General features: G+C 71.9%; 53 protein-coding genes (1 of these 53 only partly in view). 12 read left to right on the top strand and 41 right to left on the bottom strand.

All coding sequences use genetic code 11. From position 1 onward, the window contains the following. From ACKUU6_RS24960 to ACKUU6_RS24865, 20 genes are all read right to left on the bottom strand, one after another. A protein-coding gene (locus ACKUU6_RS24960; protein WP_407990798.1) for an SDR family NAD(P)-dependent oxidoreductase crosses the window boundary here: on the bottom strand, positions 1-3,492 show its 5' portion. 3,285 nt of this gene lie to the left of the window's left edge; the window shows 3,492 of its 6,777 coding nt (coding positions 1-3,492); it begins with the start codon at positions 3,490-3,492; its stop codon lies off the left edge, out of view. 86 nt (positions 3,493-3,578) lie between these two features. After that, a complete protein-coding gene (locus ACKUU6_RS24955; protein ID WP_407990797.1) occupies positions 3,579-4,424 on the bottom strand; it encodes an alpha/beta fold hydrolase in 846 nt (281 codons plus the stop codon). Further along, the gene (locus tag ACKUU6_RS24950; RefSeq protein ID WP_407990796.1) at positions 4,411-4,665 is read right to left on the bottom strand and encodes an acyl carrier protein; all 255 of its coding nucleotides are present in this window, start codon (positions 4,663-4,665) and stop codon (positions 4,411-4,413) included. Before ACKUU6_RS24950 ends, ACKUU6_RS24955 begins: the two co-directional genes overlap by 14 nt. A gap of 516 nt (positions 4,666-5,181) precedes the next feature. Beyond that, positions 5,182-6,642: a glutamate synthase subunit beta gene (locus tag ACKUU6_RS24945; RefSeq protein WP_407990795.1), complete on the bottom strand. Its 1,461-nt coding sequence runs from the start codon at positions 6,640-6,642 to the stop codon at positions 5,182-5,184. Next, positions 6,635-11,218 carry a glutamate synthase large subunit gene (gltB, locus tag ACKUU6_RS24940; RefSeq protein WP_407992230.1) on the bottom strand — a complete coding sequence of 1,528 codons (4,584 nt, stop codon included), beginning with the start codon at positions 11,216-11,218 and terminating at the stop codon, positions 6,635-6,637. The genes ACKUU6_RS24945 and gltB overlap by 8 nt, the downstream gene beginning before the upstream one ends. Positions 11,219-11,635: 417 nt before the next feature. Beyond that, positions 11,636-12,337, bottom strand: a complete 702-nt coding sequence (locus ACKUU6_RS24935) for a VIT1/CCC1 transporter family protein (protein WP_407992229.1) — start codon at positions 12,335-12,337, stop codon at positions 11,636-11,638. Between the two features lie 201 nt (positions 12,338-12,538). After that, positions 12,539-13,468 carry a prolipoprotein diacylglyceryl transferase gene (gene lgt / locus ACKUU6_RS24930; protein ID WP_407990794.1) on the bottom strand — a complete coding sequence of 310 codons (930 nt, stop codon included), beginning with the start codon at positions 13,466-13,468 and terminating at the stop codon, positions 12,539-12,541. A 75-nt stretch (positions 13,469-13,543) separates the two neighbouring features. Then, positions 13,544-14,356: a DsbA family protein gene (locus tag ACKUU6_RS24925; protein WP_407990793.1), complete on the bottom strand. Its 813-nt coding sequence runs from the start codon at positions 14,354-14,356 to the stop codon at positions 13,544-13,546. Positions 14,357-14,410: 54 nt separating this feature from the next. After that, on the bottom strand, positions 14,411-14,929 hold the full coding sequence (locus ACKUU6_RS24920; RefSeq protein ID WP_407990792.1) for a MauE/DoxX family redox-associated membrane protein: 519 nt from the start codon (positions 14,927-14,929) through the stop codon (positions 14,411-14,413). 157 nt (positions 14,930-15,086) lie between these two features. Beyond that, positions 15,087-15,338 carry a hypothetical protein gene (locus tag ACKUU6_RS24915; protein WP_407990791.1) on the bottom strand — a complete coding sequence of 84 codons (252 nt, stop codon included), beginning with the start codon at positions 15,336-15,338 and terminating at the stop codon, positions 15,087-15,089. A gap of 354 nt (positions 15,339-15,692) precedes the next feature. Next, positions 15,693-16,499, bottom strand: coding sequence for a tryptophan synthase subunit alpha (trpA, locus tag ACKUU6_RS24910; protein WP_407990790.1), 807 nt, complete (start codon positions 16,497-16,499; stop codon positions 15,693-15,695). Between the two features lie 2 nt (positions 16,500-16,501). Then, entirely contained in the window at positions 16,502-17,737 is a 1,236-nt protein-coding gene (gene trpB / locus ACKUU6_RS24905; protein WP_407990789.1) for a tryptophan synthase subunit beta, read from the bottom strand. A 55-nt stretch (positions 17,738-17,792) separates the two neighbouring features. Further along, a complete protein-coding gene (trpM, locus tag ACKUU6_RS24900; protein WP_407990788.1) occupies positions 17,793-17,936 on the bottom strand; it encodes a tryptophan biosynthesis modulator TrpM in 144 nt (47 codons plus the stop codon). A gap of 8 nt (positions 17,937-17,944) precedes the next feature. Continuing rightward, the gene (gene trpC / locus ACKUU6_RS24895; protein WP_407990787.1) at positions 17,945-18,757 is read right to left on the bottom strand and encodes an indole-3-glycerol phosphate synthase TrpC; all 813 of its coding nucleotides are present in this window, start codon (positions 18,755-18,757) and stop codon (positions 17,945-17,947) included. Between the two features lie 197 nt (positions 18,758-18,954). Then, positions 18,955-19,404 (bottom strand): DUF2752 domain-containing protein, encoded by a 450-nt coding sequence (locus ACKUU6_RS24890; protein ID WP_407990786.1) that lies wholly within the window; start codon positions 19,402-19,404, stop codon positions 18,955-18,957. Between the two features lie 117 nt (positions 19,405-19,521). After that, a complete protein-coding gene (locus ACKUU6_RS24885; protein ID WP_407990785.1) occupies positions 19,522-19,776 on the bottom strand; it encodes an HGxxPAAW family protein in 255 nt (84 codons plus the stop codon). A gap of 113 nt (positions 19,777-19,889) precedes the next feature. Continuing rightward, positions 19,890-20,507 carry a TIGR02234 family membrane protein gene (locus ACKUU6_RS24880; protein ID WP_407990784.1) on the bottom strand — a complete coding sequence of 206 codons (618 nt, stop codon included), beginning with the start codon at positions 20,505-20,507 and terminating at the stop codon, positions 19,890-19,892. A gap of 43 nt (positions 20,508-20,550) precedes the next feature. Further along, positions 20,551-22,062 (bottom strand): anthranilate synthase component I, encoded by a 1,512-nt coding sequence (locus ACKUU6_RS24875; RefSeq protein WP_407990783.1) that lies wholly within the window; start codon positions 22,060-22,062, stop codon positions 20,551-20,553. A gap of 42 nt (positions 22,063-22,104) precedes the next feature. Beyond that, positions 22,105-22,479 carry a phosphoribosyl-AMP cyclohydrolase gene (gene hisI, locus ACKUU6_RS24870; RefSeq protein ID WP_407990782.1) on the bottom strand — a complete coding sequence of 125 codons (375 nt, stop codon included), beginning with the start codon at positions 22,477-22,479 and terminating at the stop codon, positions 22,105-22,107. 70 nt (positions 22,480-22,549) lie between these two features. Further along, a complete protein-coding gene (locus tag ACKUU6_RS24865) occupies positions 22,550-23,023 on the bottom strand; it encodes a hypothetical protein (RefSeq protein ID WP_407990781.1) in 474 nt (157 codons plus the stop codon). A gap of 134 nt (positions 23,024-23,157) precedes the next feature. On the opposite strand from ACKUU6_RS24865, the gene ACKUU6_RS24860 reads away from it, so the two are divergent. Continuing rightward, positions 23,158-23,700, top strand: a complete 543-nt coding sequence (locus ACKUU6_RS24860) for a hypothetical protein (protein ID WP_407990780.1) — start codon at positions 23,158-23,160, stop codon at positions 23,698-23,700. Between the two features lie 10 nt (positions 23,701-23,710). Further along, on the top strand, positions 23,711-24,349 hold the full coding sequence (locus ACKUU6_RS24855; protein WP_407990779.1) for a TIGR03085 family metal-binding protein: 639 nt from the start codon (positions 23,711-23,713) through the stop codon (positions 24,347-24,349). Positions 24,350-24,403: 54 nt separating this feature from the next. On the opposite strand, the gene hisF is transcribed toward ACKUU6_RS24855, so the two are convergent. Genes hisF through hisD form a run of 8 tightly spaced genes read right to left on the bottom strand, consistent with a single transcriptional unit; the run spans position 24,404 to position 30,170 of the window. Beyond that, entirely contained in the window at positions 24,404-25,174 is a 771-nt protein-coding gene (hisF, locus tag ACKUU6_RS24850) for an imidazole glycerol phosphate synthase subunit HisF (RefSeq protein ID WP_407990778.1), read from the bottom strand. Further along, positions 25,171-25,602 (bottom strand): RidA family protein, encoded by a 432-nt coding sequence (locus ACKUU6_RS24845; protein ID WP_407990777.1) that lies wholly within the window; start codon positions 25,600-25,602, stop codon positions 25,171-25,173. Before ACKUU6_RS24845 ends, hisF begins: the two co-directional genes overlap by 4 nt. Further along, positions 25,599-26,321: a bifunctional 1-(5-phosphoribosyl)-5-((5-phosphoribosylamino)methylideneamino)imidazole-4-carboxamide isomerase/phosphoribosylanthranilate isomerase PriA gene (gene priA, locus ACKUU6_RS24840; protein ID WP_407990776.1), complete on the bottom strand. Its 723-nt coding sequence runs from the start codon at positions 26,319-26,321 to the stop codon at positions 25,599-25,601. Before priA ends, ACKUU6_RS24845 begins: the two co-directional genes overlap by 4 nt. A gap of 47 nt (positions 26,322-26,368) precedes the next feature. Next, positions 26,369-27,004 carry an imidazole glycerol phosphate synthase subunit HisH gene (gene hisH / locus ACKUU6_RS24835; RefSeq protein WP_407990775.1) on the bottom strand — a complete coding sequence of 212 codons (636 nt, stop codon included), beginning with the start codon at positions 27,002-27,004 and terminating at the stop codon, positions 26,369-26,371. Positions 27,005-27,017: 13 nt separating this feature from the next. Continuing rightward, positions 27,018-27,170: a hypothetical protein gene (locus ACKUU6_RS24830; protein WP_407990774.1), complete on the bottom strand. Its 153-nt coding sequence runs from the start codon at positions 27,168-27,170 to the stop codon at positions 27,018-27,020. Continuing rightward, positions 27,167-27,760, bottom strand: a complete 594-nt coding sequence (gene hisB, locus ACKUU6_RS24825; protein ID WP_184920902.1) for an imidazoleglycerol-phosphate dehydratase HisB — start codon at positions 27,758-27,760, stop codon at positions 27,167-27,169. Before hisB ends, ACKUU6_RS24830 begins: the two co-directional genes overlap by 4 nt. Before the next feature lie 5 nt (positions 27,761-27,765). Further along, positions 27,766-28,866 carry a histidinol-phosphate transaminase gene (locus ACKUU6_RS24820; protein WP_407990773.1) on the bottom strand — a complete coding sequence of 367 codons (1,101 nt, stop codon included), beginning with the start codon at positions 28,864-28,866 and terminating at the stop codon, positions 27,766-27,768. Further along, complete coding sequence (gene hisD / locus ACKUU6_RS24815) at positions 28,863-30,170, bottom strand: histidinol dehydrogenase (protein ID WP_407990772.1); 1,308 nt, start codon at positions 30,168-30,170, stop codon at positions 28,863-28,865. The genes ACKUU6_RS24820 and hisD overlap by 4 nt, the downstream gene beginning before the upstream one ends. 176 nt (positions 30,171-30,346) lie before the next feature. On the opposite strand from hisD, the gene ACKUU6_RS24810 reads away from it, so the two are divergent. The 3 genes from ACKUU6_RS24810 to ybaK all read left to right on the top strand — a co-directional run bounded on the left by ACKUU6_RS24810 (position 30,347) and on the right by ybaK (position 33,223). Next, positions 30,347-31,924 carry an oxidoreductase gene (locus tag ACKUU6_RS24810; RefSeq protein ID WP_407990771.1) on the top strand — a complete coding sequence of 526 codons (1,578 nt, stop codon included), beginning with the start codon at positions 30,347-30,349 and terminating at the stop codon, positions 31,922-31,924. A gap of 63 nt (positions 31,925-31,987) precedes the next feature. Further along, entirely contained in the window at positions 31,988-32,716 is a 729-nt protein-coding gene (locus tag ACKUU6_RS24805) for an LON peptidase substrate-binding domain-containing protein (RefSeq protein WP_407990770.1), read from the top strand. Positions 32,717-32,731: 15 nt separating this feature from the next. Next, a complete protein-coding gene (gene ybaK / locus ACKUU6_RS24800) occupies positions 32,732-33,223 on the top strand; it encodes a Cys-tRNA(Pro) deacylase (protein ID WP_407990769.1) in 492 nt (163 codons plus the stop codon). Here ybaK and ACKUU6_RS24795 read toward each other — a convergent pair. Beyond that, a complete protein-coding gene (locus ACKUU6_RS24795) occupies positions 33,189-34,505 on the bottom strand; it encodes a PucR family transcriptional regulator (protein WP_407990768.1) in 1,317 nt (438 codons plus the stop codon). The two genes, ybaK and ACKUU6_RS24795, sit on opposite strands and share 35 nt — an antisense overlap. Positions 34,506-34,691: 186 nt before the next feature. Between ACKUU6_RS24795 and ACKUU6_RS24790 the strand changes: the two genes are divergently transcribed. Further along, entirely contained in the window at positions 34,692-35,666 is a 975-nt protein-coding gene (locus ACKUU6_RS24790; protein WP_407990767.1) for an esterase/lipase family protein, read from the top strand. A gap of 99 nt (positions 35,667-35,765) precedes the next feature. Here ACKUU6_RS24790 and ACKUU6_RS24785 read toward each other — a convergent pair whose 3' ends face one another. The 8 genes from ACKUU6_RS24785 to ACKUU6_RS24750 all read right to left on the bottom strand — a co-directional run bounded on the left by ACKUU6_RS24785 (position 35,766) and on the right by ACKUU6_RS24750 (position 43,927). Continuing rightward, positions 35,766-36,557 (bottom strand): VOC family protein, encoded by a 792-nt coding sequence (locus tag ACKUU6_RS24785; RefSeq protein WP_407990766.1) that lies wholly within the window; start codon positions 36,555-36,557, stop codon positions 35,766-35,768. 143 nt (positions 36,558-36,700) lie between these two features. Further along, complete coding sequence (locus tag ACKUU6_RS24780; RefSeq protein WP_407988834.1) at positions 36,701-37,669, bottom strand: IS481 family transposase; 969 nt, start codon at positions 37,667-37,669, stop codon at positions 36,701-36,703. A 269-nt stretch (positions 37,670-37,938) separates the two neighbouring features. Then, positions 37,939-38,601: a hypothetical protein gene (locus ACKUU6_RS24775; RefSeq protein WP_407990765.1), complete on the bottom strand. Its 663-nt coding sequence runs from the start codon at positions 38,599-38,601 to the stop codon at positions 37,939-37,941. A 50-nt stretch (positions 38,602-38,651) separates the two neighbouring features. Continuing rightward, a complete protein-coding gene (locus ACKUU6_RS24770) occupies positions 38,652-39,458 on the bottom strand; it encodes an ABC transporter permease (RefSeq protein WP_407992228.1) in 807 nt (268 codons plus the stop codon). Between the two features lie 29 nt (positions 39,459-39,487). Next, positions 39,488-40,381: an ABC transporter ATP-binding protein gene (locus tag ACKUU6_RS24765; RefSeq protein WP_407992227.1), complete on the bottom strand. Its 894-nt coding sequence runs from the start codon at positions 40,379-40,381 to the stop codon at positions 39,488-39,490. A gap of 201 nt (positions 40,382-40,582) precedes the next feature. Then, positions 40,583-41,617, bottom strand: a complete 1,035-nt coding sequence (locus tag ACKUU6_RS24760; RefSeq protein ID WP_407990764.1) for an NYN domain-containing protein — start codon at positions 41,615-41,617, stop codon at positions 40,583-40,585. A 190-nt stretch (positions 41,618-41,807) separates the two neighbouring features. Then, positions 41,808-42,845, bottom strand: coding sequence for an aspartate-semialdehyde dehydrogenase (locus ACKUU6_RS24755; RefSeq protein ID WP_407990763.1), 1,038 nt, complete (start codon positions 42,843-42,845; stop codon positions 41,808-41,810). A 218-nt stretch (positions 42,846-43,063) separates the two neighbouring features. Beyond that, the gene (locus tag ACKUU6_RS24750) at positions 43,064-43,927 is read right to left on the bottom strand and encodes a dihydrodipicolinate synthase family protein (protein WP_407990762.1); all 864 of its coding nucleotides are present in this window, start codon (positions 43,925-43,927) and stop codon (positions 43,064-43,066) included. Positions 43,928-43,998: 71 nt separating this feature from the next. On the opposite strand from ACKUU6_RS24750, the gene ACKUU6_RS24745 reads away from it, so the two are divergent. Both ACKUU6_RS24745 and dnaE read left to right on the top strand, forming a co-directional pair. Then, a complete protein-coding gene (locus tag ACKUU6_RS24745) occupies positions 43,999-44,877 on the top strand; it encodes a LysR family transcriptional regulator (protein ID WP_407990761.1) in 879 nt (292 codons plus the stop codon). Between the two features lie 61 nt (positions 44,878-44,938). Then, the gene (gene dnaE / locus ACKUU6_RS24740) at positions 44,939-48,496 is read left to right on the top strand and encodes a DNA polymerase III subunit alpha (RefSeq protein WP_407990760.1); all 3,558 of its coding nucleotides are present in this window, start codon (positions 44,939-44,941) and stop codon (positions 48,494-48,496) included. 57 nt (positions 48,497-48,553) lie between these two features. Here dnaE and ACKUU6_RS24735 read toward each other — a convergent pair whose 3' ends face one another. After that, positions 48,554-49,447, bottom strand: coding sequence for a LysR family transcriptional regulator (locus tag ACKUU6_RS24735; protein ID WP_407990759.1), 894 nt, complete (start codon positions 49,445-49,447; stop codon positions 48,554-48,556). Between the two features lie 72 nt (positions 49,448-49,519). Between ACKUU6_RS24735 and ACKUU6_RS24730 the strand changes: the two genes are divergently transcribed. After that, positions 49,520-49,918, top strand: a complete 399-nt coding sequence (locus ACKUU6_RS24730; protein WP_407990758.1) for a RidA family protein — start codon at positions 49,520-49,522, stop codon at positions 49,916-49,918. On the opposite strand, the gene ACKUU6_RS24725 is transcribed toward ACKUU6_RS24730, so the two are convergent. Beyond that, a complete protein-coding gene (locus ACKUU6_RS24725; protein ID WP_407990757.1) occupies positions 49,901-50,356 on the bottom strand; it encodes an Lrp/AsnC family transcriptional regulator in 456 nt (151 codons plus the stop codon). The two genes, ACKUU6_RS24730 and ACKUU6_RS24725, sit on opposite strands and share 18 nt — an antisense overlap. A 170-nt stretch (positions 50,357-50,526) precedes the next feature. On the opposite strand from ACKUU6_RS24725, the gene ACKUU6_RS24720 reads away from it, so the two are divergent. Further along, positions 50,527-51,528 carry an asparaginase gene (locus ACKUU6_RS24720; protein ID WP_407990756.1) on the top strand — a complete coding sequence of 334 codons (1,002 nt, stop codon included), beginning with the start codon at positions 50,527-50,529 and terminating at the stop codon, positions 51,526-51,528. A gap of 98 nt (positions 51,529-51,626) precedes the next feature. After that, positions 51,627-52,964, top strand: a complete 1,338-nt coding sequence (locus tag ACKUU6_RS24715) for a DUF2252 domain-containing protein (RefSeq protein WP_407990755.1) — start codon at positions 51,627-51,629, stop codon at positions 52,962-52,964. Between the two features lie 94 nt (positions 52,965-53,058). On the opposite strand, the gene ACKUU6_RS24710 is transcribed toward ACKUU6_RS24715, so the two are convergent. Together ACKUU6_RS24710 and ACKUU6_RS24705 are read right to left on the bottom strand one after the other, a co-directional pair. Then, positions 53,059-53,970, bottom strand: a complete 912-nt coding sequence (locus ACKUU6_RS24710) for a transporter substrate-binding domain-containing protein (RefSeq protein WP_407990754.1) — start codon at positions 53,968-53,970, stop codon at positions 53,059-53,061. Between the two features lie 297 nt (positions 53,971-54,267). Beyond that, entirely contained in the window at positions 54,268-54,894 is a 627-nt protein-coding gene (locus ACKUU6_RS24705; protein WP_407990753.1) for a dienelactone hydrolase family protein, read from the bottom strand. Between the two features lie 142 nt (positions 54,895-55,036). Between ACKUU6_RS24705 and ACKUU6_RS24700 the strand changes: the two genes are divergently transcribed. Next, entirely contained in the window at positions 55,037-56,689 is a 1,653-nt protein-coding gene (locus tag ACKUU6_RS24700; protein ID WP_407990752.1) for an alkaline phosphatase D family protein, read from the top strand. The last annotated feature ends 166 nt before the right edge of the window (positions 56,690-56,855 follow it).

Here is a 56,855-nt window from a genome sequence, read left to right as displayed (position 1 = left end):
CTCCGACGACGGACCAGCGGCAACTACCACCGGAACAGGCGCCGGAACGGAAGCTGGGGTCGGGGTCGGGGGCGGGGGCGGAACCACCTTCGGAGCCGGTGGCAGCGCAGCAACCGCCACCGGCGCAGGAGCCACCGCAACGGGAGCTACCGCCACCCGCGCCACCGCGACAGGAGCCGGCACCGCAACCGGCGCCGGGCCGGCAGCGGCAGCAGTCCCCCCGCCCAACTCCAGCGCAGCCAGGTCCCGGAGGATCTCGTTCGCCCGCAGGTGCGTCCTGCCGATCGCGAGGCCGTGCTCCTTGACCGCCGTGACGCCGCTCAGGATCTCCGGCAGGCGGCCCTGGTCGGCGGCGTTCTCCAGCAGTCCGGCGAGCCGCTCGGCGCTCTGCATCTGCCCGTTCAGGTAGTCGTCGTGCAGGGCGAGGTGATCGGTGATCAACTCGGACAACCGGTCGGGCTGACGATCATGGTCCACGGGTTCGGTCTCCTGGACGACGGCGGCCACGGGGGCCGGAACGGGAGCGGAAGCGGGTACTTCGACCGGCATCACGGCCGGCACGTTCACCGGCACCTGGACCTGGACCTCGACCGGGACCTCGACGGTCGGCAGCGTGACCCGGTAGCCGTTGTCGATCGCCTCCCGGTACGCGGCCCGCCGGTGCTCGGGGACGTGGTTGATGCCGTTCAGCGGGACGGTCATGCCCTTCACCGGCGCCACCGGCTCCGGCACCAGGACGTACCGGTCGGCCACCGACAACGGCAGCCCCAGGACGGCCAGTTGGGCCACCGCCCGCTTCAGCGCGAGGTCGGCGTCAGCGCCGGGCCCGGGGTCGAGCTGGACCGCGACGTGCGGCCGGTCCCCCAGGATGCGGCGGACCAGCTGGGTGAGCACGCCCTTGGGCCCGAACTCCACGAAGGTGCGGAACCCGCCCGCGTACATCTCCTCCACCCGGTCGGCGAAGTGCACCGGGTTCACCAACTGCTCAACCAGCACTTGCCGGTTGGCGGCCTGGTCGGCGCCGTACGACGCCCCGGGAGTGTTGGCGTACACCGGCCCGTGTGGCTCGCGGATCTCGACCCGCTCGACGCTCTCCCGGAACGCCTCGACCGCGTGCGCCACGTAGGGCGTGTGGAAGGCTGCCGAGACCGGCAGCCGGCTGGCCCGCACCCCGGCCGCCTTGGCAGCCGCGACCAGCCGCTCGACCTGCTCGGTGGCGCCGCCCACCACGATCTGGTCGGCCGCGTTGCGGTTGCAGACCGTCAACCCGTCGAAGCTGCCGAGCAGTTGGTTGACCTGCTGGTCGGTGGCACTGAGCGCGGCCATCGCACCCGGGTCGAACCCGGCCCCGGCGGGCGGCGCCATCGCCGCACCCCGGGCCCTGGCCAGCTCGAAGAAGGCGTCGTCGTCCAGCGCACCCGAGGCCCAGAGTGCTGTCAACTCGCCGAAGCTGTGGCCGAGGTGGCCGTCGGCCGTAAACCCCAGCTCGCTCAGGTAGCGGAACTGACCGGCCGCCAGCGCGCCGATCGCGGGCTGCGCGTACTCGGTCCGGCGCAGCGCGTCCTCCTGCCCGGCCTTGGCCGCCGGATCGAAGGCGGGCGCCGGGAAGGCCACCCTTGACAGCGGCTCGGTGCCCGCGAAGCGCCGGTTGGCGGCGTCGAAGGCGGCCCGCAGCGGCGGTACGGCGAGCACGGCCCGGTGGCCCGGGTTGACGTACTGGCTGCCCTGACCGGCGAAGAGCGCACCCACCTTGCCGGTCTCACCGGCGCAGCGGCGGAAGTACACGCCCTTGGGGTGGGCCCAGTCCGAGGCGTCCGGCTTGGCGGTCAGCTCGGCGGCGGCCAGCGCGGTCAGCTCGGCCAGTTCGGCGTCGTTTCTGGCCACCAGCGCCACCCGGGGGTGGTCGGCGGGGGCCGGGACGGTCGACGCCGGGCCGGCCAGCGCACCGGCCAGGGCCGCCACGGTCGGGGCGTGCCACTGGTGCACCCTGGCGACCGGGAAGACCACCTTGAGGTCGTCGCCGTTGCCGTACTCCTCCAGCACGAAGTGGAAGTTGGTGCCGCCGAAGCCGAACGAGGAGATCGCGGCCCGCCGGTGCTCGCGCTCGGGGTCACGGATCCACGGACGGCTCTCCGTGTTGACGTAGAACGGGCTGTTGGCGAAGTCGATCGCCGGGTTCGGCTCGTCCACGTTGATGGTCGGCGGCAGCAGCTTGTGGTGCAGCGCCATCGAGAGCTTGATCAGCCCGGCCGCGCCGGCCGCCGCCTTGGTGTGCCCGATCTGCGACTTGACGCTGCCGACGGCGGCGTACTGCTTCGCCTGGGTGGCCCCCGAGACCACGGCGGCCAGCGCGGACAGTTCGGTCGCGTCGCCGACCGCCGTGCCGGTGCCGTGCGCCTCGAACAGCTCGACGCTCTCGGGTGAGCAGTCGGCATCCTGGTAGGCCCGCTCCAGGGCGACGATCTGGCCCTCCTTGCGCGGGGCGTAGATCGACTTGAACCGGCCGTCGCTGGAGGAGCCGATGCCCCGGATCACGGCGTAGATCTCGTTGCCGTCCCGCTCGGCGTCGGCGAGCCGGCGCAGCGCCAGCATACCGATGCCCTCGCCGATCAGCGTTCCGTCGGCATCCTTGTCGAACGGCCGGATCCGGCCCGCCTTGGAGAACGCGGGCGTCTTGGCAAAGCACAGGTACATGAAGATGGTGTTCTCGGCGTCGCAGCCGCCCGCCAGCATGGTGTCGGCGCGCCCCTCCAGCAGTTCGCTGACGGCGGTCTTCACGGCGGCGAGCGAGCTGGCGCAGGCGGCGTCGATGGTCATGTTGGTGCCACCGAGGTCGAGCCGGTTGGCGATCCGCCCGGCCACCACGTTGCCCAGCATGCCGGGGAAGGAGTTCTCCTCCCAGGGCGCGAAGGCCAGCTTGAACTTCTCGGCGATCTCCTCGGCGTCCCGCTCGGAGAGGCCCACGCTGCGCGCCACCTCCTTGAGCACCGGCGTCTGCAGCCGGGCCGAGAGCGGCTGGGTGAGCTGGTTGGCACCGGTGATGCCGAGCACCACGCCGGTGCGCGAGGCGTCGTACCAGGGCTGTTCGGCCCCGGCGTGCTTGAGCAGGTCGCGGGCGACCACCAGGCTCAGCAGCTGGAGGACGTCGGTGACCTCCAGGGTGGTCGGCGGCAGGCCGAACTCCATCGGGTTGAAGTCCACCGTGGGGATGAATCCGCCGTGCCGGGAGTACGTCTTGTCGGGGGCGCCGGGGTCGGGGTCGTAGTGCTCGTCGAGGTCCCAGTGGGTCGACGGGACGTCCTCGATGCAGTCCGCCGCCGCCACCACGTTGCCCCAGAACTCCCGCAGATCACGGGACTTGGGGTAGAGGGCGGAGAGGCCGACGATGGCGATCGGGTCGCGGGCGAGCCGGCGGTCCAGCTCGCGTTCGTTCGATCTGTGGTCTCGGGTGGGCGAGTTGTTCGAGGAGTGCGCTGGCTGCGAAGAGTTCACGGCGGGCTCTCTTGGTCTCGGTATGGCCGGGTCACAACGGCTCTGGACCAACGGGGGCGTGGGCCGGGCCGGTTGACCACGCGGTCCTAGGCGGGGGTGACCAGACGGGCGATGGCCTGGGCCGCGTCCGGTCGGGTGAGCATCGTGTAGTGGTCGCCGGGGGCCACCGCCAGGCTGAGCCCGTGCGGGGCGAGCGAGTGCCAGCCGAGCGTGGGGTCCTCGGGGATCAGGCTGCGTTCGGCCTTCACCAGGACCAGCGGAACACTCGACGGCTTCGGCCGGTACGGCGCGGTGAGCCGGTTGTTGCGCAACAGCCCGTCGACGTACGTGTCGTAGAGCTTGCGGAGGCCGGGGAGCGGGGTGTCCGGCAGCAGCGCCCCACTCGCGGTGGCGGCGTCCAGTACGAGCGGGAGACCGTCGTCGACACCCCGGTCGACCAGCGCCGCCGGGTCGACCGGCACCGGACGTCCGCGCTTGGCGCCCAGGTACATCGCGAACCAGCTGAGCAGCAACGAGGGTTCGAGAGCTTCGTCGGGCTGCTGGTACTCCTCGGTGGGCGCGATGCTGTCCAGCAGCACCAGCCGTTCCGGTCGCCGGTCGACGGGCAGCCGCTCGACCATCGACTGTGCGACAACTCCGCCGAACGACCATCCCACGAAAGTGGATTGACGCTCCGTCAGGTCGGCTGCCCAGTCGGCGAGCGCCTCGACGGTGGTCTCCGCCCGACCTCCGGTGAGCGCCGCCTCGCCGTACTCGGGAACGGCCGAGAGGTCGAGCACGGTCAGCCCGACACCCTCGGGAAGGGCCTCGGCGAGCGTCCGGTACACCTGCGGGGCGAGCGCCCCGGGGTGGACCAGGTGGACGGTCGGACCGCCCCCGGAGGGGCGGCGTAGCGGGAGGGCCGCGACCGGCCCGGGTCTACGCGGTGGCACGCTGACCGCTCTCCTCGGCGATGTGGGCCGCCAGGTCCTTGATGGTGGGGTGGTACCAGAGCGTGGTGGTGCCGAGTTCGAAGCCGAGCCAGTTCTCCATCTCGCCGGCCAGGATCAGCGCCTCGGTGGAGTCCAGATCCAGCTCGTCGAAGTACTGCTCGGGCGAGACCGCCCCGGGGTCCACCCCGAGCCGGTGGGCGATCTTCTCGACCAGCCACTGCTGGGCCTCAACTGCCGTCACTTGAGCCACGGTTGATCCTTCCTCTGGCGCCGGCCGAGCCTGGCCGGAGCCGCATCGACATTTTTCGGGTACGCCGGACCCGCCCGTTGACGGGATGGTCCGTGGGCGGTACGAAAGAGAGGTGTGGGTCGGCGTGGGGGCACCGAAGGAAGTGGCGCCGAAGGGCCGTCGACTTCGTGCCCGGCCCGATCACCACTGGTGACTATGAGAGCCGAAGGTGACCTGATATTCAACAGTCAACTAACTTGACCGGCCCGGACCGGAAACTGTCGCGCGGCTGGTCTGACAGGTCGTGCCGAAACCCGGGAACCGTACGGTAGTTGCTGTCAGGTCGGTGCGCACGCACAGCTAACCCCCAGTTTCCGCCCGGCCCGGAAAACGCGGAACGGCACCTGCCCCCCACTTGGTCGGGGAGGGGGCAGGTGCCGTGGGTACCGCATGAGCCCGGCGGCTCTGACGGGCAAGCGGTTGGTGCGGCCGGACAACGCGCGTCCGGCGGTTTCAGGTGAGGGTCGGTCAGACCACCAGAGGGCGGTCGGTGGGGCGGATCGGGGCGGGCAGCGCGGTCTTGCCACCCAGGTACTTGTCCACCGCGGCGGCGGCCGAACGGCCCTCCGCGATGGCCCAGACGATCAGCGACTGGCCACGGCCGGCGTCACCGCAGACGTACACACCGTCCACGTTGGTGGCGAACTGGCCGTCCCGGTCGACGTTGCCCCGGGCGTCCAGCTCGACACCGAGCTGCTCGACCAGGCCGTTCTTCACGTCGGTTCCGGTGAAGCCCATCGCCAGGGTGACCAGCTGGGCCGGGATGGCCCGCTCGGTGCCGGCGACCGGCTCGAACTTGCCGTTCTTGAACTCGACCTCCACCAGGTGGAGTTCGGCCACGTTGCCGTCCTCGTCGCCGGTGAAGTGGGTGGTGTTCACGGCGTAGACCCGCTCGCCACCCTCCTCGTGCGCGGAGGTGACCTTGTACGTCATCGGCATCGTCGGCCAGGGCTGGTGCCCCGGGCGCTCGTCGCCCGGGCGCGGCATGATCTCCAGCTGGGTGACCGAGGCGGCCCCCTGCCGGAGCGCGGTGCCGAGGCAGTCGGCGCCGGTGTCACCGCCGCCGATCACCACCACGTGCTTGCCCTTGGCGCTGATGGGCGGCTCGACGAAGTCGCCCTCCTGCACCTTGTTGGCCAGCGGCAGGTACTCCATCGCCTGGTGGATGCCCTTGAGCTCCCGCCCGGGGACCGGGAGGTCGCGCGCGGTGGTCGCACCGGCGGCGAGCACGACGGCGTCGAAGCGCTCGCGCAGCTGCTGTCCGGTGATGTCCTCGCCGACACTGACCCCGGTACGGAACCGGGTGCCCTCCGCGCGCATCTGCTCGATGCGGCGGTTGATGTGGCGCTTCTCCATCTTGAACTCGGGGATGCCGTAGCGGAGCAGGCCGCCGATCCGGTCCGCGCGCTCGTACACCACCACGGTGTGCCCGGCCCGGGTGAGCTGCTGGGCCACCGCGAGACCGGCCGGGCCGGAGCCCACGACCGCGACGGTCTTGCCGGACAGGCGCTCGGGGATCTGCGGGGTGACCCCGCCGTTGTCCCACGCCTTGTCGATGATGGTGACCTCGACGTTCTTGATGGTCACCGCGTCCTGGTTGATGCCCAGCACGCACGCCGACTCGCAGGGAGCCGGGCACAGCCGCCCGGTGAACTCCGGGAAGTTGTTGGTCGCGTGCAGCCGCTCGATCGCGCCGGTCCAGTCGTCCCGGAAGGCGAGGTCGTTCCACTCGGGGATGAGGTTCCCGAGCGGGCAGCCGTTGTGGCAGAACGGGATGCCGCAGTCCATGCAGCGGCCGGCCTGCTTGGTGATGATCGGCAGCAGGCTGCGCTCGACGTAGACCTCGTTCCAGTCACGCAGGCGGACGTCCACCGGACGGCGCTCCGCGAGCTGCTTGGGCGTGGTCAGGAAGCCCTTGGGGTCAGCCATGTGCCGCCTCCATCATCTTGCGAGTGGTCTCGGCCTCGGAGAGGCCATCGCGCTCAGCGGCGTCCTTGGCGGCGAGCACAGCCTTGTAGTCGGTCGGCATGATCTTGGAGAAGCGGGAGACCCCGCCGGCCCAGTCAGCCAGGAGCTCGGCGGCCACGGTGGAGCCGGTCTCCTCGTAGTGCTGCTGCACGGTCTCGCGCAGCCAGTCGCGGTCGGCGTTGGTCGGGGCCTCGATGCCCACCATGCCGTCGTTCACGTTCGCCGGGCGCAGGTCCAGGACGTACGCGATACCGCCGGACATGCCCGCTGCCAGGTTACGTCCGGTCTCACCCAGAACGACGACCCGTCCGCCGGTCATGTACTCCAGGCCGTGGTCGCCAACGCCCTCCACGACCAGGGTGGCACCGGAGTTACGGACGGCGAAACGCTCGCCGGCCTTGCCCCGCAGGTGGATCCGGCCCGAGGTGGCGCCGTACCCGATGGTGTTGCCCGCGATCACGTGGTTCTGCGCGTCGGCACCGATGGCGGCCGCGTCGCGCGCCGGGCGGACGATCAGCACGCCGCCGGAGAGGCCCTTGCCGACGTAGTCGTTGGCGTCGCCCTCCAGCCGCAGCGTGACGCCCTTCGGCACGAAGGCGCCGAACGACTGGCCGGCCGAACCGTTGAACGTGATGTCGATGGTGCCCTCGGGCAGGCCCTCGCCCCGGTAGCGCTTCGTCACCTCGTGGCCGAGCATGGTGCCGACCGTCCGGTTGACGTTGCGGATCGGGAGCTGGATCCGGACCGCGTCGCCGCGCTCCAGAGCGTCCTCGGCCAGCTCGATCAGCTGGTTGTCGAGCGCCTTGTCCAGCGCGTGGTCCTGGGTGGTGGTGTTGTGCAGCGCGGCGCCCTCGGGCAGCTCCGGCACGTGGAACAGCGGAGCCAGGTCGAGACCGGCCGCCTTCCAGTGCGTGATCGCGTCGGCGGCGTCGATCAGCTCGGCGTGGCCGACCGCCTCCTCGATGGTGCGGAAGCCCAGCTCGGCCAGGATCTCCCTGACCTCCTCCGCGATGAACTCGAAGAAGTTCACGACGAACTCGGGCTTGCCGGAGAAGCGCTCGCGCAGCACCGGGTTCTGGGTGGCGACGCCGACCGGGCAGGTGTCCAGGTGGCAGACCCGCATCATGATGCAGCCGGAGACCACCAGCGGCGCCGTCGCGAAGCCGAACTCCTCGGCGCCCAGCAGGGCGGCGATGACCACGTCACGGCCGGTCTTGAGCTGACCGTCGGTCTGGACCACGATCCGGTCGCGCAGACCGTTCAGCAGCAGGGTCTGCTGGGTCTCGGCGAGGCCGAGCTCCCAGGGACCGCCCGCGTGCTTGAGCGAGGTGAGCGGGGAGGCGCCGGTACCGCCGTCGTGGCCGGAGACCAGCACCACGTCCGCGTGCGCCTTGGAGACGCCGGCCGCGACCGTACCCACGCCGACCTCGGAGACCAGCTTCACGTGGATGCGGGCCGCCGGGTTGGCGTTCTTGAGGTCGTGGATCAGCTGTGCCAGGTCCTCGATGGAGTAGATGTCGTGGTGCGGCGGCGGCGAGATCAGGCCGACACCCGGGGTGGAGTGCCTGGTCCTGGCGACCCACGGGTAGACCTTGTGGCCGGGCAGCTGACCGCCCTCGCCGGGCTTGGCGCCCTGCGCCATCTTGATCTGGATGTCGTCCGCGTTCACCAGGTACTCGGAGGTGACGCCGAACCGGCCGGAGGCGACCTGCTTGATCGCCGAGCGGCGCGCCGGGTCGTACAGGCGCTCCGGGTCCTCGCCGCCCTCACCGGTGTTGGACTTGCCGCCGAGCTGGTTCATCGCGATGGCCAGCGTCTCGTGCGCCTCCATCGAGATGGAGCCGTACGACATGGCGCCGGTGGAGAAGCGCTTGACGATCTCGGAGACCGGCTCGACCTCGTCGATCGAGATCGGCGCCCGGCCCTTGCCGTCGAGCTTGAACAGACCGCGCAGCGTCATCAGCCGCTCGGACTGCTCGTTCACCCGCCCGGTGTACTGCTTGAAGATGTCGTAGCGGCGCGACCGGGTGGAGTGCTGCAGGCGGAACACCGTGTCCGGGTCGAACAGGTGCGGCTCGCCCTCGCGGCGCCACTGGTACTCGCCGCCGATGTCCAGCGCGCGGTGCGCGGCGGAGATGCCGGAGGCCGGGTACGCCTTGGCGTGGCGCGCGGCCACCTCCTTGGCGATCTCGGCCAGGCCGATGCCGCCGAGCTTGGTGGTGGTGCCGGCGAAGTAGGTGTCCACCAGCTCCTGCGAGAGGCCGATCGACTCGAAGACCTGGGCGCCGCGGTACGAGGCCACGGTGGAGATGCCCATCTTGGACATCACCTTCAGCACGCCCTTGCCGAGCGCCTTGATCAGGTTCTTGATGGCCTTCTCGGCCTCGATCCCGGTCAGGAAGGTGCCCTGCTCGACCAGGTCCTCGACCGACTCCATCGCCAGGTACGGGTTGACCGCACCGGCGCCGTAGCCGATCAGCAGCGCGACGTGGTGCACCTCGCGGACGTCACCGGCCTCGACGATCAGCGACATCTGGGTGCGCTGCTTGGTCCGGATCAGGTGGTGGTGCACGGCGGAGGTGAGCAGCAGCGACGGGATCGGCGCGTGCTCGGCGTCCGAGTGACGGTCCGACAGCACGATGATCCGGGCGCCGTCGGCGATCGCCGCGTCCGCCTCGGCCGCGATCGCCGCCAGCCGGGCGGCCAGCGCCTCGCCGCCGCCGGAGACCTTGTACAGGCCCGACAGCGTGACGGCCTTGAGGCCCTGCTGGTCGCCGTCCGCGTTGATGTGGATCAGCTTGGCGAGCTCGTCGTTGTCGATCACCGGGAAGCTCAGGCCGACCGACCGGCAGTGCGCCGCCTCGGCGGCGAGCAGGTTGCCCTCCGGGCCGAGGTTGCTGAGCAGCGAGGTGACCAGCTCCTCGCGGATGGCGTCCAGCGGCGGGTTGGTGACCTGCGCGAACAGCTGGATGAAGTAGTCGAAGAGCAGCCGGGGCTTCTCGGAGAGCGCGGCGATCGGGCTGTCGGTGCCCATCGAACCGAGCGCCTCACCGCCGGTCTTGGCCATCGGGGCCAGGATGACCCGCAGCTCCTCCTCGGTGTAGCCGAAGGTCTGCTGACGACGCGTCACCGAGGCGTGGGTGTGGTGGATGTGCTCGCGCCCGGGCAGCTTGCCGAGCTCGATCTGACCGGCCGCGACCCACTCCTCGTACGGGTGCTCGCCGGCCAGCTGGGCCTTGAGCTCCTCGTCCTCGACGATCCGCCCCTCGGCGGTGTCGATCAGGAAGACCTTGCCGGGCTGCAGGCGGCCCTTCTTGACCACCTTCTCCTGGTCGATGTCGAGCACGCCGACCTCGGAGGAGAGCACCACGAGACCGTCCTCGGTGACCCAGTAGCGGGCCGGGCGCAGGCCGTTGCGGTCGAGCACCGCACCGATCTGGGTGCCGTCCGTGAAGGTCACGCAGGCCGGGCCGTCCCAGGGCTCCATCAGGTTGGAGTGGTACTGGTAGAACGCGCGGCGGGCCGGATCCATGGTGGCGTGGTTCTCCCACGCCTCCGGGATCATCATCAGCACCGAGTGCGGCAGCGAACGGCCACCCAGGTGGAGCAGCTCCAGCACCTCGTCGAAGGAGGCCGAGTCGGAGTGGTCCGGGGTGCAGATCGGGAAGATCCGGCTGAGGTCGCCCGGGATCAGGTCGGTGGCGAGCTGCGACTCGCGCGCCGTCATCCAGTTCCGGTTGCCCTTGACCGTGTTGATCTCGCCGTTGTGCGCGACGAAGCGGTACGGGTGGGCGAGCGGCCAGCTCGGGAAGGTGTTGGTGGAGAAGCGCGAGTGCACCAGACCGATCGCGGAGGCGTACAGCCGGTCCGAGAGGTCGGGGAAGAAGGGCTCCAGCTGGCCGGTGGTCAGCATGCCCTTGTAGACGATGGTGCGGGCGGAGAGCGAGGGGAAGTACACCCCGGCCTCCCGCTCGGCACGCTTGCGCAGCACGAAGGCGACCCGGTCCAGCGCGATGCCGGACAGCTCGCCGCCGGACACGAAGACCTGGCGGAAGCGCGGCATGACGGATCGGGCGGTGGCACCGAGCAGGTCAGGGGTGACCGGCACGTCGCGCCAGCCCAGGACGGTGAGGTCCTCCTCGGCGGCGATCGCCTCGATCTGCGCGACGGCCGCGGCGTCGGCCGCGTCCTCGTCTGGGAGGAAGGCGATGCCGACGGCGTAGGAGCCGGCCGACGGGAGTTCGAAGGAGACCTTGGAGCGCAGGAAGGCGTCCGGGACCTGGGTCAGGATGCCCGCGCCGTCACCGGAGTCCGGCTCGGCGCCGGTGGCACCCCGGTGCTCCAGGTTGCGCAGCACCGTGAGGGCCTGGTCAACGATGGTGTGGTCGGCGATGCCGGTCAGCGTGGCGACGAAACCGACGCCGCAGGCGTCGTGCTCGTTACGCGGGTCGTACAGGCCCTGAGCAGTGGGTCGCGCATCCGGAACGAGCGCGTAGGGCCGGGCTGCGGCCTGCTGGGGCTCGTTGGCGGAGTGCATGGATGCAGACAGCATCGGCTCTCCCGTCGTCGTCTCTGGCAAGGTGCTTGTGCAATAGGGACGACGTTGGCCCTCTGCGATTTCGTGCAGGTTACATGATGCCGGACATCCCGAGAAGTGGAATGTCACGTCCAGATGGCGGACAAGGTGCCCAGGTCACGGGCTATTACCGGCAAGTAACGGAGCTGGCGGGAGGCGAACGCTCGTCCGCACGCTCCCACCAGTGTGCCCCCTCGCGCGGGGAGCGAAACAGGGGCGTAATGCCCCGTCCACATCCTGAGAAGGACCGCCCTGCGAATCCTTCTCCGATCGCCGGACCGGGCATGAGATTCTGCGGCCCGGCCACGGGTTCGACGGGATCCGTACGGGTCTACCCGGTGATCCATGTGGGCAAGGTCATAGTCATGCGGTGCCCGGTCAGCCGACCTGTCCGCCGATCAGCGCACCGAGCAGGTACGTCACCCCGGCCGCCGCTGAACCGAGCAGCAGCTGCCGCAGCCCGCTGTACCACCAGCTGCGCGCGGTCACCCGGGCCACCACGGCACCGCACAGGAACAGCCCGGTCAGCGCCAGCACCAGCGCGGGCAGCAGTGAGGTGGCACCGAGCAGGTACGGCAGCAGCGGGAGCAACGCGCCGAGCGCGAAGCAGCCGAACGAGGAGACCGCGGCCACCATCGGCGACGGCAGGTCGTGCGGGTCGATGCCGAGCTCCTCGCGGGCGTGCACCTCCAGGGCCAGCTCCGGATCGGCGGTGAGCTGCCTGGCCACCTCGCGGGCCAGCTCGGGTTCGACCCCCCGGGATATGTACAGCTCGGAGAGTTCGGCCAGCTCGCCCTGCGGGTTGCGGCGCAGCTCCAGCCGCTCGACCTCGATCTCCGCCTCGACCAGCTCGCGCTGGGAGGCCACGGAGGTGTACTCGCCGGCCGCCATCGAGCAGGCACCGGCGGCCAGCCCCGCCAGGCCGGTGATGATCACCGTGCTGGTGGAGACCGCGCCGCCGACCACGCCGGTCATCAGCGCGAAGTTGGAGACCAGCCCGTCCATCGCGCCGAACACCGCCGGGCGGAGCCAGCCACCGTTGACATCCCGGTGGTGTCCCTCGACCGGGATGCGAGGCATCGGGTTCTCCTCGGCGAGCGGCTCGGCGATGGTCGCGGTCACTGCGTGGGCCCCCAGGTACGACGTGCCTCGAAATCTCCTGACGCCTTGAAAGGTAGTCGGATGAACCGACTGTTTCCAGCAAAGTAAGGCTGTCCGAACAGCACTTCGGCCGCCCGCACCGGGAGGGTGCGAGGCGGCCGAGGGTCGGAAGTCAGCAGCTCATGACGGTTTCCCCGGCGCCGGATCGGTCGGCGACGCCTCCGGCTGGTCCTCGCCGGTGGCGACGGACTCCGGCTCCGACACCGTCAGTTCGCCGACGTGCGCGGCCGGGTCGATCGAGTCCGGGTCCTCCCGGCCGGGGCGCCTCTTCCCGACGATCACCACGTAGGCGATGGCGCCGAGGAAGGTGACGAGCGCGGTCCACTCGTTCAGCCGCAGGCCGAGCACGTGGTGCGCCTCGTCGATCCGCAGGTCCTCGACCCAGAAGCGGCCCACGCTGTAGGCGGCGACGTAGATCGCGAAGGCGCGGCCGTGGCCGAGGGTGAACCGCTTGTCGGCCCAGATCACCAGCAGCGCGACCCCGACGCACCAGAGCGACTCGTACAGGAAGGTCGGGTGGAACACCCCGTCCACCAGCGAACCGTCCGGCTCGACCTTGTGGATCTTCAGGCCCCAGGGCAGATCGGTGGCCCGGCCGTACAGCTCCTGGTTGAACCAGTTGCCCCAGCGGCCGCAGGCCTGGGCCAGCGCGATGCCCGGGGCGATCGCGTCGGCGTAGGCGGGCAGCGGGACGCCCCGGCGGCGGGCGCCGATCCAGGCGCCGACCGCGCCGAGCGCGATCGCGCCCCAGATGCCGAGGCCGCCCTCCCAGATCTTGAAGGCGTTCCACGGGTTCTTGCCGTCACCGAAGTACAGCTGGTGATCGGTGATCACGTGGTAGAGGCGGCCGCCGACCAGGCCGAACGGCACCGCCCAGACGGCGATGTCGCCGACGGTGTGCTTGGCACCGCCCCGGGCGACCCACCGCCTGCTGCCGAGCCAGACGGCCACGACGACACCGATGATGATGCAGAAGGCGTAGGCGCGAAGCGGGACGGGCCCCAGGTGGAGGACGCCCCGCGACGGGCTCGGAATGTATGCGAGATCCATGGCAGGGTCGACGCTACCGGACCCCGCCCGGTACTCCGGCACCGCGCGGGGTCACAGCTTTCGAACGGTCGCCGCTCAGGGTGCCTTGGAGGCGGCGGTGACGGTCCCCAGCGGCTTGCCCGCGTTGGCGGCGTCCACCCACTTCACCAGGTTCTCCGGGCTGATCTGCTCCTCGCCGTTCTTCGGGTAGATCGGCGTGCCGTTGAGCAGCACGGTCGGCGTCGACTTGTAGCTGGACTTGTCGAAGTCCTGCTGCACCGCGGACACCCAGCCCGCGTACTTGCCGTCGTTGACGCAGCCCTCGAAGGTCGGGCTGTCCAGCCCGGGCACCTGCTTGGACAGGTCGATCAGCGCGCTCCGGTTGCCGTAGGTGTCGGCCGTCTCCTCCGGCTGGTTCTTGTACAGCACGTCGTGGTACTCGCGGAACTTGCCCGCGTCCTGCGCACAGGCCAGGGCGTTGGCGCCGTACTTGGACCCCTTGCCGCCGAGCGAGCGGTCGATGAACGAGACGATGTGGTAGTTGCCGTAGATCTTGCCCTGGTTCTGCAACTGGTTGACCGTGGTGGCGAATTCACGCTCGAAGATGCCGCAGGCCGGGCAGCGCGGGTCCTCGTACACGGTCAGCACCGAGGGGGCGTTGGCCGGGCCGTCCGGGATCACCAGGTTCTTCTCGCCGATCGTGCCGGCCGGAGCCGCCGCCGGGGTCTCCGGCTTGGAGCGCTGGTTCTGCACCACCACACCGGTGGTCACACCAACCGCGATCACCGCGAGCACCACCCCGCCGACGATCAACTTCTTCTTCCGCTTCGAACGCGCCTCGTCGGCGGCCCGCTCCTCCAGCATCCGCTCGCGGGCGGTGCGCTTGCCTTCTCGGTTCTTCTCACTCATAGCTCGGTACGTCCAAGGTGGGGGCCGGTGGGTTCGGTGGCGGCTGTCGGTCCGTCAAGCGCTCAGCCACGCATCGGCCGAGAGCCTGGTCCTGGGCCGGTACACCAGCCATGCGGCCAGCAGCAGGAAGCCGCTGTCGCGCACAATCTCCTGCAGGTACTCGGTCTGCGAGGAGTCGACCGCGCCACCGCCGCCGAAGCAGCCGCAGTCGATCGAGATGCCACGGGCCCAGGCGGAGCTGATGCCGCCGATGAAGGTGAGCAGCAGCAAGGCGGAGATCACCGCGACGATCCGCGTCCCGAGGCCGACCAACAGCAGCAGCGCCAGGGCCAGTTCGAGAAACGGCAGCGCGTAACCGACCGGCTTGACCAGGGACTCCGGCAGGATCTCGTACGCCCGCACGGCCTGCGCCGCCTCAGCCGGATCGGCCACCTTGGCCAGCCCCGCCCACGCCCAGACCACGGCCAGACCGATCCGGGCCGCCAGCCCGAACCACTCCCCCTCCGCACCGTCGACCGCGCGGCGCACTGCCGAGCCGCGACGCGGTTCGGCGGCGGTCTGCTGACTGGCCATCGGGTCCTCCCCCTCGGTACGTCGCCGGCGTGGTGCCGCTCACGCTTCCTGGTGAACCGTAGGGGACGAGGGGTGGTTACTCCACATTCGCGCGTTAAGCCGAATGAGTGACCAAATAGGGACAGATGTCCGATCCGGCCGTCCGCCTGAGTCGGCGTCAGCGCTGCTCGCAGCGGGCCGCGCCCGCCAGCCGGCTGAGCGGCGGCCGCCCGTCGTGCTGCGAACGTCCGGCCCGCACCACCGAATCCACCCTGGCCGCCTGGCTGCACACGTACGCGTCCCGCTCCGCCCGCTCCACTCCTCGCTGGGCCAGCACCGGACCGACCGTCGCCTCCGCACCCAGGGTCGCACCGAGCACGAGAGCGGCGGCGGCCGCCCGCAGCAGGACGGCACGCTGTAGACCGGGCACTTGGCAGACTCCTTCGGGCGGCGGAACGAGTCGTACAGCACACGAACTCGTCCCTCCACTCAACGCCACCCAACCGCCCCCGATGCGTCAACCCCCCACACTTCACCCGGACGGCGGGACCGGGGGTTGACCGTCGGGCACTGTCGAGCACCCGTGCCAGGCCCGTCCGGGCGATCTTGCCGGCTGTGACACGTGCGGCTGGCGCTGCGGGGCGTGCGGCGTCCGCGACATCAGCCGCTGGCGCGGCGGGTCCGGCGTCGCACGCCCGGCAGGATCGCCCGGACGGGCCCCGGCACGACAGGGGCCCGGGGAACCGCATCTCGCGGTTCCCCGGGCCCCTGGATGGTCGACCGCCTACCTGCGGCGGACGCCCTCCGCCAGCTCCGCGGCGAGGCCGCGGACCGCCGCCAGAGCGGCGTCCTCGTCGGCCGCGTCCAGGATCCGCTGCACGAAGGCCGACCCCACGATCACCCCGTCCGCGAAGGCGGCCACCTGCGCCGCCTGGTCCGCGTTGGAGACGCCGAGCCCGACGCAGACCGGCAGGTCGGTGGTGGCCCGGGTGCGGGCGACCAGGTCCTCGGCGAGGTTGCCGACGGCGGCCCGGGTGCCGGTCACGCCCATCACGGCGGCCGCGTAGACGAAGCCGGAGCCCGCTGTCGTGACCTCGGCGAGGCGGGGGTCCTTGCTGCTGGGGGCGACCACGAAGACGGTGTCGAGGCCGTGCTCGCCCGCCGCCTTCCGCCATTCGTCGGACTCCTCGACCGGTAGGTCGGGCAGGATCACGCCCGCTCCCCCGGCGGCGGCAAGCTCCGCCGCGAAACGGGCCACGCCGTAACGGTCCACCGGGTTCCAGTAGGTCATCACCAGGACCGCGGTGCCCGGGTAGGCTGCGGTCGCCTCGGCGACGGTCCGCAGCACGTCCTTGATCCGGACCCCGCCGCGCAGCGCGATGTCGTCGGCGGTCTGGATGGTCGGACCGTCCAGGACCGGGTCGGAGTGCGGCAGGCCGACCTCGACCACGTCGCAGCCGCCCTCGATCAGCGCCTTGACCGCGGCGATGCCGCCGTCGACGGTCGGGAAGCCGGCCGGGAGGTACCCGATCAGGGCCGCCCGGTTCTCAGTCTTGGCAGCGGAGAGGACCGCGCTCAGCTTAGAAGCCATGGTCACTTGCCCCCGTTGTTCTGGTCGTACAGGCCGAAGTACTGCGCGGCGGTGTGCATGTCCTTGTCGCCACGACCCGACAGCGAGACCAGGATCGTCGCCTCCGGGCCCAGCTCGCGGCCCAGAACCAGCGCGCCCGCCAGCGCGTGCGCGCTCTCGATCGCCGGGATGATGCCCTCGGTGCGCGACAGCAGCCGCAGCGCCTGCATCGCCTGGTCGTCCGTCACCGGGCGGTACTCGGCCCGGCCGGTGTCCTTCAGCCAGGCGTGCTCGGGGCCGACGCCAGGGTAGTCCAGGCCGGCCGAGATCGAGTGCGACTCGATGGTCTGGCCGTCCTCGTCCTGGAGCACGTACGTGCGCGAGCCGTGCAGCACGCCGGGGTCGCCCTTGGTCAGGGTGGCCGCGTGCCTGGGGGTGTCGACGCCCTCGCCGGCCGCCTCGCAGCCGATCAGCCGGACGCCCGCGTCCGGGATGAACTCGTGGAAGATGCCCATCGCGTTGGATCCGCCGCCGACGCAGGCGACCACGGCGTCCGGCAGCCGGCCGGTACGCTCCAGCACCTGCTCGCGGGCCTCCACGCCGATCACCCGGTGGAAGTCGCGGACCATCGCCGGGAACGGGTGCGGCCCGGCGACCGTGCCGAACAGGTAGTGGGTGGAGTCGACGTTGGCGACCCAGTCCCGGAACGCCTCGTTGATGGCGTCCTTGAGCGTGCGGCTGCCGGAGGTCACCGGGATCACCTCGGCGCCCAGCATCCGCATCCTGGCCACGTTGAGCGCCTGCCGCTCGGTGTCGACCTCGCCCATGTAGATGGTGCAGTCGAAGCCGAACAGCGCACAGGCGGTGGCGGTGGCCACGCCGTGCTGGCCGGCGCCGGTCTCGGCGATGATCCGGGTCTTGCCCATCCGGCGGGTCAGCAGCGCCTGGCCCAGCACGTTGTTGATCTTGTGCGAGCCGGTGTGGTTCAGGTCCTCGCGCTTGAGCAGGACGCGCGCCCCGCCCGCCTCGGCTGAGAACCGGTGCACGTCGGTGAGCGGGCTCGGCCGCCCGGTGTAGTCCTTGAGCAGCGCGTCGAGCTCGGCCGCGAAGGCCGGGTCGGCCTTGGCCTTCTCGTACTCCTCGGCGACCTGCTCGACGGCGGCGACCAGCGCCTCCGGGATGAAGCGGCCGCCGTACGCGCCGAAGTAACCCCGGGCGTCGGGGACCTGGACGCCGGGCAGGTAGTCCTTTTCGGACATGGCTGTAGTCCTCGTGATTCGATGAATGGCTGTCAGGAACGCGGCATGGCTGTGCTCAGCCGTTCGTCCTGCGCCATCGGCGGCCCTGCACCTGCCCGGGCTCGCAACCGATCACGTACCGCACCCGCCGCCCCAGCACCCGGCGCGCGGGCGCGCGGCAGCCGCGCGGGCGGCAGCCGGGGGCGAGGCGGGCGTTCATGATCGGGGTCAGCCCCGTCCGTTGTTGCGCAGGGCCGGGTGGGCGCCGGCGGCCACCAGATCGGCCACGGCCGCCTTCGGGTCCTTGCCGGTCACCAGGGACTCGCCCACCAGGACGGCGTCCGCGCCCAGGTTGGCGTACGCGATCAGGTCGTGCGGGCCGCGCACCCCGGACTCCGCGACCCGGACGATGTGCGCCGGGATGGCGTCCACCACGTTGCCGAAGGTGTTCCGGTCGACCTCGAGGGTCTTGAGGTTGCGGGCGTTGACGCCGATGATCTTCGCTCCGGCGTCCACCGCGCGGGCGATCTCCTCCTCGTCGTGGACCTCGACCAGGGGCGTGAGCCCGATCGACTCGGCCCGCTCGATGAGCGAGACGAGCGCGGGCTGGTCCAGGGCCGCCACGATCAGCAGCGCGAGGTCGGCGCCGTGGGCGCGGGCCTCCCAGAGCTGGTACGCGGTGACGATGAAGTCCTTGCGCAGGACCGGGGTCTCGACCGCGGCCCGGACGGCGTCCAGGTCGCCCAGCGAACCGCCGAAGCGGCGCTGTTCGGTCAGGACGCTGATCGCGGCGGCACCTCCGGCCGCGTAGTCGCGGGCCAGGGCGGCCGGGTCGGCGATCGCCGCCAGGGCTCCCTTGGACGGGCTGGAGCGCTTGACCTCGCAGATCACCCGGATGCCGTCACCACGCAGCGCGGCCACGCCGTCCTTGGCGTCGGGCGCCTTGGCGGCCAGCTCCTTGAGCTGGTCCAGGGAGACCCGGGCCTGTCGCTCGGCGAGGTCCTCCCGGACCCCGTCGATGATCTCGTCGAGCACACTCACGCGGGCTCCCCCATCGTTTCGCCGGGCGTCGCCCGGCTGGTCGGGTGTAACACCGCGGGTACGAACCTGACCGGACCTGTGCAGGTCCGGTGCTGATCTGCCCCCGTCGGCCTCTCGATGGTATCGGGCGCAGGGGGCGCGAACCGCATCCGCCTGGCGCGCGTCTCGCGGAGCGGACCGGCGCACACGCCGGAGTACTACCCGGCCAGCGGTGCCAGGGCGGCTCCGGCCGGGAGGTTCCGCAGCACCATGAACAGGCCGAGGACCAGCACCAGCAGGACCGTCCGAGCCGCGCCGAAGCCGACCCGGGGTGCCTTCCCGCCGGTCAGTTCGGCCCAGAGCCAGCCGACCCAGAGCACCGCGACGGACCCCACCAGCACCACCACCAGCAGGTTGTCGTGCACCGCCGCGGTCAGCTCGCCGTGGGTGAGCGCGTGCACGGCCCGCAGGCCGCCGCAGCCCGGGCACCACCAGCCGGTGGCCGCGAGCACCGGGCAGACCGGGTAGTGGCCGGGCGTGTTCGGGTCGACCGCCGCCACGTACAGGGTCGGCAGGGCGACCGCCACGAGGGCGGCCAGCGGGCGGACCAGCCGGCGCGGGGCGGACGGCGGCACGGGCGGGTAACTGGGCTGCGGTGCGGCGTTCACCCCGCCGATTCTGCCCCCGCCGCCCCGGCCCGTCGCCCAGGCGGGCGCGCGTGTCACATGCGAAGGGAGCGGCGGGCGCTCCGCGCGCCTGCCGCTCCCTGTCGTCCTGACGGAGTCTCAGACCCCGGACGTGACCGCCTGGCGGGCGGCCGTCTCCTCGGGGGTGTAGAAGTTCGGGCTGGGCTGCTTGCCCATGCCCGCCATGGCCATCGCCTTGCCGACGATGCCGCCGAGGACCACGACGCCCAGGCCCACGAAGAAGAGCCAGATGGCGGGGATGATCATGGCGACGCCGCTGACCGTGAAGCCGATGAAGGCGATGGTCGAGCCGGTCCAGGCGGCGGGGGTGTTGCCGTGCGCTGCTGCCGACATCTGATGGTGCTCCTTGGTTCTCCGGGGCCCGACCGGGCTGCGGGCGCTCGGCGGGTTGACGTCTCCATTGTGCCGGGCGCCGGCGGCCGCTCCCAAGCGGGGGGCCTCCGGTCTCAGGTCGGGTCCTCGCCGCGGTCCAGCGCCTGCCACAGCTCGGCCGGGCTCCCGGCCGCCTTCGCCCTGGGTGCGGCCTTCCGCGCCGGGGCGTCGTACCGGCTGCCCAGCGCGGGCCAGTCCCGGCCGTACCGCACTGTCAGCAGCCCGGCCAGGGTCAGCAGCAGACCGCCCAGTACGGCCGCCCACGGCCAGGCCGTGTGGCTCACCTGCTCGGCCCGGGCGCTCACCAGCGCGAGCTTCTTGGCCGCCTCGGCGTCCAGCGCTCCCGTGGCGGCCGCGCCGAACGCCGCCGTCACGCCGGCACCCAGTCCGGCCAGCGTCACCAGGGCGCCCACCACCACCTTGCCCGCACCACGTACCGCGAAGACCGCCACCGCGGAGGCCAGCCCGACCAGGGCCAGCCCGCCCGGCAGCCCGGAGACCGCGCTCCCGGTCACCTCGACCGCCAGCCCCCCGGCCCTCCCGGTCGCCCACACCCGGCTCACGGCGGTCAGCACCAGCACCGCCCCGGCGACGGTCAGCAGCAGCATCACACCGAGCATCCGGCGACTGTTCTTCTCCGGCACGGGCTCGGCGGCGGGCTCGGCGGTACGGGGCGAGGGAAACGAGGTCACCCGTCCACTATCCCCGACCGCACGGCCGGGGCCGCGCCGGGGTCTACCGCGAGCTGCGCAGCGTGTTGGCGGTGGCGACGGCCCGGAGGACGGCGGCGGCCTTGTTGCGGCACTCGGTGTCCTCCGAGTGCGGGTCGGAGTCGGCGACCACGCCCGCGCCGGCCTGGACGTAGGCGGTGCCGTCGCGGAGCAGGGCGGTGCGGATGGCGATCGCGGTGTCGGAGTCCCCGGCGAAGTCGAGGTAGCCGACGCAGCCGCCGTAGAGGCCGCGACGGGTGGGTTCGAGCTCCTCGATGATCCGCATCGCGCGGGGCTTGGGGGCACCCGAGAGGGTGCCGGCCGGGAAGCAGGCGGTCAGCACGTCGAAGGCCGAACGGCCCGCCGCCACCCGGCCGGTGACGGTGGAGACGATGTGCATCACGTGGCTGTAGCGCTCGACCGACATGAAGTCGACCACCTCGACGCTGCCGGGCTCGCAGACCCGGCCGAGGTCGTTGCGGCCGAGGTCCACCAGCATCAGGTGCTCGGCCCGCTCCTTGGGGTCGGCGAGCAGCTCGGCGGCCAGTTCGGCGTCCTCGTGCGGGGTGGCGCCCCGGTGCCGGGTGCCGGCGATCGGGTGCACCATCGCCTGACCGCCCGTCACCTTGACCAGCGCCTCCGGGCTGGAGCCGACCACGTCGAAGCCGCCCTCGGCGGTGCCGTCGGGGCCGGGGAAGCGGAACAGGTACATGTACGGGCTGGGGTTGGTGGTGCGCAGCACCCGGTAGACGTCCAGCGCGCCGGCCGCGCAGGGTGCCTCGAACCGCTGCGAGGGGACCACCTGGAACGCCTCGCCGGCCCTGATCCGCTCCTTCACCTCCTCGACCGCGGCCCGGTACGGGGCACCGCCGAAGGGTGAGTGGGCGTCAACCGCCGTGGGGGTGAAGGTCGCCAGGCCCGGGTCGACCGGTCGGGCCAGGTCGGCCTGCATCCGGTCCAGCCGGGCGACGGCGTCGGTGTGGGCCTCGTCCACGCCGCTGGCCAGGTCGTTGTGGTTGACCGCGTTGGCGATCAGCAGCACCGTGCCGTCGGCGTGGTCGAGCACGGCCAGGTCGGTGGCCAGCAGCATGGTCAGCTCGGGGAGCCGCAGGTCGTCCGGCGTGAGGTTCGGCAGCTTCTCCAGCCGGCGGACCACGTCGTATCCGAGGTAGCCGACCAGGCCGCCGGTCAGCGGCGGCAGGCCGTCGTCGGTGTGCCGGGGCGTGTGCAGGGCGTCGAGCGTGGCGCGCAGCACCTCCAGCGGGTCGCCGGTGGTGGGGATGCCGACCGGCGGGGTGCCCTGCCAGCGGGCGTTCCCGTCCGGGTCGACGGTCAGGGTGGCGGCGCTGTGCACACCGACGAAGGAGTACCGGGACCAGTTGCCCTGCTCGGCCGACTCCAGCAGGAAGGTGCCCGGGCGCTCACCGGCCAGGCTGCGGTAGAGCCCGATGGGGGTAAGGCCGTCCGCGAGGAGCCGGCGGGTGACCGGGATGACCCGGGTGTCTACGGCGAGTTTGCGGAAGTCCTCGAGGTCCATCTGGCTTGGCACCGTTCGTCAGTTGGGGCGGGCAGGGACAGGTTAGCGAGCGACCGGCAGCACGTCGGCGTCGAAGCAGGTCCGGTCACCGGTGTGGCAGGCGGCGCCGACCTGGTCGACCTTCACCAGCAGGGTGTCGCCGTCGCAGTCCAGCGCCACCTCCTTGACATGCTGGAAGTGGCCCGAGGTGTCGCCCTTGACCCAGTACTCGCGACGGCTGCGGCTCCAGTACGTGCAGCGGCCGGTGGTGAGCGTGCGGTGCAGCGCCTCGTCGTCCATCCAACCGAGCATCAGCACCTCGCCGGTGTCGTACTGCTGGGCGATCGCCGGCAGCAGGCCGTCCTCGGTGCGCTTGAGCCTGGCGGCGATGTCAGGGGCGAGGGCGGTGCTGCCGGGGGTGGCGGGAGTGGTCGACATGGCGTCCATTGTGGCAGCTCACCCCGGCCCGCCCGGCACCACCGGCTCACGGCGCCGGGCTCTCGCGGGGTCACCGCGCCGGGCTCTCGCACCCCTGCGGCCAGACCACCTGGACGTACAGCCCGGCCCGCTCCGCCGCCCGGACCACCTCGGCGGTGTGACCCTCGGGGCGGCCGTCCCAGACCGCGATCAGTTCGTCCACCATCGCGACCAGGGCCCGGCAGGTGTCGTCACCGAGGCCACCGACCTCGACCGGTGCCAGCCGGTGCACCGCGGTCGCCTCGTTCATCAGCCGCTGCCTGGTCTGTCGGCCCTCGCCCGCGAACGCCCCGGCCTTCCCCGCGCCGGCCGAGACGATCACCTCGACCTTGCCGCCGTACTCCAGCACCGACTGGGCGAACCACGTCTCGGGCCCCGCCGCCAGACAGGTCACCCCGACCAGGTCATAGCTGCCGAACGTGCTGACCAGTCGCCACAGGTCGCTCCGGACCAGCATCTCGCTCAGATCCGAGAGCCCCTCGTGCCCGACGATCCCAACTCGCATAACCAAAGACCCCAGTAGCTGCTCAGGGCCGTGCCACCGTCAGCGTATACCTGGCCGGCTCCGGCTTCGCGGAGTAGCTGACGGGACGGCCCGGGGCGGCCAGAATGGGCCCGGTCGGAACGAGGGGGTCGGGGATGGCACGGCGGCGGATGGTGGCCACGGCGGTGGTCCTGCTTCTGGTGGCGGCGGGCGCGGTGGTGCTCCTCTGGCCCGAGCCGGAGCGGCGGGCGGCGCCGTCACCGCCGCCGCCCACGGCCTCGCCTACGCCCTCGCCCTCTCCCTCGCCGAGCAAGGTGCTGCCGTACCTGTTCTTCCCGCCCGGGACCTGCCTGGACTACCAGCCGCTGAGCCGGACCACGGCACCGGCCGAGGCCAGGCCCTGCGAGCAGGCGCACGACGGCGAGGTGGTCGCCGACATCGTGCTGCCCGAGGGGCTGACCGGGGAGACGGCGGTCCAGCAGGCGATGACGGCGGCCTGCGAACCGCACCTGGTGGAGTGGGAAAGCAGGCAGGGCGGTGGCGGCCCGTACTTCGGGCGCTACCTCGGGCCGCGCCTGGTGCACTACCAGGCCGGGCTGCGCGACGCGACCTGCATCATGGCCGTCACCGACCAGCCGGGCGGGCGGCGGCTGACGGGGCATCTGAAGGGGCTCGGCCCGGCTGGCCGGGCCGAGTAGGGTGGGCCGCATGTCGAACTTCGCTCGGGTGGAGCGCCAGCGGTTGACCGAACTCCTGCGCACGGCCGGGCCCGACGCCCCGACCCTCTGCACGGGGTGGACCACCCACGATCTGGCCGCCCACCTGGTCCTGCGCGAGCACCGGATGGATGCTGCGGCCGGGATCAGGCTGCCCCTGCTGACCAGGTGGACCGCCCGGGTCCAGGAGGGCTACCGGGCGCGCCCGTACGAGGAGTTGCTGCGGCTGTTCCGGACCGGGCCGCCGGTCCTCTCGCCCTTCGCGCTGCCCGGCGCGGACGAGGCGGCCAACACCGTCGAGTACTTCGTGCACGCGGAGGACGTCCGGCGGGGCGGGGACGCCTGGCAGCCGGAGCCGCTCGACCCCGGCCTGGCCGAGGGGCTCTGGCGGCGGCTGCCGATGCTGGCCCGGCTGGAGGCCGGCCGGAAGAGTCCGGTACGGCTGGTCCTCCGGCGGCCGGACGGCCGGTCGGTGACCGTCAACCGGCGTACCGGGCCCACTGTCGAGATCACCGGCGAGCCCGGCGAACTGGTGCTGTTCGCCTTCGGCCGGGGCGCCAGGGCGCAGCTCGCGGTGAGCGGTCCTGAGGACGCGGTCGAGGCGCTGCGGGTGGTCCTGCCGTTCGAGTGACGGGCACTCAACTTCCGTCGGGCGTCCGGCCGTCGACCACCCGCCGGCCCGTGGTCAGCGGACCGGGTGGCCGGTGCTGCGGAGGGCCTCCTTGACCTGGCCGATGCGGAGGTCGCCGAAGTGGAAGACGCTGGCCGCCAGCACGGCGTCGGCGCCGGCGTCGACGGCGGGGGCGAAGTCGTCGAGACGTCCTGCGCCGCCGGAGGCGATGACCGGAACGGCGACCGCCTTGCGGACCGCGCGGATCATGTCGAGGTCGTAGCCGTCCTTGGTGCCGTCCGCGTCCATCGAGTTGAGCAGGATCTCCCCCGCGCCCAACTCGGCGGCCCGGCCCGCCCATTCGACCGCGTCCAGACCGGTGCCGCGGCGGCCGCCGTGGGTGGTGACCTCGAAGCCGGAGGGCGTTTCGGTGCCGGGCGGGCAGCGGCGGGCGTCGACCGAGAGCACCAGCACCTGACGTCCGAAACGCTGGGCGATCTCCCGGATCAGCTCGGGACGGGCGATCGCGGCGGTGTTGACGCCGACCTTGTCGGCCCCGGCCCGGAGCAGTTTGTCGACGTCCTCGACGGCCCGGATGCCGCCACCGACGGTGAGCGGGATGAAGACCTGCTCGGCGGTGCGCCGGACCACGTCGTAGGTGGTCTCCCGGTCGCCGGAGGAGGCGGTGATGTCGAGGAAGGTCAACTCGTCGGCGCCCTCGGCGTCGTAGAGCTTGGCCATCTCGACCGGGTCGCCGGCGTCCCGCAGGTTCTGGAAGTTGACGCCCTTGACCACCCGGCCGTTGTCCACGTCCAGGCAGGGGATGACTCGTACGGCGAGGGTCATTGCGGCAAACCTTCCAGGGTGCTGGCGAGCCCGGCGCGGTAGGCGTCGAGCTCGATCTCGACCATCATCCGGGAGTCGATCAGGCCCTCCACCACGACCATGGTGGCGGCGGGCCGGGTGGCGGCGAACAGGGTCCGGTGGGCCCGGCCGACCTCGTCGGCGTCCCGGACGTGGGTGATGTACATCCGGGTGCGGAACACGTCGTCCGCCGTCAGACCGTACGCGGCGAGGGCCTGGAGGCCGACGCCGAAGGCGGCGAGGGTCTGCTGGTACGGGTCGCCCTCGTGCTCGATCTTCCCGTCCACCCACGCGGTGGTGCCGGACACGTGGACGTGGTCTCCGGCCGCCACGGCGCGGGAGTAACCGAAGTCGTCCTCCCAGGGGGAGAATCCGGCGATCCTGCCGCGTACGATCTGACGCTCCGTCATGACACGGCCTCCAGGGCCTCTTCGAGGGTGAACTTGCTCTCGTAGAGTGCCTTGCCCACGATCGCCCCCTCGACACCCTCACCGGTCAGGGAGGCGATCGCGCGCAGGTCGTCCAGCGAGGAGACGCCGCCCGAGGCGACCACCGGCCGGTCGGTGGCGGCGCAGACGTTGCGCAGCAGCTCCAGGTTGGGACCGGTCAGGGTGCCGTCCCGGTTGACGTCGGTGACCACGTACCGGGCGCAGCCCTCGGAGTCGAGGCGGGCCAGCACCTCGTAGAGGTCGCCGCCCTCACTGGTCCAGCCACGGCCACGCAGGGTGGTGCCGACCACGTCCAGGCCGACCGCGATCTTGTCACCGTGCTCGGCGATCACCTTGGCCACCCACTCCGGCTGCTCCAGCGCGGCGGTGCCCAGGTTGACCCGGCGGCAGCCGGTGGCCAGGGCGGCGGCCAGCGAGGCGTCGTCCCTGATGCCCCCGGAGAGCTCGACCTTGATGTTCATCTGCTCGCTCAGCTCGCGGATGATCTCGCGGTTGTCGCCGGTGCCGAACGCGGCGTCCAGGTCCACCAGATGCAGCCACTCGGCGCCCGCGTTCTGCCAGGCCAGCGCGGCGGCCAGCGGCGTACCGAAGGAGGTCTCGGTGCCGGAGGCGCCCTTGACCAGGCGGACGGCCTGGCCGTTGCGGATGTCGACGGCAGGCAGGAGTTCGAGGCGGCTCATCGTGCAACTTTCCTGAATGGGAAGGGGCCTGGTGCGGAGGGGAGTTGTCAGAGGGTGTCGACCCAGTTGGTCAGCAGCGCGGCACCCGCGTCGCCGGACTTCTCGGGGTGGAACTGGGTGGCCCAGAGCGGGCCGTTCTCCACCGCGGCGACGAACGGCTGACCGTGGGTGGCCCAGGTGACCAGGGGCGCCCGGATGTTCTGGTTGGTGACCTCGAGCTCCCAGCGCCGTACGCCGTAGGAGTGCACGAAGTAGAAGCGGGTCTCCGGGTCAAGACCTGCGAACAGCCGGCTGCCCTCGGGCGCGTCCACGGTGTTCCAGCCCATGTGCGGGACGATCGGGGCGTCCAGCGGCTCGACCGTACCGGGCCACTCGTCGCAGCCGGCCGTCTCGACGCCGTGCTCGACGCCCTTCTCGAACAGGATCTGCATGCCGACGCAGATGCCCAGCACCGGGCGGCCGCCGGCCAGCCGGCGGCCGATGATCATCTCGCCGCGCACCGCCTTCAGCCCGCGCATGCAGGCCTCGAAGGCGCCGACGCCGGGGACCAGCAGGCCGTCGGCCTCCATCGCGGTCTGGAAGTCGGAGGTCACGGTGACGGTCGCACCGGTGCGCTCGACCGCGCGCTGGGCCGAGCGGAGGTTGCCCGAGCCGTAGTCGAGGACCACAACGTTCTTGCCCATCAGGGGAGTTCCTTCAGAGTCGCATCAGGCCGGCGGACAGGCACAGCACGGCGCCGATCGCGAGCACCGCGATCACGCCCTTGGACTGCTTCTGCTTCCAGAACGAGAACACGCCGCCGGACAGGAACAGCCCGGCGATGATCAACAGCGTGGCGGACTTGCTCACAGTGCACCCTTGGTCGAGGGGAGGATGCCGGCCGCGCGCGGGTCGCGCTCGGCGGCATAACGGAGTGCCCGGGCCAGCGCCTTGAACTGGCACTCCACGATGTGGTGGGCGTTCCGACCGTACGGTACGTGCACGTGCAGGGCGACGGCGGCCTGCGCCACGAAGGACTCCAGGATGTGCCGGGTCATCGTGGTGTCGTAGCTGCCGATCATCGGCGCCATGTTCTCCGGCTCGGTGTGCACCAGGTACGGGCGGCCGGAGAGGTCGACGGTCACCTGGGCGAGCGACTCGTCCAGCGGCACCGTGCAGTTGCCGAAGCGGTAGATGCCGACCTTGTCGCCGAGCGCCTGCCGGAAGGCGGCGCCGAGCGCGAGGGCGGTGTCCTCGATGGTGTGGTGGGTGTCGATGTGCAGGTCACCCTCGGTCTTGACGGTGAGGTCGAAGAGACCGTGGCGGCCCAGCTGGTCGAGCATGTGGTCGTAGAACCCGACGCCCGTGGAGATGTCGGTCTTCCCGGTGCCGTCGAGGTCGATCTCGACCAGGACCGAGGTCTCCTTGGTGGTGCGCTCAACGCGGCCGATGCGGGACATGAGGTTCAAAGCTCCTTGGTGACAAGACGGACGGCGTCGAGGAAGGCGTCGTTCTCTTCCGAGGTCCCGGCGGTGACGCGCAGCCAACCGGGAACGCCGTTGTCGCGGACCAGGACGCCCTGATCGAGGATCGCCCGCCACACCGCGTGGGTGTCGGCGAAGCGGCCGAACTGGATGAAGTTCGCGTCCGAGTCGGTGACTTCGAGCCCGAGCCCGCGCAGCGCCCCGACCAGCCGGTCCCGCTCGGACTTCAGCCGCTCGACGTAACCGAGCAGCGTGTCGGTGTGCTCCAGGCAGGCCAGCGCGGTCGCCTGGGTGACGGCGCTCAAGTGGTACGGCAGGCGGACCAGCTGCACCGCGTCCACCACCGCCGGGTCGGCGGCCAGGTAGCCGAGCCGCAGCCCGGCGGCGCCGAACGCCTTCGACATGGTGCGGCTGACCACCAGGTTGGGGCGGCCCTCGATCATCGACAGCAGCGAGGCGCGGTGCGAGAACTCGACGTACGCCTCGTCCACGATCACCAGGCTCGGCCCGGCGGCCTGCGCGGCCTCGTACAGCGCGAGCACCACGTCAGCCTCGACGGCGGTGCCGGTCGGGTTGTTCGGCGAGCAGATGAAGACCACGTTCGGCCGCTGCTCGGCGATCGCCGCCCTGGCCGCCTCGAGGTCGACGGTGAAGTCCTCGTTGCGCGGGCCGGAGATCCAGGCCGTGCCGGTGCCCCGGGAGATCAGCGCGTGCATCGAGTACGAGGGCTCGAAGCCGAGCGCGCTGCGGCCCGGGCCGCCGAAGGTCTGCAGCAGCTGCTGGAGGACCTCGTTCGAGCCGTTGGCGGCCCAGACCTGGTCCTTCGTCACCGCGTACCCGGTGGTCCTGGTCAGGTACGCCGCCAGACCGGTGCGCAGCTCCACCGCGTCCCGGTCGGGGTAGCGATTGAGGTTGCGGGCCGCCTCGGCCACCCGCTCGGCGATCCGGGCCACCAGCGGCTCGGGCAGCGGGTATGGGTTCTCGTTCGTGTTCAGCTGGACGGGCACGTCCAACTGCGGTGCGCCGTAGGGGGACTGGCCGCGCAGCTCGTCCCGGATCGGCAGGTCGTCGATGTTCGTCACGAGCCGGGGACCGTCCAATCGAACCGAGCCTTGACCGCGTCGCCGTGACCGGGCAGGTCCTCGGCGTTCGCCAGGTTGACCACGTGCGCGGCGACCTCGGCCAGCGCCTCGCGGGTGTACTCCACCACGTGGATGCCGCGCAGGAAGGACTGCACCGAGAGACCGGACGAGTGACAGGCACAACCCCCGGTCGGCAGCACGTGGTTGGAACCGGCCGCGTAGTCGCCGAGCGAGACCGGGGCGTACGCGCCGATGAAGATCGCGCCCGCGTTGCGGACCCGGGCGGCGACCGCGCGGGCGTCCCTGGTCTGGATCTCCAGGTGCTCGGCGGCGTAGGCGTTGACCACGGCGAGGCCCTGCTCGACGTCGTCCACCAGCACGATGCCGGACTGCTTGCCGGTCAGCGCCTCGGTGACCCGCTCGCGGTGCTTGGTCCCGGCGACCTGCTCGACCAGCTCGGCCTCGACCGCCTCGGCCAGCGCCACCGAGTCGGTGACCAGCACGGAGGCGGCCATCGGGTCGTGCTCGGCCTGGCTGATCAGGTCGGCGGCCACCTCGCGCGGCGAGGCGGTGTCGTCCGCAAGCACCGCGATCTCGGTCGGGCCGGCCTCGGCGTCGATGCCGATCCGGCCCTTGAGCAGCCGCTTGGCGGCGGCCACGTAGATGTTGCCGGGGCCGGTCACCAGGTTGACCGGGGCGCACTCCTCGGTGCCGTACGCGAACATCGCGACCGCCTGGGCGCCGCCCACCGCGTACACCTCGGTGACGCCGAGCAGGGCGCAGGCCGCCAGGATGGTCGGGTGCACACTGCCGCCGAACTCCTTCTGCGGCGGCGAGGTGACCGCGATGCCGGGGACACCGGCCTCCTGCGCGGGCACCACGTTCATCACCACGGACGACGGGTAGACCGCGAGGCCGCCCGGCACGTACAGGCCGACCCGGTCGACCGGCACCCAGCGCTCGGCGACCGTGCCGCCCGGCACCACCTGGGTGGTGTGGTCGGTACGACGCTGCTCGCGGTGGACCAGCCGGGCGCGGCGGATGGACTCCTCCAGCGCGGCGCGCACCTTCGGGTCGAGGGTCTCCAGCGCGGCGGTGATCGCCTGCTCGGGGACCCGGGTGGACTCCAGCCGCACACCGTCGAACCGCTCGGTGATCTCGATCAGCGCCGCGACCCCGCGATGGCGTACGTCCTCGCAGATCGGCCGCACCTTCTCCAGGGCGGCTTCCACGTCGAACTCGGCACGGGGCAGCACGTCGCGCAGGTCCGAGGAGGAGCCGCGCAGGTCGATTCGAGAGATCACATCGCCCAGTGTAGGGAGTGGCCGGAACCCGAGGTCCCGCATTTCAGTCCGTGATACGAAAGGCGAGACAGTTCAGGACCGACCGGCACATGGTGGCCGGGTGAAGGGGCCCCAACGCCGCTCCTTCACCCGGCCACCATGTGCCGGTCGGTCCTAAGATCTTGGGGGAGGCAGCGGTGCAGCAGCCGCCGGAGGACTGGACGCCGGTCGAGCAGGGGCTCTGGGAGGCGTTCCGGCAGGGCGAGGTCTACGACCTGCGCAGCTTCGACGACGCGGTGGACGCGGTGAGCGGCCCGGTCGACTGGCCGGCCGAGCGCTCCGTCCGCGCGGAGGTACTGGCCACCCTGCTGCTGCACGGGCCCGACCCGGCACCCGGACGGGTCGCCGCGCTCAAGCTCAGCGGCGCCTATGTCACCGGCGCGCTGCTGCTGGCCGGGGGCCGGATCTCGCACTACATCGAGCTGCACGACTGCCGCTTCGAGAAGAAGATCCTGATGTCCGAGGCGCAGGCGGGCACCGTCCGGATGATCCGCTGCTGGATACCCCGGATCGAGGCGTCCCGGCTGGCCACCGAGGGTGACCTGCACCTGGCGCGCTGCGTGGTCCCGTTCGGCATGCGGCTCACCGACGCCAAGATCGGCACCGATCTGCTGCTCAACCAGGCCACCGTCGGCAGCGACCGCTACGGCCGGGCCTTCGCCGCCGACGGCCTGACGGTGCAACAGGACTTCGAGGCCGAACGGATCGACGTGCACGGCGAGCTGAGCCTGCGCACGGGCCGGATCGGCGGCCGCTTCTCGCTCCGCGGTGCCCAGCTCCGGGCGGCCGGTCCCGACCGGTACTGCCTGAACCTGGCCCATATCTCGGTCGGCAACACGATGTACCTGGGCGGCTCGCTGGACGGCGGCTGGGCGGGCTCCCAGACCATCTACGGCGAGGGCTACGGCGCCCCGGTCCCGGTCGACTCCCCCAGCACGCCGCTGCGCGCGTACGGCGGAGTGCGTCTGGTGGACGGGCGCTTCGACAACGCGCTGCTCATCACCCACGCCGAGTTCCACCTGTCCGGCACCCAGGAGCTCGCGCTGCGCCGCGTCCAGACCCCGGAGTTCCGCTTCACCTGCCACACCCCGCCCACCGGCCGGGTCGCCCTCTCCCGGGCCCGGGTCGGCAACCTGGTCGACAACCCCGACAGCTGGCCCAAGGGCGGCCACGTCCGGCTGACCGGCTTCACCTACGAGTCGCTCCGCCCCGACCGGCCGTTCAGCGTCCGGCAGCGGATCGACTGGCTGGAGAACTCCCTCGGCGAGTACCAGCCGGAGCCGTACGAGCAGCTGGCCACCGCCCTGCGCCGGGACGGCCGGGACGAGGACGCCCGCGAGGTGCTGTACGCCAAGCACCGGCGCCGACGCTCCACCCTGCCGCTGCCCGGCCGCCTCTGGGGCCTGCTCCAGGACGCCGCCGTCGGCTACGGCTACCGCCCTGGGCGCGCCGCGCTCTGGCTGGTGCTGGCCTGGGCGGTCGGTGCCCTGTACTTCTCCGCCCACGAGCCGGCCCCGCTGAAGGCCGACGAGCGACCCACCTGGAACGCGCCCCTCTACGCCCTCAGCAAGGTCCTCCCGGTGGTCAACCTCGGCACGGACGGCTGGAACCCCGACCGCACCGGCCAGTTCGTGGTGGCAGCCCTGGTCCTCTCCGGCTGGGTGCTCGCCACCACCGTGGTGGCGGGTGCGACCCGGATGCTCCAGCGCGGTTGAGCGGGTCCGCACCTGACGGGTAATCGGGACAGCGGCGGCCGGTCCTGAACTACGCTGTGCGCCGTGACTGAACGGCTGCCGATCTTCCCCCTCAACACGGTCCTGTATCCGGGCCTGGTGCTGCCCATGCACGTCTTCGAGGAGAGGTACCGGCGGCTGGTGGGCGACCTGGTGGCCCAGCCGGAGGACCGGCCCCGGCGGTTCGGGGTGCTGGCGATCAAGGACGGGCGGGAGGTCGCGCCGGTCCGGGAGAACGACGGTCCCGCCGGGCCGCTGGACGGGCTCGGGACGGTGACCGGGGATCCGCTGGAGGCGCTGCACCACATCGGGTGCGTGGCGGACGTGGCCTCGGTGCAGGAGCAGCCGGACGGCCAGTACGAGCTGCTGGTGACCGGGACCACCCGGTTCTGGCTCCGTTCGGTCGACGTGACCGGGCCGTACCTGGTCGGCGAGACCGAGCCGATCGAGGAGCGGACCGGCGAGGGCGCGGGCGCGCTGGCCGCGGGGGTGGAACGGGCCTTCCGGGCGTACCAGAAGCGACTGGCCGGGGCCCGCGAGGTGAGTCTGACCGGGCAGCACGAACTGCCGGACGATCCCCAGGTGCTGTCCTACCTGGTGGCGGCCGCCGCGGTGCTGCCCACGCCGGTGAAGCAGGCACTGCTGGCCTGCCCCGACACCGCGCAGCGCCTCACCAGCGAGCTGGAGCTGCTGCGCCGGGAGAGCGCGGTGCTGGCCTGGCTGCCCTCGCTGCCCGGGGTGGACCTGACCCGGCAGTCGTTCAGCCCGAACTGACGGAGGCTCAGCACGATGGCGAAGAAGCAGCAGCGCGGCGGCGGTACGCCCGCGACGGTGACCCTGGAGGCGGCCGGGGTGGCGTTCACCGTGCACGCGTACCAGCACGACCCGGCCGCCGCCTCGTACGGCGGGGAGGCGGCCGAGCTGCTCGGCATCCAGGCCGAGCGGGTGTTCAAGACCCTGGTCGCCGAGGTGGACGGCAGGCTGACGGTCGGCGTGGTGCCGGTCTCCGGGCAGCTCGACCTCAAGGCGCTGGCCCAGGCGGTCGGCGGCAAGCGGGCCGCGATGGCCGACCCGGCGGCGGCCGAGCGCAGCAGCGGCTACGTGCTCGGCGGCATCTCGCCGCTCGGCCAGCGCCGTCCGCTGCCGACCGTCGTGGACGTCACCGCCCTCGACCACCCGACCGTGTACGTATCGGCGGGCCGCCGCGGCCTGGAGGTCGAGCTGGCCCCGGCCGACCTGGTCGCGCTCACCGGGGCATCGGTGGCACCGGTCGGCCGTTGACCACCACCGGCGGGGTGCTCAGCAGGCGGGCGGTGAGGGCCGCGTCCAACTGCCGCTGGGCGGACGGCACGGCCGGGTCGAGCCCGGTCAAGCGGGCGATGCGGCGCAGCCGGTAGTCCACCGTGTTGGGGTGGACGTGCAGGTCGGCGGCGGTGTGCCTGCGGTTGAGCTCGTTGGCCAGGTGCAGGCGCAGGGTGAGCAGGAGTTCGCCGTGCGCGGCGATCGGGTCCAGCAGCGCCGCGAGCCGGTGGTTCGCCTCGGTCGGCTGGGCGAGCTGGTACTCGAGCACGACGTCCTCCAGCCGGTAGACGCCGGGGGGACGTCCGGTCAGTCGGACGATGCGCAGCACCTCGCGGGCCAGCCGGGTCGCCGAGGGCACCTCGGCGGTGGCGGCGACGGTGGCCGCGACGGTCAGGCCGAGGCCGGCCGCGACCGTCAGATCCCGGTGCAGCCGTTCCAGGGTGGCCGTGTTCTGGGCACCGGGGATCAGCACCAGGCCGCCGAATCCGTCGAGCAGGTGGAGCTTCGTCCCGGCCGTGTGCCGATCGAGAGCCGAGGTGAGGGCCCGGATCCTGCGGCGGCTGACGATCGCGGTGCGGACGTCGGCGTCGGCCACGCCCTGACCGCCGGGGGCCCGCTGTCCATGGCCCAGGGTGGCGTTTCCGGCGGCGTCCTCGGGGTCCGGGTGGAAGCCCAGGGCCAGCACCTCGTAGCCGGCGGCCAGCGGCAGACCGGTGCTGATCGCGGTCTGCTCGGCCGACTCCCCGGACAGCAGGGCGGTCACCAGGCGGTGCTGGGCCCCCTGCCGGGAGGCCGCCATGGCCTCGCGTTCGCGCACGTAGTCCGCCACGATGACCGCCGACAGCGTGGACAGGAACTCCAGCAGGACCCCGACGACGGTACGCACGTCCTCCAGGTCGGCGAGGTCGCCCCGGACCTCCTCCCAGATGAACCGCATCCCGACGTGGTAGGCACGCAGGACCTCCTCCAGCGGCACGCCCTCCTCGGCGCGTCTGGCCGCCGAGCGGCCGATGGCCTCCAGGCGTTCGGCGGGGACCGGGGCGCCGGTGCGCAGGGCCTCGGCCATCATCCGCGTGTTGGTCTCGACGATCGCGGTGATCTCGCCCTCCACCGCCTCGCGCGGGAGCAGCCGGTAGAACGGGACGGTCTCCACCAGGACCGCGGTGGCACGGCGGGCCAGCTCGGGTGCGCGGCGGGTGACCAGCGCGTGCAGGGGTTCACCGTCGGCGGTGCGCACGGGGCGCGGGTCCGGTCGGGGCACGGCGGGCCACCTCTCTCGCCGGGGCCGTCGTTGTGACCGGTCACAGTCGGCGGGCACGAAAGTCTGGTGGCCTACCAGTATTTTTCCGGACGGCCTCGCCGACATCATGGACCGAGCCCACGTTACCGGCAAGTAACGATGGTGTGAAGAAACGCAGTTCATCATCCGATCCTCGTGGAGGCCCCCATGCGCATCCCCCTGCGCACTCCCCGCACCTCGGTACGCGCAAGACTCTCCCGCACCGGACTCGCCCTCACCGCGTTCGGTCTGTCCGCCGCCCTGGTCATGGGCGGTTCCGGCACCGCCCAGGCGTCCCAGCTGCCCGAGGGCGGACTCGCCCAGGCGGTGGTCAACTACGTCGCCAGCCCGGGCGCGGTCGCCGGTGCCAACGACTGGTCCTGCAAGCCCACCGCCCAGCACCCCAACCCGGTGATCCTGCTGCCGGGCACCTTCGCCAACATCGGCGCGAACTTCGTCAGGCTCTCGCCGCGGCTGAAGAACAACGGCTACTGCGTCTTCGCGCTGAACTACGGCTTCACCGCCCTCTCGCTGGACCGGGTCGGCGGCCTAGGATCGATCACCGCCTCGGCCGTCGAACTGGACGGCTTCGTCAACCGGGTCAGGACCGCCACCGGCGCGGCGAAGGTCGACGTCGTCGGCCACTCGCAGGGCGGCAGCGTCCCGATCTGGTGGATCAAGAAGATGGGCGGCGCACCGAAGGTCGCGCACTACGTCGGCCTGGCACCCAGCTCGCACGGCACCACCCTGAACGGCATCGTCGAGCTCGCCGACCAGCTGAACCTGCTCGGCTTCGCCACCGGTGTGTCGCAGGTGGCCCAGTTCCCGGGCGTCCTGGACCAGCAGGTGTACAGCGACTACACGAAGCAGCTGTGGTCGGACGGCAACACCGTCCCGGCCGGCCCGAAGTACACCGTGATCGCCACCCGGTACGACGAGGTGGTCACGCCCTACAGCTCACAGGTGCTGAGCGGGAGCAACGTCACCAACACCGTGCTCCAGGACAAGTGCTGGTTCGACCGGGTCGGCCACGTCGGCCTGTTCGACGACGAGCCCACCATGGAGCTGACGCTCAACGCGCTGGGTGACGGCCCCGCCGGCTTCCAGCCCTGGTGCTACGGCTTCGGCCCGCAGCTGGTCTGACCCCGCGTCGGGAACACCCGGCACCCAGGGGCGGCCCGGCCGGGAGATCCGGTCGGGCCGCCGGACGGTGCAGCCGAGGACGGCTCCGGCGGCCGAGCGTCACATCCGCGGGTCGGGCTTCAGCAGCGCGAAGGGCGCCCCGGCGGGGTCGGCGAGCCAGGAGATCCGGCCCACCTCGGGGACGTCCGCCGCCGGCATCAGGACCGAGCCGCCGTTCGCCGTGGCCACCGCTACGGCGCCGTCGACGTCCTCCGCGTAGAAGTACGGCACCCAGCGGGACCGCTCGCTCCCGCTGCCCGCGCCGTCGCCGAGCGGGGCCACGCCGCCGAAGGAGGCGTCCTCCTGGTCACCGTCCCGGACGCTCAGCACCCGGTACGTCATCCCGGGCGCCTGCATCTCCCGGCTGCGCCAGCCGAACACGCCCTCGTAGAAGGCGATGCCGCCGACCGGGTCCGGTACGTGCAGCTCGACCCAGAGCAGCGCGTTCGGGGCGGAGGTGAGCCCGAGACCGGCGGTCCTGCCGGGCTGCCAGAGGGCGAACTGGGCGCCCTGCGGGTCGGTCACCTGCGCCAGCCGGCCCTCGCCCATCACGTCCATGGGCTCCATCCGGACCTGTCCCCCGCCCGCCATGACGGCCTCGACGGTGGACCGGACGTCGTCGGTGCAGAAGTGCACCATCCAGGCGGAAGCCGCCCCCTCCTCGGTGAGCGGGCCGAGCGCGGCGACGGTCTTCCCGTCGATCTGGAAGAACCCGTAGCCACCGGTGTCCGGTCCGGCGGAGACGAAGTTCCAGCCGAAGACCGCACCGTAGAACGCGGTAGCGGCGTCGAGGTCGGGGCTGCCGAGGTCGAGCCAGTTGGGCGACCCGGTACGGAAGTCGGTGCCGAGCATGCGGTCCTCCAGGGGAGACGGGCGACAGGGCCGAGGCCCACCCTGCCGACCCGGCCCGGGAGCGGCCACCCGGGTCGACCGGCACGCCGCGGGGTTCACCCGTGCGGACCGCAGCCGCCCGTACAGGGCCTAGGTGTACTCGGTCATGAGGTTGGTGACAGTCGGCTGATCGGTGGCTGGCCGCCGAGCGCGGTGTGTCGACGTCGAGTGTTGTAGAAGTCGAGCCAGGGTGCGAGTGCGCGGGTGCGTTGGGTGTTGCTGGTGAAGACCTGCCGGTAGGCCCATTCGGTCTGCAGGGTGCGGTTGAAGCGCTCGACCTTGCCGTTGGTCCATGGGCAGTGCGGGCGGGTGAACTTCTGGCGTGCGCCGAGTTCCCGGCACGCGGCTTGGAAGTCGTGCGAGATCCGGTAGTTCTTGGCGTTGTCGGTCATCACGCGTTCGATCCGGGTGATGCCGTGTGCCTGGAAGAACGTGGCGGCGCGGGTGAGGAAGCCGGCGCAGGTGGCGCCCTTCTCGTCGGGCAGGACCTCGGCGTAGGCGAGGCGGGAGTGGTCGTCGACGGCGGCGTGGACGTAGTCGTAGCCCAGGCCGCGCAGGGCGCGGGGGCGTTCGCCGCGGCCGTGGGCGCGGTGGCCGCCGCCGTCCGGGATCTTCCCGAGCTTCTTGACGTCGATGTGGATCATGTCGCCGGGGCCGGCGTGCTCGTAACGCCGCCCGCCTGCCCGGGTGGCACGGATGACTTCACCGGTCAGCGGGTCGCAGGCGGACAGTGGCGGCACGTTGTGGCGGCGCAGGATCCTGCTGACCGTCCGGGCCGGGACACCGGTCTGCTCGGCCAGGAAGCCCGGGCCCACCCGCAACTGGTGGCGGGCCTTCAGTACGCGTCTTTCGACCGCGGGCGAGGTGCGTGCGGGACAGTGGTGCGGGCGGCTGGTCCGGTCGTGCAGACCGTTCCAGCCCTCCGCCCGGTACCGGTTGACCCAACGGTGGGCGCACTGGCGTGAGACACCGAGCTCCTTCGCGACGTGCGCGACCGGACGTTCGTCGAGTACGACACGGCGGACCAGCAGGCATCTGCCGTGAAAGGTCAGCCGGGCATTAGCGTGGGCCACCAGGACCTCCGAGGTGAGTGAAGACGGCAAACTCCACTACGCCCGGAGGTCCCTCCATGATCAAGTACCGACGCCACCTGTCATCAACGTGTCGGCCGAGTACACCTAGGGCCTGTACGGGGGATCTTGTCGGATCAGCGCGCGGCGTCGGGCGCCCGGCTGGGCGTGCGCCCGAGTCGGCCTCGTACTGGACGTACTTGGGCGATTCGGGCGTGCGTCCCGACGGGATGATCCGGCGTCGGGCGCCGGCAAGATCCGCCGGACAGGCCCTAGCCCTGGGGCTGCTGCCACTGGGGCCCGGCCCAGTACGGCGGGGGGTCCTGTTCGCGCTTGCCGAAGGCGGCCGAGAGGGCGAGCAGGACGACCATCGCGGTCATCGGCCAGACCAGCAGGGCACCGTGGGCACCCAGTTCGAGGGCGGCGCTGAACTTGACGCCCTGGCCGGCGTGCTTGGCGTTGGCGATCACGTCGGTGCCTGGACCGAGGCGGATGCCGAGTTGCCAGGCCAGGACCGAACCGGTCAGGCCGCCCAGCGCCAGGCCACCCGCGACGGCGATGCCGCCGCCGCGACGGCGGGTCAGCAGGAAGGCCGCCAGGGCGGAGAGCGCACCGGCGCCGAGCGCCAGCAGGGCGAAGGTGCCGTCGGCACCGGCCCGCTGCTCGCCCTCGGGGTCGACGTACCGGATGGCGTCGCTGCCGGCCACCAGCATCACCCGGGGTGCCAGCCACAGCCAGAGCAGGCCGACCAGTGCCCCGGACGCCACCCCGGCGAGGGTGGTCAGCGCGCCGATCCGGAGCTCGGGCCCGAGCGGAGGCCGCTCGCGGGCGGGCACCGGCGGCGGCAGGTACGGGTCCGGCTGAGCGGGGTACGCCGGGACGCCGTCCCGGGGCGGCTCGGGGACGGAATCCGCAGGAGTGTTCGGTACGGTCACCGGGCCATCGTTTCACGACCGGCGGCTCCGGGGTCGAACACCCGGCGGTCTCAGCGGGTGGCGGCCCGGCGGTAGGCCCAGGTGGCGATCGCCAGCGAGACCAGGCCGACCGCGCCGCAGACCGTCAGGTCACCGAGGACGGCCGCCCAGTCGGGTGCACCGGCGAAGCTCTCCGCGAAGGCCTCCACCCCGTAGGTGGAGGGCAGCAGGTCGCGCAGCAGCCGGACGAAGCCGGGCAGCTGGCCGACCGGCAGCACGCCGAGCAGCAGCGCCGCGGACATGCCGAGCTGGCCGAGCAGGGTGGCGATCTCCTGCCGCGGCGCCAGCAGCCCGCAGGCCGCACCGATCCCGGCGAGCGCCGCGCCCGCGAGCGGGACGACCGCGAGCAGCACCCAGAGGTGGCCGAAGGGCAGCGAGAACATCCAGGCCCCGACCCCGGCGGTGACCAGCGCACCGGGCACGGTGAAGGAGGCGTACGCGGCGGCGGCGCCGAGCACCACGGCGGCCGGGCGGACCGGCAGGGTCGCGTAGTGGTCCAGGCCGCCGGTGGCCCGCAGTCGGCCGAAGTACTGGGCCAGCAGGTTGAGCGCCACGAAGGCGACCACCAGCACGCTGGAGCCGGCCACCACCGAGCGGGCGGCGGGCAGGTCCCCGGGGTCGACCACGCCGCGCATCATCAGCAGGATGCCGAGCGACTGGAAGGTGGCCACGAACAGCAGCGGGATCCGGGCCACCTTGGCCCGCGTCAGCTGGGCCCGGTAGACGGCGGCCAGCGAGGGCAGCAGCCGGGCCGCCGGGGCGAGCGGCACGGGGGCCGTCGTCCGGGCGGGGGCCAGGGGCGGGTCGAGCAGGGCCACCGCGTCGGCCTTCCGGGTCTCGGTGGGGCTCACTTCGCCAGCCCCTCGTGCCGGCCGCCGAGCTTGAGGTACGCGTCCTCCAGGCTCGGGGTGGCCAGGGTGAAGTCGTCCAGGGCCGCGAAGGCGGGGCCCGTGGTGACGGCCGCGACCAGTTCGCGGGCGTGTTCGGGGCTGGTCCTGACGGTCCAGCGGCGGCCGGAACGGACCGCCCGTTCGGCCAGCCGGGCGACGGCCGGGACGTCGAGCGGAGCCTCGGTGCGCCAGACCAGGTCGAGCCGGACGTCGCCGTCCACCAGGGCCTTGAGGCCGCCGGGGGTGTCGCAGGCGATGATCCGGCCCTCGTCCACCACCGCGACCCGGTCGAGCACGGTCTCCGCCTCGATCACGTTGTGGGTGACCAGCAGCACGGTGGTGCCGTGCTCGGCCCGGCGCCGGTCGAGTGCGGACCAGACCGCCCGGCGGGCCACCGGGTCCATCCCCGTGGTGGGTTCGTCCAGCACCAGCAGCGGCCGCTCCCCCACCAGCACGGCGGCGAAGCAGGCCAGTCGGCGCTGGCCGCCGGAGAGCTTGGCGAGCGGGCGGCCGGCGATCGCGGTCAGGCCGAGTTCGGTGAGGACGTCGGCTCCCGCGCTCCGGGCCTGCGCCCGGGTCAGGCCGCGCAGCCGTCCGGTGGTCTCGGCCGCCATCGCGACGGTGAGCTCGTCCAGCGCGGTGGACTCCTGGCCCAGGTAGCCGAGCAGCCGGGCGGCCAGCTCCGGGTGCCGGACGATGTCGTGCCCGAGGATGTCGATCGAGCCCCGGTCCGGCCGGAGCAGCCCGGTGAGCTGGCGGACCAGGGTGGACTTGCCCGCGCCGTTGGGCCCGAGCAGGCCGAAGACCTCACCGCGCCGGATGTCCAGCGCGATGCCGTCGTTGGCCCGGATCTCGCCGTCCTTGCTGCGGTACGTCTTGGCGAGGTCTCGTACGGTGCAGCACTGCCCGGAGGGGTGGAGGCCGGGTCCGCCGAGGTCGCCCTGCGGCGTGGGCCGTGCTGCCCGCCGGTCGGTGTCGCTCACGGTCGAAGACTCTACGCGCTGGCCCGGAGGAACCGGACAAGGGGGTTGTTTCGACTCCGCCGGGCGGGGTCACTCCCGGGCGACCGCCAGGTCCGGGCGGGGGACGCGCTCGGCGAAGGCCTCCCAGAAGCCCGCCCGGATGGCGTACCTGTCCTGCTCGTCGATCTGGTCGTCCTTGGCCGCCAGCAGGCCGAACCGAGCGGCGTAGCGCAGCAGTTCGGCGTCCAGCCGGTGCGGAATGCGGGGGTGGTCGGCCCAGAGCGGGAGCAGTTCGGTGTCCCGGTGCAGCCGGGACAGCCAGCGGCGGCCGAACACGGCACCGATCTGCCGGGCGTCGCCGGGGACGGCGGCGCTGTCCTCCTCGCGGTCGGCCCAGCGCTGCTCGGGGCTGGTGACCTCGGCCAGGGTGGGCGGCACGGGGGTGGTCCTGGCGGAGGACCAGCGCAGCACCAGGGCGGGCGGGACAGTGGGGGCCGGGCGGGTGGCCAGGTCCCTGGGGGTGGGGACGACCCGGAGCCCGGGGGTGTGCACCGCCGGTACGGGTGCCGGTCCGGGCTCCCGGAGCTGGGCCCATCTCTCGACGAAGGCGCGGTCCAGCACCCGCCGTTCGTCGGCCTCCGCGACCAGGTCCTCGGACTGGTTGAAGTCACCGTCCACCGGCTGGACCGCCCAGAGGTGCACGACCACGCCGTGCTCCTTGGCGCAGACCATGCCGGGCAGCAGGTCGCCGTCGCCGCTGAGCAGCACCAGGTCGGCGCAGGCCCGGTTGTGGGCCAGCTCGGTGAGTTCGGCGTGCATCGCGGCGTCCACGCCCTTCTGCACCCAGCGGCCCTCGGCCCGGGTGAGCGCGCCGAGCCGGACGGTGACCCGGGGCAGCGTGCGCAGTCGGCGGTGTTCGGGCAGCGAGCGGCGGTCGGGGGCGGCGTCGAACCAGTAGATCCGCAGCAGTGGCAGCCCGGTCTCCGCCTCGGCCCGTTCGGCCAGCGCGGTGGCCAGTGCGGCGTGATCCACCGTCAGCCGGGCCCGGACGGGATCCCCCGCGAGCAGGTTGGCCGCCGCACCCAGCAGGTACCCCGCGTCCACCAGGACGACGCACCGGTCCACTCCACACCACTTCCCTCCGGAGGGCCGCACCGCGCGGGGAAGGATGTGGGGGCCCGCACGGCCGCCGACGTCCCGACGGTCAGGGCGAGTACCGCCGGTGGGCACTCTTTACCCCCGGGTCGGCCGGTGAACCGTGCGGCGGCCCTCACCTGCCGGTGGGCACCGCGGCCCACCGGCAGGCGACGGGGCGTCAGCCCCTGAGCTCGGCCAGCTCGGCCGCGACCAGCTCGGCGATCTGCACCGCGTTCAGTGCGGCGCCCTTGCGCAGGTTGTCGTTGGAGAGGAAGAGCGCGAGGCCGTTCTCCACCGTCTCGTCCACCCGGATCCGGCCGACGTACGAGGGGTCCTTGCCGGCCGCCTGGAGCGGGGTCGGGATCTCGGACAGCTCGACGCCCGGGGCCTTGGCGAGCAGCTCGTACGCGCGCTCGACGCTGATCGGGTTGGCGAAGCGGGCGTTCACCTGGAGCGAGTGGCCGGAGAAGACCGGGACGCGCACGCAGGTGCCGGAGACCTTGAGGTCCGGGATCTCCAGGATCTTGCGGGACTCGTTGCGGAGCTTCTGCTCCTCGTCGGTCTCGAACGAGCCGTCGTCCACCAGGTTGCCCGCGAGCGGCACCACGTTGAAGGCGATCGGCCGCTGGTACACGCCCGGGTCGGTGGCCTTGACGGCCTCGCCGTCGAAGGCCAGCTGGTCGGCCCGCTCCGCGATCTCGCACGCCTGCCGGTGCAGCTCGGCGACACCGGCCAGGCCGGAGCCCGAGACGGCCTGGTAGGTGGTAGCGACCAGGGCGGTCAGACCGGCCTCGTCGTGCAGCGGGCGCAGCACCGGCATCGCGGCCATCGTGGTGCAGTTCGGGTTGGCGATGATGCCCTTGGGACGGTTCGCGGTCGCCTCCGGGTTGACCTCGGAGACCACCAGCGGGACCTCGGGGTCACGGCGCCAGGCCGAGGAGTTGTCGATCACGACCGCGCCGGCGGCGGCGACCTTGGGGGCCAGCGCCCTGGAGGTCGAGCCACCGGCGGAGAAGATCACGATGTCCAGGCCGGAGTAGTCGGCGGTCTCCGCGTCCTCGACGGTGACCTCGCCGTCCTGCCACGGCAGCGTCTTTCCCGCCGACCGCGCCGAGGCGAACAGCCGCAGCTCCGTCACGGGGAACTCGCGCTCCGCCAGAATGCTGCGCACCACTCCACCGACCTGGCCGGTGGCGCCCACGATGCCGATCTTCATCGGGTTACTCCTCCTGTGTTGTGCTCGATCAGAACCGCACACTCCGCCCATCATGCCTGGTCGGGCGGTACGGGCGGTACGGCATTCCAGTGGGTGAACGGGTCGTGGACCGGCCGTCGGCGGCCTGGGACGGAAATCCGGCGGCCCGCGCCACACGCGGCCCCCGATTCGCCGGTGCCGGGCCGCTCACGGCACAAGAATCCGACCGGCTGCGCCTGTCAGGCCGTCAGCTCCGCCAGCGCGGCCAGTGCGGCGTCGACCGACTCCGGTCCTGCGGGCAGCAGCGGGAGGCGGACGTCCGGGGTGGGGATGCGGCCCTGGGCGTGCAGGACGCCCTTGATCACGGTGGGGTTGGGCTCCGCGAAGGCCGCGATCGAGAGCCGGGCGAGCCGGTGGCCCAGCTCGCGCGGCCCCCGGCCGTCGGCGAACTCGGCGAACCGGCCGGTGGCCAGGTGCGCCGAGGCCAACATGCCGCCGGTCGCGCCGAGTGCCAGCAGCGGCGCGAGGAAGGGGTCGTCCCCGGCCAGCACCGCGAACCCGTCCGGCAGGTCGGCCATCAGCTGCACCGTGTCCTGGTCGATCCCACCGACCGCGTACTTCACCCCCGCCACCTTCGGCAGGGCGCCGATCCGCCGCAGCGCGGCGGCGCCCAGCGCCTGACCGGTCCGGTACGGGATGTGATACACGATCAGCGGCACCGGGCTCGCGGCGGTCAGCGCCTCGAAGTGCGCCAGTGCTCCGGCCTCGCCCGGCCGGGTGAAGGCGGGCACGGTGACCAGCGCGGCGTCGGCGACCCCGGCCAGCCCGGCCAGCGCCTCGGCGGTGCGCCGGGTGTCGTTGCCGCCGGTGCCGACAGTGAGGGTGGCGCCGTACTCGGCAGCGGCCCTGGCACACACCTCGACGACGGTGTGCCGCTCGGCCTCGTCCAGGGTGGCCACCTCGGCGGTGGTGCCCAGTGCGACCAGCCCGGCCGCGCCGTCGGCCAGGACCTCCCGGGCCAGCCCGGCCAGGGCGGCGACGGCGAGCGTGCCGTCCGCCTCGAAGGGGGTGACCAGTGGTACGTGGATTCCGTGCAGTTCCATGCCGACGAGCCTGCCGCCCGCCCCTCTTCAGGTCCAGTTCACATCTCCGACGGTTCTCGTAAGCTGTGCTGATGCTCGACGTCCGCCGCCTCCGGCTGCTCCGCGAACTCGCCCATCGCGGCACCATCGCCGCCGTCGCCGAGTCGCTCGCCTTCAGTCCGTCCGCCGTCTCGCAGCAGCTCTCGGTGCTGGAGCGGGAGGCCGGGGTCCCGCTGCTGGAGCGGACCGGCCGCCGGGTCGCGCTCACCCCGGCCGGGCGGAGTCTGGTCGGGCACGCCGAGGCGGTGCTGGAGCGGCTGGAGCGGGCCGGGGCCGAACTGGCCGACGCCAGGAGCGGATTGGCCGGTCCGCTGCGGATCGGCACCTACCCCTCGGCGGCCCGGGCGATCATCCCGGCCGCCCTCGCCGCCCTGGGCCGGCAGCACCCGGGCCTGGAGCCGATGGTCACCGAGGTCGACCCGGCGGCGGTCTCGGGGCTACTCCGCTCCGGCGAGCTGGACGTGGCGCTGCTGCACGAGTACGACTTCGTCCCGGCCGACCCGCAGCCGGGCCTGGCCACGGAGTCGCTGTTCACCGAGGCGATGTACCTGGCCGCCCCCGCGCCCGGCGCGATCGCCGACCACCGGGAGTCGCCGTGGATCGTCGCGCCGCACGGCACGCTCTGCCACGCGATGGCCGTCCGGGCCTGCCAGGCGGCCGGATTCACACCCCGGATCCGGCACCAGATCGACGATTTCGCCACCGTGCTCGCCTTGGTCGGAGCGGGTCAGGGAGTGGCTCTGGTCCCCCAGCTGGGAGTGGCCGGGGCACCCCCTGGCGTGGCCCTGACCCGGCTCCCGATGGCCCGCCGGACCCGGACCGCGTACCGCGCCGGAGCGGCCCGCCACCCGGCCCTGGCGGCCTTCGCCACGGCTCTGCGGACAGCACTCCCGAGTGACCTGAGGTGCTGAACGGACCCCTGTTCAGGGGCTAGGGTGGAGCCTTCCTTCGAGCCTGAGGAGCCGTCCCACCGTGGCCGACAGCTTTGTTCACCTGCATGTCCACACCGAGTTCTCGATGCTGGACGGAGCGGCGAAGAACAGCAAGCTGTTCGCGGAGGCCGAGCGGCAGGGCATGCCCGCGATCGCGATGAGCGACCACGGCAACATGTTCGGCGCGTACGAGTTCTTCCAGACCTCGAAGAAGATCGGCAGCGTCAAACCGATCATCGGCATCGAGGCGTACGTCGCACCGGGCTCGCGCTTCGAGAAGAAGCCGGTGTTCTGGGCGCCCGGCGGCCAGCGCCAGGTGAGCGCGGACGGCGAGGGCGGCAAGGACGTCTCCGGCGGCGGCCGGTACACCCACATGACGATGTGGGCGCAGAACGCCACCGGGCTGCGCAACCTCTTCAGGCTCTCCTCGCTCGCGTCGATGGAGGGCTACTACATGAAGCCCCGGATGGACCGCGAGCTGATCGCCGCGAACGCCACCGGGATCATCGCCACCACCGGCTGCCCGTCCGGCGAGGTGCAGACCCGGCTGCGGCTGGGCCAGTACGAGGAGGCGGTCAAGGCCGCCGACGCCTACCAGCAGATCTTCGGTCGGGAGAACTACTTCCTGGAGCTGATGGACCACGACCTGTCCATCGAGCGGGACGTCCGGGACGGCCTGCTGCGGATCGCCAAGCAGCTGGACATCCCGCTGCTGGCCACCAACGACTCGCACTACGTGACGGCCGACCAGGCCGACGCCCACGACAGCCTGCTCTGCGTCGGTGTCGGCAAGAACAAGGACGACCCGAACCGCTTCAAGTTCAACGGCAGCGGCTACTACATCAAGACGCCGGAGGAGATGCGCGCGCTCTTCTCCGACCTGCCGGACGCGTGCCGCAACACGCTGGAGATCGCCGACCGGATCGAGCCGTACGACGAGGTCTTCAACTACGTCGACCGGATGCCGCAGTTCGACGTGCCCGAGGGCGAGACCCAGGCCTCGTTCCTGCGCCAGAAGATCAAGGCCGGGCTCCAGCACCGCTACGGCGACAACCCGAGCCAGGAGGTGCTGGACCGGATCGAGCTGGAGATGGGCGTCATCTCCCCGATGGGCTTCGACGCGTACTTCCTCGTGGTCGCCGACATCTGCCAGTACGCCCGCGACAACGGCATCCCGGTCGGCCCCGGCCGTGGGTCTGCGGCCGGGTCGATGGTCTCGTACCTGACCCGGATCACCGAGCTGGACCCGCTGGAACACGATCTGCTGTTCGAGCGGTTCCTGAACCCCGAGCGCATCAACCCCCCGGACGTCGACATCGACTTCGACGACCGCCAGCGCGACCAGATGGTGCGCTACGTCACCGACAAGTACGGCGAGGCGTACACCGCCCAGGTGAACACCTTCGGCACCATCAAGGCCAAGGCGGCCGTGAAGGACGCCAACCGCATCCTCGGCTACCCGTTCGCGATGGGCGACCGGATCACCAAGGCGATGCCGCCGGACGTGATGGGCAAGGGCGTGCCGCTGGCCGACCTGTTCAACGAGAAGCACCCGCGCTACAACGAGGGCGCCGAGATCCGCTCGCTCTACGCGAACGAGCCGGACGTCAAGAAGATCATCGACACCGGCCTCGGCATCGAGGGCCTGATCCGCGGCACCGGTGTGCACGCGGCGGCCGTGATCCTCTCCTCGACCCCGCTGCTCGACCTGATCCCGCTGCACAAGCGGGACAAGGACGGCGTGATCATCACCGGCTTCGACTACCCGTCGTGCGAAGCCATGGGTCTGATCAAGATGGACTTCCTGGGTCTGCGGAACCTGGGCATCATCGACCACTGCATCAAGATCGTGAAGTCCAACCGCGGCATCGACGTCGACATCGAGAAGATCCCGCTGGACGACCCGACCACCTACCAACTGCTGGCCCGGGGCGACACCCTGGGCGTGTTCCAGCTCGACGGCGGGCCCATGCGGGCGCTGCTCAAGCTGATGAAGCCGACCGAGTTCGCCGACATCTCCGCCGTCTCGGCGCTGTACCGGCCGGGCCCGATGGGCATGAACTCGCACACCAACTACGCACTGCGCAAGAACGGCCAGCAGGAGATCATCCCGATCCATCCCGAGCTGGAGGCTCCGCTCGCCGAGGTGCTCGGCCCCACCTACGGCCTGATCGTCTATCAGGAGCAGGTACAGCGAGCCGCCCAGGTGCTGGCCGGCTACAGCCTCGGACAGGCCGACCTGCTCCGCCGCGCGATGGGCAAGAAGAAGAAGGAGGTCCTGGAGAAGGAGTTCGTCCCCTTCCACGCGGGCTGCAAGGAGCGCGGGTACTCGGACGAGGCGATCCAGGCCGTCTGGGACGTGCTGGTGCCGTTCGCCGGCTACGCCTTCAACAAATCGCACTCGGCCGCGTACGGCCTGGTCTCGTACCAGACCGCCTACCTGAAGGCGAACTACCCCGCCGAGTACATGGCCGCCCTGCTGACCTCGGTCGCGGACGACAAGGACAAGATGGCCGTCTACCTGGCCGAGTGCCGGTCGATGGGCATCAAGATCCTCTCCCCCGACGTCAACGAGTCGGTGGAGGACTTCACCGCCGTCGGCACCGACGTCCGCTTCGGCCTCAAGGCCGTCCGCAACGTCGGCACCAACGTGATCGACTCGCTGGTCAGGACCCGGAAGGAGAAGGGGAAGTACTCCTCCTTCGCCGACTTCCTGGACAAGGTCGAGCTGGTGGTCTGCAACAAGCGCACCGTCGACTCGCTGATCAAGGCCGGCGCCTTCGACTCGCTCGGCCACACCCGGCTCTCGCTCACCACCGTGCACGAGAACGCGATCGACGCCGTCACCGGCGTCAAGAAGCAGCAGGCGATCGGCCAGGACGACCTGTTCGGCGCGATGGACACCGGCGAGGACGTGCCGACCATCGGCCTGGACTTCGAGCTCTCGGACCGGGAGTGGCCGCGCAAGCAACTCCTCAGCCTGGAGCGGGAGATGCTCGGCCTGTACGTCTCCAGCCACCCGCTGGACGGCGCCGAGCACATCCTCTCCCGCAACCGCGACATCTCGATCGCCGAACTGCTCGGCTCCGGCCGCACCGAGGGCGAGGTCCGCCTCGCCGGACTGGTCACCGCCGTGGACCGCCGGATCAACAAGGCCGGCAACGCCTGGGCCATCATCACCCTGGCCGACCGGGACGGCTCGGTCGAGGTGCTGTTCTTCCCGGCCGCCTACAACCTGATGTCCGACCAGATGGTCGAGGACAACGTGATCTCCGTACGCGGCCGGCTCAACGAACGCGACGGCTCGCTCAGCATCTTCGGCCAGGAGATCACCAGCCTGGACATCTCCTCCGCCGAGCACGGCGGCAAGCCGCCGATCCTGATCACCGTCCCGACCGGCCGGGTGAACCCGGAGATGATCGCCGAGTTCAAGACCACCCTGCGCTCGCACCCCGGCGACGTCCCGGTCCGGCTGCTCACCACCGGCCGCGACAAGAACGTCCTGTACGAGCTCGGCTTCCTGGTCAACCCCGACAACGGCGCCTTCGCCTCCGAGGTGAAGACCCTGCTGGGCCCGTCGGCCTGGAGCAACGCCTGAGCCCGCGCCGGGACCTGCCGTCCGGAGGCCCGAACCGGAGCTGACGGTACGCCACCGTCACTGCGGTCGGACGCCCGCCAGCCGTAGGAAGTGGGCCACCAGGGTGCCCGGGTCGTCGCGGCGCCAGGCGGCTGCGACGGTGGTGCGAGTGGTCGGGTCGAGGCGGCGATAGGCGACGCCGTCGAGTCGGATCCGGCGGATGCCGGCGGGGGCGATCGAAACCCCGAGACCGGCGCCGACCAGGGCGGCTAGCGTCTGCCACTCCACCGCCCGCTGCCCGAGCCGGGGTTCGAAGCCCGCCTCGCGGCAGAGCCGGAGGACCCGATCGTGCACCGTCGGTCCGGCCTCGCGCGGCAGCAGGACGAACTGATCGCCCGCCAACCCGGCCACCGGGACGGCCCGTCGCTCCGCGAGCGGGTGGGCCGCAGGCAGTACCGCGACGAGTTCCTCGGTCAGGACGGTGGCGGTCGCCAGATTCGGCTCCTCCGGTGGTTCGCGCAGCAGCCCGACGTCGATCACCTGCTCGCGCAGGGCGGCCACCTGGGGGGCCGTGGTCATCTCGCGGAGCTCCAGTTCCACCCCGGGGTACTGATCCCGGTAGCTGCGCAGCAAGCCCGGCAGAACGGTGAGCGCGAGCGAGGCCGAGAAGCCGATCCGGAGCCGGCCGGCCTCGCCGCTGCCGATGCGGCGGGCCGCTGCCAGACCGTCCGCGATCCCGTCCAGCGCCTGCCGGGCAGCGGGCAGCAGCTCGTGGCCGACGGCGGTGAGGGCGGCCCCGCCGGGGCCCCGGGTGAACAGTGGGTGCCCGACCTTCTCCTCCAGCCGGCGGATCTGCTGACTGAGCGGCGGCTGCGCGATGGCGAGCCGTTCGGCGGCCCGGCCGAAGTGCAGTTCCTCCGCGAGGACGGTGAAGGCGTGCAGCTGTCGGAGTCCGAGTTCGGGGCGGTCCATATCTCCAGAGATATCACGGGGCACCACCGGCGCTATTGGACGTATCGCGGCTCCGTCGCCAAGCTTCACGGCATGACTGAGCGACGCGCGATCCTGAGTGGCTCCACTTTCGAGGAGGAGATCGGTTACGCCCGGGCGGTCGTCGACGGCGACCGGGTGCACGTGTCGGGCACCACCGGTTTCGACTACCGGACGATGACCATCTCCGACGACGTGGTGGAGCAGGCCGAGCAGTGCCTGCGCACTATCGCGGAGGCACTGGCGGAGGCGGGCTGCTCGTTCGCCGACATCGTCCGAGTCAGGTACCTGCTGCCCGACCGCGCCGACTTCCCGCCCTGCTGGCCCACCCTGCGCCGGGTGTTCGGGCCGGTCCGCCCGGCCGCGACGATGCTGGAGTGCGGTCTGGCCGACCCCCGGATGAGGATCGAGATCGAGGTGGACGCCCGGCGACCGTCAGCCGCCGACCGGTAGGCCGCCGGGTTCCTTCACCCGCTTCATGATGATCTGCGAGTTGACCTCGGTGACCCCGGTCAGGGTGGTCAGCCGCTCGATCCAGAGGCGCTCGTACGCCTTCAGGTCCTCGACCGCGATGCGCAGCAGGCAGCCGGGGCTGCCGAACAGCCGGTACGCCTCGATCACGTCGGGGATCTCCTGGAGCGCGGCCTCGAAGGCCTCCACCGCCTCGCGCTCGCGGCGGACCTCGACCGAGACCAGCACCTCGAAGCTGCGGCCGACCGCGGCCGGGTCGATCACCGCGCGGTAGCCCTGGATCACCCCGTCCTGCTCCAGTTGGCGGACCCGGCGCATGCACGGCGACGGCGTCAGCCCGACCCGCTGGGCCAGCTCCTGGTTGCTCAGCCGCCCGTCGCGCTGGAGCTCGCGCAAGATATCCCTGTCGATCCGATCCATCACGCGATCATATTGCCCACTTCCGGTCAGATGCGGCAGGATTCGCGATCACATTGCGCACCCGTTCGACTATTCTTGCCGCTGAGCGTTCCGCCACCCGCGGAGACCATCAGGCAGCCCGGCCCCGGCAAACAGTCGGTGTCGGGCTGTTCCCCTTCCAGGAGGCACCCATGGCCCGGATCGTCGTGATCAGCACCGGCGGCACCATAGCCAGCCGCTGGCAGGGTTCCGGCTTCGCCGCCGACGCGGACGGCAGCGAGGTGATGGCCACCGCCGCCGTCCCCGAGGGCGTCACCGTCGAGGTGGTCGACCTGTTCAGCGTGAACAGCCCCCGGCTGACCAGCCGCCACCAGCTGGAACTGCTGCACACCGTGCACCGGGTGCTCGGCGACCCGGGGGTGGACGGCATCGTGGTGACCCATGGCACCGACACCTTGGAGGAGTCGGCCTTCCTGCTCGACCTGCACCACCGTGACCAGCGCCCGGTGGTGCTGACCGGCGCGCAGCTCCCGCTGGACGCCGCCGACGGCGACGGTCCCGGCAACCTGCACGACGCCCTGCTGACCGCCGCCACCGCGCGCGGCCTCGGCGTGCTGGTCGTCTTCGACGGCGAGGTGCACGCCGCCCGGGGCACCGTGAAGACCCAGACCATCGCCCCGAACGCCTTCGCCGACCCCTCCGGCGACCGGCTCGGCGACGTCGGCTTCGGCCGCGCCCTGATCACCCGTCAGCCCGAGCGTCCGACACCGCTGGCCCTCCCCGCCGCCGACACCGTGCCGCCCCGGGTGGACATGGTGATGCACCACTCGGACGCCGACCCGGTGCTGTTCGAGGCCGCCGTGGCCGCCGGGGCGCAGGGCATCGTGCTGGTCGCCACCGGTGCGGGCAACGCCACCCCGGAGTTCGTCGAGGCGGTCGCCGCCGCCACCGCCCGGGGCGTGCTGGTCGCGCTGACCACCCGGGTGCAGTCCGGCCCCGTCACCGAGATCTACACCCACGGCGGCGCGGTCGACCTGGTCGCCGCCGGCGCCGTACCGACCGGCACCCTGCGGGCCGGCCAGTCCCGGATCGCCGTGCTGGCCGCGCTGCTCGGCGGCACCGACCCGGCCGCCCGGGTCGACCTGCTCCGCCACGCGCTGGCCGCGCGGAGCACCGCGCTCACGCACGCCTGAGTCGCCCTCACCCCGCCTGCCGCAGACCCCGGGAACCCGTCCTCATAAAGTGTCGTCATCCTTCCAGGACCGATGACCCAGCACAGAGGACGAACCCCATGCAGCAGCAGAACGCGGCCGAGCGCGAACCCGACCGGGCCGAGACCATCCTGCGGGTCTTCGACGGCGCCTTCGGCCGTCTGCTGGCCGAGGACCCGGCCGCGTTCAAGGTGAAGTTCCGCAAGATGGCGGCCTCCGCGTTCGCCTTCTACCGGGGCACCGCCGGGCTGTTCTACGCCGACCTGACCACGGCTCCGTTCCAGGAGTTCGGCGCGCCGTACCTCGACGAGCGGACCAGCCGGGTCTGGATCCACGGCGACCTGCACGCGGAGAACTTCGGCACCTACCTGAACGCCGAGGGCCGGCTGGTCTTCAACGTCAACGACTTCGACGAGGCGTACGTCGGCGCCTTCACCTGGGACGTCCAGCGGCTGGCCGCCAGCCTGGCCCTGCTCGGCTACGCCAAGGCGCTCTCGGACGGCACCATCGCCGAGCTGGTCCGGGCCTTCGCCACCGCCTACCGGGAGCGGATCGCCGCCCTCGCGGCGGGCGCACCGGCCGAGGCGTACACCCTGGACACCGCCGACGGGCCGCTGCTGGAGACACTCCGCCGGGCCCGGCTGCAGACCCGGGTGGCGCTGCTGGAGCGGGAGACCGTGGTCGAGGGGTACGAACGCCGGTTCCGCTCCGGCGGCGGCGCGATCCCACTGGACGACGCCACCCGGGCCGAGGTACTGGCCGCCTTCGAGCAGTACCTCGCCACCCTCCCCCAGGCCACCCGCACCCGGCCGGACTCGCTGCGGGTCAAGGACGTGGTCGGCCGCCGGGGCATCGGCATCGGCAGCGCCGGGCTGCCCTCGTACAACGTGCTGCTGGAGGGCCACACCGACGCGCTCGAGAACGACGTGGTGATCTACCTGAAGCAGGGTCAGACCCCGGCGGTGTCCCGGCACGTCACGGACCCGGAGATCCGCGGCTACTTCGAGCACGAGGGGCACCGTACGGTGATCTCGCAGCGCGCCCTGCAGGCCCACAGCGACCCCTGGCTCGGCTGGGCCACCCTGCGCGGCCACGGCATGCTGGTCACCGAGGTCTCCCCCTACACCGCCGACCTGGACTGGACCGACCTCACCGAACCGTCCGACCTGCACCACGTGGTCACCCACCTCGGCCGGGCCACCGCGGGCATGCACGCCGCCGCCGACGCCTCCTCCAGCGGGCACGGCCTGGTGCCCTTCTCCACCGAGCACGCCATCGACCAGGCGATCGGCGCCGACACCGCAGGCTTCGCCGACATGCTGGTCACCTTCGCCCACGCCTACGGCGACCGCGCCCGCAGTGACCACCAGATCTTCGTCGACCTGTTCCGCAACGGCCGCATCCCCGGCCTGGGCTGACCTCCCGGCCCACGGTGCAACACCAGGGGCCCGGGGGGCTCGCGCGGCTCCGCCGCACTCCCCGGGCCCCTGGCCCCCGCCTACGGCACCGGCCTCACTGGCTGCCGTTGACCACCGAGTTCTGGATCGCGCCGGCCGTCAGCTGACGCTTCGCCAGCAGGTCATCGTACGTGCCGTTCCTGATCAGTGTGTTCACCGCCTTCATCAGCACGTCGCGCAGCTCGCGGTCGCTCTTGCGGACCGCGATGCCGAACGGACGGGACTGGACCTGCTGACCCGCCAGGTCGAACGTCTTGCCGTCCCCGATCGTGGTGGCGTTGTGCTGGGCCTTCGGGTAGTCCGTCACGTAGACGTCGGCCGCTCCCGTGCGGACCAGCTCCAGCGCGTCCGCGTCGGCGCCGGTCTGCTGGACCTTGAGCAGCTTGCCGGTGTGCTCGCACGCCTTCTGCTGTCTGGCCACCAGATCGTCGTGGGTGGTGCCCTTCTTCACCGCGACGGTCCGGCCGCACAGGTCGTCGATGGTGGAGACCTTCTTGGGGTTGCCCTCGATGACCACCATGCCGATGCCGGCCATGAAGTAGTCGACGAAGTCCACGCCGTCGTTGATCTGCTTGTCGTTCTTGTCCACGCCGAGCTGGCGCTCCCGGGTGTCGGTGATCCCGGACATCCCAATGTCGTACTTCTTCTCGAACAGGCCGGGCAGCACGTTGGCGAACGGGCCTGCGTCCTCGAACTCGAACCGGACCCCGAGCACCTTCTCCATCGCGGCGGCGAGGTCGACGTCCAGACCGTCCGGCCGGCCGTCCGCACTCTTGAAGATCACCGGCGCGGCCGTGAAGGACCCTCCCACCCGGATCACCCCGGCGGTCTTGACGGCCTCGGGCAGCCGGTCGTGCAGGGAGAGCTTGTCGGTCGCCGTACCGGCCGAGCTGCAGGCGCTCAGCAGCAGCGCACTCACCACCGCGACGGCCACGGCATGACAACTGCGACTGGTGAAGGGGCTCATGTTCGCTTCTCCCGACTGATCGACGCACCGTGCGGCGGGTTCGGGACCAGGCGACGGCGGCCCACACCGACGAGACCCTGCCGGCCCCGCTCCGGTGGATCTCCTTCCGCATGCCGGAACGACCGGGTGTGAGCCCGGCGAAGTCCCGGAACGGGAATGCCGGTCAGACTATAAGCCACCATGCTCACGCCACTTCGTCGCGGGGGCTCGGCCGGGGATACACCATCGAATGCACCCCGCCGGCAGGGTGCGGGCACCGCGGGTCCGGGCCGCCGCAAGCCCTCGGTCCGGCCGCCGTCAGCTCTCGGAGAGCTCGGCCAGGAAGTCCAGCGCGACCGCCCAGGTGCGCTCGGCGGCCTCCGCGTCGTGGTCGGGCAGCTCGGGGTCGGTGTACAGGTGGCCCGCGCCCCGGTAGCGGTGCACCTCGACGTCGGCACCGGCCTTGCTGAGGTTGAGGTACCAGGCGTTCAGCCAGTCGTCCGACTCGAACGGGTCCGGGTCGGCCACGTGCAGCTGGACCGGGATCTCGGTGGCGGCGTCCTCCCGGATGTCGGAGGTGCCGTGCAGGAGCAGCAGACCGAGCGCCTTCTCGTCGGCCAGCGCAAGGTTCTGCGCCAGCGCGCCGCCGAGCGAGAACCCGGCGTAAACCAGGCGGGTGTCGGGGGTGAGCAGCGGGGCGGTCTCGGTCACCGCTCGGCGCAGCAGCTCCTCGCTGCCGATCTCCTCCTTGTGGGCCATCCCGGCCTCGATGTCGTCGAAGACCCGCCCGTCGTAGAGGTCGGGGACGTGCACCTGGTGACCGGCGGCGCGCAGCCGGTCAGCGGCCTGGTGCACCGCCGGGCGCAGGCCGTACGCGGAGTGGAAGAGGACGATCTGGGCCACGTCGGGTTCCTTCGGGGTGAGCTGTTCGAGGTACCGGACCATCATCGCCCACCGGCGCCGCCCCACCCGGACCGGCCGCGCCCGGCGGCCGAACCGCCAACGCCCGCGACACCCGGGTGAAGAGCCGACGAACAGTCAGTCGGCGCTCTGGACAACTACTTACCGTTCAGTAGCCTTGCTGGACGTGACTGAGCCCACCGATGCCCTGTCCCCCGCCCGGCCGCGTCGCCGCCGGGTCCTGCAGGCCGCCGCACTCACCGCAGGTGCCGCCGCCCTCCCTCTCGCCGCCGTCGCGCCGGCCACCGCCGCCGCAGCGCCGGAGTTCCTGCACGGGGTCGCCTCGGGCGACCCGCTGCCCGACGGTGTGGTGATCTGGACCCGGATCACCCCCACGCCGGACGCCACCCCCGGCTCCGGCACCGGCCCCGACACCCAGGTCGGCTGGCAGGTGGCGAGCGACCGGGACTTCACCACCGTCGTGGTCTCCGGCACGGTGAGCACCACCGCCGGCACCGACCACACCGTCAAGGTGGACGTCCGCGGCCTGCGCCCGGCGACCACTTACTGGTACCGCTTCACCGCCGACGGCGCCACCTCCCCGGTCGGCCGTACCGCCACCACCCCGGCCACCGACGCGGCGCTGGGCCGGCTGCGGCTCGGCGTGGCGTCCTGCGCCAACTGGGAGGCCGGGTACTTCTCCGCGTACCGGCACCTGGCGGCGCGGGGCGACCTGGACGCGTTCCTGTTCCTCGGGGACTACATCTACGAGTACGGCACCGGCCAGTTCGCCGCCCGGGGCACCGTCGTGCGTCCGCACGCCCCCGCGCACGAGATCCTGAACCTGGCCGACTACCGCACCCGGCACGGCCGGTACAAGACCGACCCGGACCTCCAGGCACTGCACGCCGCCGTGCCGACGATCGCGATCTGGGACGACCACGAGATGGCCAACGACGCCTGGTCGGGCGGCGCGGAGAACCACACGCCGGGCACCGAGGGCGCCTGGGCGGACCGGGTGGCGGCGGCAAAGCAGGCGTACTTCGAGTGGATGCCGGTCCGGCCCTCGATCGCCGGGACCACCTACCGGCGGCTGCGCTATGGCAAGTTGGCCGACCTCTCGCTGCTCGACCTGCGCTCGTTCCGCAGCGCACAGGCCAAGGCTGGTACCGGCGAGGTCGACTCGGCCGACCGTACCATCACCGGCCGGGCCCAACTCGACTGGCTGAAGGCCGGGTTGTCCGCCTCCGACACCACCTGGCGACTGGTCGGCAACTCGGTGATGATCTCGCCGGTGGCCTTCCTCTCGCTGCCCGGCTACCTGCTCCGCCCGCTCGCCCAGCTCCTCGGCCTGCCCGAGGAGGGCCTCGCGGTCAACCCGGACCAGTGGGACGGCTACACCCACGACCGCCGCGAACTGCTCGGCCACCTCAGCTCGCACGGGATCCGCAACACCGTCTTCCTGACCGGCGACATCCACTCCGCCTGGGCCGCCGACGTGCCCAACGAGGCTGCCACCTACCCGGCTTCGGGCAGCGCGGCCACCGAGTTCGTGGTCACCTCGGTGACCTCGGACAACATCGACGACATCCTCAAGGTGGCCCCGCAGACCGTCTCACTGCTGGCCACCGCCGCCATCGAGGGCGCCAACCGGCACGTCAAGTGGGTCGACCTGGACTCGCACGGCTACGGCGTCCTGGACGTCTCGCCCGAGCAGGTCCAGATGGACTACTACGTCCTCTCCGACCGCACCCGCCGCGACGCCACCAGCAAGTGGACCCGGGGCTACCGCACCCGGACCGGCACCCAGCGGATCGAACGGGTCTGGTCACCACGCTGATCCCTCGCGGGGCGCGCGGTTGCCCTGTCCAGGGCTCGGGCCTGCGACGTCTGCACAACGCCCGGTTGCCCTGTCCAGGGGCTCGGGGAACTGCGACGCCAGCCTCCGAACACGTGAGCCGTGCGTAGGTGGTCAGGCACTGTCGCAGTGACCCGAGCGCCTGGAC

Source organism: Kitasatospora sp. CMC57, assembly GCF_045866025.2.
In the GTDB taxonomy this organism is placed as follows: Bacteria; Actinomycetota; Actinomycetes; order Streptomycetales; family Streptomycetaceae; genus Kitasatospora.
The sequence above is the reverse complement of the archived record's forward strand: the minus strand, read 5'-3'. Positions and strand labels throughout refer to the sequence as shown.

Excerpts from the sequence above, each read along its gene's own strand:
- ACKUU6_RS24845 (WP_407990777.1), bottom strand. The coding sequence starts at position 25,602 with ATGACGGAGCGTCAGATCGTACGCGGCAGGATCGCCGGATTCTCCCCC.
- ACKUU6_RS24710 (WP_407990754.1), bottom strand. The coding sequence starts at position 53,970 with ATGAGCCCCTTCACCAGTCGCAGTTGTCATGCCGTGGCCGTCGCGGTG.
- ACKUU6_RS24875 (WP_407990783.1), bottom strand. The coding sequence starts at position 22,062 with ATGGACCTCGAGGACTTCCGCAAACTCGCCGTAGACACCCGGGTCATC.
- ACKUU6_RS24730 (WP_407990758.1), top strand. The coding sequence starts at position 49,520 with ATGACTGAGCGACGCGCGATCCTGAGTGGCTCCACTTTCGAGGAGGAG.
- ACKUU6_RS24785 (WP_407990766.1), bottom strand. The coding sequence starts at position 36,557 with ATGCTCGGCACCGACTTCCGTACCGGGTCGCCCAACTGGCTCGACCTC.
- priA (WP_407990776.1), bottom strand. The coding sequence starts at position 26,321 with ATGAGCCGCCTCGAACTCCTGCCTGCCGTCGACATCCGCAACGGCCAG.
- ACKUU6_RS24720 (WP_407990756.1), top strand. The coding sequence starts at position 50,527 with ATGGCCCGGATCGTCGTGATCAGCACCGGCGGCACCATAGCCAGCCGC.
- lgt (WP_407990794.1), bottom strand. The coding sequence starts at position 13,468 with ATGGATCTCGCATACATTCCGAGCCCGTCGCGGGGCGTCCTCCACCTG.
- ybaK (WP_407990769.1), top strand. The coding sequence starts at position 32,732 with ATGGCGAAGAAGCAGCAGCGCGGCGGCGGTACGCCCGCGACGGTGACC.
- ACKUU6_RS24865 (WP_407990781.1), bottom strand. The coding sequence starts at position 23,023 with ATGCGAGTTGGGATCGTCGGGCACGAGGGGCTCTCGGATCTGAGCGAG.
- ACKUU6_RS24735 (WP_407990759.1), bottom strand. The coding sequence starts at position 49,447 with ATGGACCGCCCCGAACTCGGACTCCGACAGCTGCACGCCTTCACCGTC.
- ACKUU6_RS24705 (WP_407990753.1), bottom strand. The coding sequence starts at position 54,894 with ATGGTCCGGTACCTCGAACAGCTCACCCCGAAGGAACCCGACGTGGCC.
- ACKUU6_RS24860 (WP_407990780.1), top strand. The coding sequence starts at position 23,158 with ATGGCACGGCGGCGGATGGTGGCCACGGCGGTGGTCCTGCTTCTGGTG.
- hisB (WP_184920902.1), bottom strand. The coding sequence starts at position 27,760 with ATGTCCCGCATCGGCCGCGTTGAGCGCACCACCAAGGAGACCTCGGTC.
- ACKUU6_RS24855 (WP_407990779.1), top strand. The coding sequence starts at position 23,711 with ATGTCGAACTTCGCTCGGGTGGAGCGCCAGCGGTTGACCGAACTCCTG.
- ACKUU6_RS24750 (WP_407990762.1), bottom strand. The coding sequence starts at position 43,927 with ATGGAACTGCACGGAATCCACGTACCACTGGTCACCCCCTTCGAGGCG.
- trpA (WP_407990790.1), bottom strand. The coding sequence starts at position 16,499 with ATGGCTTCTAAGCTGAGCGCGGTCCTCTCCGCTGCCAAGACTGAGAAC.
- hisI (WP_407990782.1), bottom strand. The coding sequence starts at position 22,479 with ATGTCGACCACTCCCGCCACCCCCGGCAGCACCGCCCTCGCCCCTGAC.
- trpB (WP_407990789.1), bottom strand. The coding sequence starts at position 17,737 with ATGTCCGAAAAGGACTACCTGCCCGGCGTCCAGGTCCCCGACGCCCGG.
- trpM (WP_407990788.1), bottom strand. The coding sequence starts at position 17,936 with ATGAACGCCCGCCTCGCCCCCGGCTGCCGCCCGCGCGGCTGCCGCGCG.
- ACKUU6_RS24920 (WP_407990792.1), bottom strand. The coding sequence starts at position 14,929 with ATGGCCAGTCAGCAGACCGCCGCCGAACCGCGTCGCGGCTCGGCAGTG.
- hisF (WP_407990778.1), bottom strand. The coding sequence starts at position 25,174 with ATGACCCTCGCCGTACGAGTCATCCCCTGCCTGGACGTGGACAACGGC.
- ACKUU6_RS24790 (WP_407990767.1), top strand. The coding sequence starts at position 34,692 with ATGCGCATCCCCCTGCGCACTCCCCGCACCTCGGTACGCGCAAGACTC.
- hisH (WP_407990775.1), bottom strand. The coding sequence starts at position 27,004 with ATGGGCAAGAACGTTGTGGTCCTCGACTACGGCTCGGGCAACCTCCGC.
- ACKUU6_RS24745 (WP_407990761.1), top strand. The coding sequence starts at position 43,999 with ATGCTCGACGTCCGCCGCCTCCGGCTGCTCCGCGAACTCGCCCATCGC.
- ACKUU6_RS24715 (WP_407990755.1), top strand. The coding sequence starts at position 51,627 with ATGCAGCAGCAGAACGCGGCCGAGCGCGAACCCGACCGGGCCGAGACC.
- ACKUU6_RS24755 (WP_407990763.1), bottom strand. The coding sequence starts at position 42,845 with ATGAAGATCGGCATCGTGGGCGCCACCGGCCAGGTCGGTGGAGTGGTG.
- gltB (WP_407992230.1), bottom strand. The coding sequence starts at position 11,218 with ATGCACTCCGCCAACGAGCCCCAGCAGGCCGCAGCCCGGCCCTACGCG.
- ACKUU6_RS24725 (WP_407990757.1), bottom strand. The coding sequence starts at position 50,356 with ATGGATCGGATCGACAGGGATATCTTGCGCGAGCTCCAGCGCGACGGG.
- ACKUU6_RS24925 (WP_407990793.1), bottom strand. The coding sequence starts at position 14,356 with ATGAGTGAGAAGAACCGAGAAGGCAAGCGCACCGCCCGCGAGCGGATG.
- ACKUU6_RS24945 (WP_407990795.1), bottom strand. The coding sequence starts at position 6,642 with ATGGCTGACCCCAAGGGCTTCCTGACCACGCCCAAGCAGCTCGCGGAG.
- ACKUU6_RS24935 (WP_407992229.1), bottom strand. The coding sequence starts at position 12,337 with ATGCCTCGCATCCCGGTCGAGGGACACCACCGGGATGTCAACGGTGGC.
- ACKUU6_RS24885 (WP_407990785.1), bottom strand. The coding sequence starts at position 19,776 with ATGTCGGCAGCAGCGCACGGCAACACCCCCGCCGCCTGGACCGGCTCG.